52 protein-coding genes and 2 pseudogenes (2 of these 54 only partly in view) are annotated in these 57,671 nt (G+C 39.0%); 27 read left to right on the top strand and 27 right to left on the bottom strand.

Features of this window, described 5'->3' with window-relative positions:
- Nucleotides 1-971, bottom strand: partial view of a glycine C-acetyltransferase gene (locus tag PH4a_RS07280; RefSeq protein ID WP_129038898.1) — the 5' portion only. 229 nt of this gene lie to the left of the window's left edge; only the first 971 of its 1,200 coding nucleotides appear in the window; its start codon is at nt 969-971; its stop codon lies beyond the left edge, outside the window.
- A 269-nt stretch (nt 972-1,240) separates the two neighbouring features.
- On the opposite strand from PH4a_RS07280, the gene rfaD reads away from it, so the two are divergent.
- Genes rfaD through rfaC form a run of 3 tightly spaced genes read left to right on the top strand, consistent with a single transcriptional unit; the run spans nt 1,241 to nt 4,197 of the window.
- Nucleotides 1,241-2,179: an ADP-glyceromanno-heptose 6-epimerase gene (gene rfaD, locus PH4a_RS07275; RefSeq protein WP_129038896.1), complete on the top strand. Its 939-nt coding sequence runs from the start codon at nt 1,241-1,243 to the stop codon at nt 2,177-2,179.
- A 9-nt stretch (nt 2,180-2,188) separates the two neighbouring features.
- A complete protein-coding gene (gene rfaF, locus PH4a_RS07270) occupies nt 2,189-3,241 on the top strand; it encodes an ADP-heptose--LPS heptosyltransferase RfaF (protein ID WP_129038894.1) in 1,053 nt (350 codons plus the stop codon).
- Entirely contained in the window at nt 3,238-4,197 is a 960-nt protein-coding gene (gene rfaC / locus PH4a_RS07265) for a lipopolysaccharide heptosyltransferase RfaC (RefSeq protein ID WP_129038892.1), read from the top strand. Before rfaF ends, rfaC begins: the two co-directional genes overlap by 4 nt.
- Before the next feature lie 21 nt (nt 4,198-4,218).
- On the opposite strand, the gene PH4a_RS07260 is transcribed toward rfaC, so the two are convergent.
- Entirely contained in the window at nt 4,219-5,292 is a 1,074-nt protein-coding gene (locus PH4a_RS07260) for a glycosyltransferase family 9 protein (RefSeq protein ID WP_129038890.1), read from the bottom strand.
- A 1-nt stretch (nt 5,293) separates the two neighbouring features.
- Nucleotides 5,294-6,256 (bottom strand): polysaccharide deacetylase family protein, encoded by a 963-nt coding sequence (locus PH4a_RS07255; RefSeq protein ID WP_129038887.1) that lies wholly within the window; start codon nt 6,254-6,256, stop codon nt 5,294-5,296.
- A 159-nt stretch (nt 6,257-6,415) separates the two neighbouring features.
- Between PH4a_RS07255 and rfaQ the strand changes: the two genes are divergently transcribed.
- The 6 genes from rfaQ to coaD all read left to right on the top strand — a co-directional run bounded on the left by rfaQ (nt 6,416) and on the right by coaD (nt 12,330).
- Nucleotides 6,416-7,486: a putative lipopolysaccharide heptosyltransferase III gene (rfaQ, locus tag PH4a_RS07250; RefSeq protein WP_129038885.1), complete on the top strand. Its 1,071-nt coding sequence runs from the start codon at nt 6,416-6,418 to the stop codon at nt 7,484-7,486.
- Nucleotides 7,483-8,616, top strand: coding sequence for a glycosyltransferase family 4 protein (locus PH4a_RS07245; protein ID WP_129038883.1), 1,134 nt, complete (start codon nt 7,483-7,485; stop codon nt 8,614-8,616). Before rfaQ ends, PH4a_RS07245 begins: the two co-directional genes overlap by 4 nt.
- Nucleotides 8,613-9,716 carry a glycosyltransferase gene (locus tag PH4a_RS07240; protein WP_129038881.1) on the top strand — a complete coding sequence of 368 codons (1,104 nt, stop codon included), beginning with the start codon at nt 8,613-8,615 and terminating at the stop codon, nt 9,714-9,716. The genes PH4a_RS07245 and PH4a_RS07240 overlap by 4 nt, the downstream gene beginning before the upstream one ends.
- Nucleotides 9,717-9,798: 82 nt before the next feature.
- Nucleotides 9,799-11,076, top strand: a complete 1,278-nt coding sequence (gene waaA, locus PH4a_RS07235; protein WP_129038879.1) for a lipid IV(A) 3-deoxy-D-manno-octulosonic acid transferase — start codon at nt 9,799-9,801, stop codon at nt 11,074-11,076.
- Entirely contained in the window at nt 11,076-11,855 is a 780-nt protein-coding gene (locus PH4a_RS07230; RefSeq protein WP_129038877.1) for a glycosyltransferase family 2 protein, read from the top strand. Before waaA ends, PH4a_RS07230 begins: the two co-directional genes overlap by 1 nt.
- Nucleotides 11,845-12,330, top strand: a complete 486-nt coding sequence (gene coaD / locus PH4a_RS07225) for a pantetheine-phosphate adenylyltransferase (RefSeq protein WP_129038874.1) — start codon at nt 11,845-11,847, stop codon at nt 12,328-12,330. The genes PH4a_RS07230 and coaD overlap by 11 nt, the downstream gene beginning before the upstream one ends.
- Here the strand turns inward: coaD and mutM are convergent.
- On the bottom strand, nt 12,327-13,151 hold the full coding sequence (gene mutM, locus PH4a_RS07220) for a bifunctional DNA-formamidopyrimidine glycosylase/DNA-(apurinic or apyrimidinic site) lyase (RefSeq protein WP_064718421.1): 825 nt from the start codon (nt 13,149-13,151) through the stop codon (nt 12,327-12,329). The two genes, coaD and mutM, sit on opposite strands and share 4 nt — an antisense overlap.
- Before the next feature lie 99 nt (nt 13,152-13,250).
- On the opposite strand from mutM, the gene rfaL reads away from it, so the two are divergent.
- Complete coding sequence (rfaL, locus tag PH4a_RS07215; protein ID WP_129041843.1) at nt 13,251-14,507, top strand: O-antigen ligase RfaL; 1,257 nt, start codon at nt 13,251-13,253, stop codon at nt 14,505-14,507.
- Nucleotides 14,508-14,509: 2 nt separating this feature from the next.
- Here the strand turns inward: rfaL and PH4a_RS07210 are convergent, their stop codons facing one another.
- The 7 genes from PH4a_RS07210 to radC all read right to left on the bottom strand — a co-directional run bounded on the left by PH4a_RS07210 (nt 14,510) and on the right by radC (nt 20,561).
- Nucleotides 14,510-15,679 (bottom strand): glycosyltransferase, encoded by a 1,170-nt coding sequence (locus PH4a_RS07210; RefSeq protein ID WP_129041841.1) that lies wholly within the window; start codon nt 15,677-15,679, stop codon nt 14,510-14,512.
- The gene (locus tag PH4a_RS07205; RefSeq protein WP_129038872.1) at nt 15,679-16,782 is read right to left on the bottom strand and encodes a glycosyltransferase family 4 protein; all 1,104 of its coding nucleotides are present in this window, start codon (nt 16,780-16,782) and stop codon (nt 15,679-15,681) included. The genes PH4a_RS07210 and PH4a_RS07205 overlap by 1 nt, the downstream gene beginning before the upstream one ends.
- 3 nt (nt 16,783-16,785) lie before the next feature.
- Nucleotides 16,786-17,787, bottom strand: coding sequence for a glycosyltransferase family 9 protein (locus PH4a_RS07200; RefSeq protein ID WP_129038869.1), 1,002 nt, complete (start codon nt 17,785-17,787; stop codon nt 16,786-16,788).
- Between the two features lie 161 nt (nt 17,788-17,948).
- The gene (locus PH4a_RS07195; RefSeq protein ID WP_129038867.1) at nt 17,949-19,076 is read right to left on the bottom strand and encodes a glycosyltransferase family 4 protein; all 1,128 of its coding nucleotides are present in this window, start codon (nt 19,074-19,076) and stop codon (nt 17,949-17,951) included.
- Between the two features lie 148 nt (nt 19,077-19,224).
- Nucleotides 19,225-19,392, bottom strand: a complete 168-nt coding sequence (rpmG, locus tag PH4a_RS07190; RefSeq protein WP_064718416.1) for a 50S ribosomal protein L33 — start codon at nt 19,390-19,392, stop codon at nt 19,225-19,227.
- Nucleotides 19,393-19,403: 11 nt separating this feature from the next.
- The gene (gene rpmB / locus PH4a_RS07185; protein ID WP_036914542.1) at nt 19,404-19,640 is read right to left on the bottom strand and encodes a 50S ribosomal protein L28; all 237 of its coding nucleotides are present in this window, start codon (nt 19,638-19,640) and stop codon (nt 19,404-19,406) included.
- A 249-nt stretch (nt 19,641-19,889) separates the two neighbouring features.
- Entirely contained in the window at nt 19,890-20,561 is a 672-nt protein-coding gene (gene radC, locus PH4a_RS07175) for a RadC family protein (RefSeq protein ID WP_064718415.1), read from the bottom strand.
- 263 nt (nt 20,562-20,824) lie between these two features.
- Between radC and coaBC the strand changes: the two genes are divergently transcribed.
- From coaBC to slmA, 3 genes are all read left to right on the top strand, one after another.
- On the top strand, nt 20,825-22,036 hold the full coding sequence (coaBC, locus tag PH4a_RS07170) for a bifunctional phosphopantothenoylcysteine decarboxylase/phosphopantothenate--cysteine ligase CoaBC (protein ID WP_129038865.1): 1,212 nt from the start codon (nt 20,825-20,827) through the stop codon (nt 22,034-22,036).
- Entirely contained in the window at nt 22,020-22,478 is a 459-nt protein-coding gene (gene dut, locus PH4a_RS07165) for a dUTP diphosphatase (RefSeq protein ID WP_064718413.1), read from the top strand. Before coaBC ends, dut begins: the two co-directional genes overlap by 17 nt.
- A 112-nt stretch (nt 22,479-22,590) precedes the next feature.
- The gene (slmA, locus tag PH4a_RS07160; RefSeq protein ID WP_129038863.1) at nt 22,591-23,193 is read left to right on the top strand and encodes a nucleoid occlusion factor SlmA; all 603 of its coding nucleotides are present in this window, start codon (nt 22,591-22,593) and stop codon (nt 23,191-23,193) included.
- Nucleotides 23,194-23,507: 314 nt separating this feature from the next.
- Here slmA and pyrE read toward each other — a convergent pair whose 3' ends face one another.
- Nucleotides 23,508-24,155 (bottom strand): orotate phosphoribosyltransferase, encoded by a 648-nt coding sequence (gene pyrE / locus PH4a_RS07155; protein WP_129038861.1) that lies wholly within the window; start codon nt 24,153-24,155, stop codon nt 23,508-23,510.
- Between the two features lie 81 nt (nt 24,156-24,236).
- Nucleotides 24,237-24,953, bottom strand: a complete 717-nt coding sequence (gene rph / locus PH4a_RS07150; protein ID WP_064718410.1) for a ribonuclease PH — start codon at nt 24,951-24,953, stop codon at nt 24,237-24,239.
- A gap of 125 nt (nt 24,954-25,078) precedes the next feature.
- Between rph and PH4a_RS07145 the strand changes: the two genes are divergently transcribed.
- The 3 genes from PH4a_RS07145 to PH4a_RS07135 all read left to right on the top strand — a co-directional run bounded on the left by PH4a_RS07145 (nt 25,079) and on the right by PH4a_RS07135 (nt 32,177).
- Complete coding sequence (locus tag PH4a_RS07145; RefSeq protein ID WP_064718409.1) at nt 25,079-25,942, top strand: YicC/YloC family endoribonuclease; 864 nt, start codon at nt 25,079-25,081, stop codon at nt 25,940-25,942.
- Nucleotides 25,943-26,205: 263 nt separating this feature from the next.
- Nucleotides 26,206-27,126 carry a transferase gene (locus PH4a_RS07140; RefSeq protein WP_129038859.1) on the top strand — a complete coding sequence of 307 codons (921 nt, stop codon included), beginning with the start codon at nt 26,206-26,208 and terminating at the stop codon, nt 27,124-27,126.
- Nucleotides 27,127-27,233: 107 nt separating this feature from the next.
- Nucleotides 27,234-32,177, top strand: a complete 4,944-nt coding sequence (locus tag PH4a_RS07135) for an RHS repeat domain-containing protein (protein ID WP_129038857.1) — start codon at nt 27,234-27,236, stop codon at nt 32,175-32,177.
- 79 nt (nt 32,178-32,256) lie between these two features.
- Here the strand turns inward: PH4a_RS07135 and PH4a_RS07130 are convergent.
- The 3 genes and pseudogenes from PH4a_RS07130 to murQ form a co-directional block, all read right to left on the bottom strand.
- A pseudogene (locus PH4a_RS07130) lies at nt 32,257-32,501 on the bottom strand (IS3 family transposase); the annotation flags it as partial.
- Nucleotides 32,502-32,786, bottom strand: a complete 285-nt coding sequence (locus PH4a_RS07125) for a transposase (protein WP_129038852.1) — start codon at nt 32,784-32,786, stop codon at nt 32,502-32,504.
- A 115-nt stretch (nt 32,787-32,901) separates the two neighbouring features.
- On the bottom strand, nt 32,902-33,798 hold the full coding sequence (murQ, locus tag PH4a_RS07120) for an N-acetylmuramic acid 6-phosphate etherase (protein ID WP_129038850.1): 897 nt from the start codon (nt 33,796-33,798) through the stop codon (nt 32,902-32,904).
- Nucleotides 33,799-33,904: 106 nt separating this feature from the next.
- Here murQ and PH4a_RS07115 point away from each other — a divergent pair, with 106 nt between their 5' ends.
- A complete protein-coding gene (locus PH4a_RS07115) occupies nt 33,905-34,633 on the top strand; it encodes a tetratricopeptide repeat protein (protein ID WP_129038848.1) in 729 nt (242 codons plus the stop codon).
- Nucleotides 34,634-34,750: 117 nt separating this feature from the next.
- Here PH4a_RS07115 and PH4a_RS07110 read toward each other — a convergent pair whose 3' ends face one another.
- A complete protein-coding gene (locus tag PH4a_RS07110; protein ID WP_208730479.1) occupies nt 34,751-35,212 on the bottom strand; it encodes a GNAT family N-acetyltransferase in 462 nt (153 codons plus the stop codon).
- Between the two features lie 129 nt (nt 35,213-35,341).
- Between PH4a_RS07110 and pdxR the strand changes: the two genes are divergently transcribed.
- Nucleotides 35,342-36,814: a MocR-like pyridoxine biosynthesis transcription factor PdxR gene (pdxR, locus tag PH4a_RS07105; protein WP_129038846.1), complete on the top strand. Its 1,473-nt coding sequence runs from the start codon at nt 35,342-35,344 to the stop codon at nt 36,812-36,814.
- A gap of 65 nt (nt 36,815-36,879) precedes the next feature.
- Here the strand turns inward: pdxR and PH4a_RS07100 are convergent, their stop codons facing one another.
- Nucleotides 36,880-37,443 (bottom strand): class I SAM-dependent methyltransferase, encoded by a 564-nt coding sequence (locus PH4a_RS07100; RefSeq protein ID WP_129038844.1) that lies wholly within the window; start codon nt 37,441-37,443, stop codon nt 36,880-36,882.
- Nucleotides 37,444-37,916: 473 nt separating this feature from the next.
- Here PH4a_RS07100 and asd point away from each other — a divergent pair, with 473 nt between their 5' ends.
- Nucleotides 37,917-39,023, top strand: a complete 1,107-nt coding sequence (gene asd, locus PH4a_RS07095) for an aspartate-semialdehyde dehydrogenase (RefSeq protein WP_129038842.1) — start codon at nt 37,917-37,919, stop codon at nt 39,021-39,023.
- Nucleotides 39,024-39,122: 99 nt separating this feature from the next.
- Here the strand turns inward: asd and gyrB are convergent, their stop codons facing one another.
- From gyrB to dnaA, 4 genes are read right to left on the bottom strand one after another with little or no spacing between them, the layout of a single operon-like run.
- A complete protein-coding gene (gene gyrB, locus PH4a_RS07090; protein WP_129038840.1) occupies nt 39,123-41,537 on the bottom strand; it encodes a DNA topoisomerase (ATP-hydrolyzing) subunit B in 2,415 nt (804 codons plus the stop codon).
- A 20-nt stretch (nt 41,538-41,557) separates the two neighbouring features.
- Nucleotides 41,558-42,646, bottom strand: a complete 1,089-nt coding sequence (recF, locus tag PH4a_RS07085; protein ID WP_129038838.1) for a DNA replication/repair protein RecF — start codon at nt 42,644-42,646, stop codon at nt 41,558-41,560.
- Nucleotides 42,647-42,657: 11 nt separating this feature from the next.
- Nucleotides 42,658-43,761: a DNA polymerase III subunit beta gene (gene dnaN / locus PH4a_RS07080; protein WP_129038836.1), complete on the bottom strand. Its 1,104-nt coding sequence runs from the start codon at nt 43,759-43,761 to the stop codon at nt 42,658-42,660.
- 4 nt (nt 43,762-43,765) lie between these two features.
- On the bottom strand, nt 43,766-45,166 hold the full coding sequence (gene dnaA / locus PH4a_RS07075) for a chromosomal replication initiator protein DnaA (protein ID WP_129038834.1): 1,401 nt from the start codon (nt 45,164-45,166) through the stop codon (nt 43,766-43,768).
- A gap of 740 nt (nt 45,167-45,906) precedes the next feature.
- On the opposite strand from dnaA, the gene rpmH reads away from it, so the two are divergent.
- The 7 genes and pseudogenes from rpmH (at nt 45,907) to PH4a_RS07040 (ending at nt 51,055) form a co-directional block, all read left to right on the top strand.
- Nucleotides 45,907-46,050 carry a 50S ribosomal protein L34 gene (gene rpmH, locus PH4a_RS07070; RefSeq protein WP_036933424.1) on the top strand — a complete coding sequence of 48 codons (144 nt, stop codon included), beginning with the start codon at nt 45,907-45,909 and terminating at the stop codon, nt 46,048-46,050.
- A gap of 17 nt (nt 46,051-46,067) precedes the next feature.
- Nucleotides 46,068-46,427 (top strand): ribonuclease P protein component, encoded by a 360-nt coding sequence (gene rnpA / locus PH4a_RS07065; protein ID WP_071788569.1) that lies wholly within the window; start codon nt 46,068-46,070, stop codon nt 46,425-46,427.
- Nucleotides 46,391-46,651, top strand: coding sequence for a membrane protein insertion efficiency factor YidD (gene yidD, locus PH4a_RS07060; protein WP_064718396.1), 261 nt, complete (start codon nt 46,391-46,393; stop codon nt 46,649-46,651). Before rnpA ends, yidD begins: the two co-directional genes overlap by 37 nt.
- A gap of 2 nt (nt 46,652-46,653) precedes the next feature.
- Entirely contained in the window at nt 46,654-48,294 is a 1,641-nt protein-coding gene (yidC, locus tag PH4a_RS07055) for a membrane protein insertase YidC (RefSeq protein ID WP_129038832.1), read from the top strand.
- A gap of 137 nt (nt 48,295-48,431) precedes the next feature.
- A complete protein-coding gene (gene mnmE / locus PH4a_RS07050; protein ID WP_129038830.1) occupies nt 48,432-49,796 on the top strand; it encodes a tRNA uridine-5-carboxymethylaminomethyl(34) synthesis GTPase MnmE in 1,365 nt (454 codons plus the stop codon).
- A gap of 121 nt (nt 49,797-49,917) precedes the next feature.
- Nucleotides 49,918-50,160: pseudogene (locus PH4a_RS18260) on the top strand (helix-turn-helix domain-containing protein).
- A 436-nt stretch (nt 50,161-50,596) separates the two neighbouring features.
- Nucleotides 50,597-51,055: a DUF1097 domain-containing protein gene (locus PH4a_RS07040; RefSeq protein WP_129038828.1), complete on the top strand. Its 459-nt coding sequence runs from the start codon at nt 50,597-50,599 to the stop codon at nt 51,053-51,055.
- 78 nt (nt 51,056-51,133) lie between these two features.
- Here PH4a_RS07040 and PH4a_RS07035 read toward each other — a convergent pair whose 3' ends face one another.
- The 5 genes from PH4a_RS07035 to fepB all read right to left on the bottom strand — a co-directional run bounded on the left by PH4a_RS07035 (nt 51,134) and on the right by fepB (nt 57,283).
- The gene (locus tag PH4a_RS07035; protein WP_129038825.1) at nt 51,134-51,913 is read right to left on the bottom strand and encodes an ABC transporter ATP-binding protein; all 780 of its coding nucleotides are present in this window, start codon (nt 51,911-51,913) and stop codon (nt 51,134-51,136) included.
- Nucleotides 51,914-51,988: 75 nt separating this feature from the next.
- Nucleotides 51,989-54,046 carry a TonB-dependent receptor gene (locus PH4a_RS07030; protein WP_244212949.1) on the bottom strand — a complete coding sequence of 686 codons (2,058 nt, stop codon included), beginning with the start codon at nt 54,044-54,046 and terminating at the stop codon, nt 51,989-51,991.
- Between the two features lie 229 nt (nt 54,047-54,275).
- Nucleotides 54,276-55,316: a FecCD family ABC transporter permease gene (locus tag PH4a_RS07025; RefSeq protein WP_129038821.1), complete on the bottom strand. Its 1,041-nt coding sequence runs from the start codon at nt 55,314-55,316 to the stop codon at nt 54,276-54,278.
- Entirely contained in the window at nt 55,313-56,320 is a 1,008-nt protein-coding gene (locus tag PH4a_RS07020; protein ID WP_129038819.1) for a FecCD family ABC transporter permease, read from the bottom strand. Before PH4a_RS07020 ends, PH4a_RS07025 begins: the two co-directional genes overlap by 4 nt.
- Nucleotides 56,321-56,323: 3 nt before the next feature.
- Nucleotides 56,324-57,283: a Fe2+-enterobactin ABC transporter substrate-binding protein gene (fepB, locus tag PH4a_RS07015; RefSeq protein WP_129038817.1), complete on the bottom strand. Its 960-nt coding sequence runs from the start codon at nt 57,281-57,283 to the stop codon at nt 56,324-56,326.
- 365 nt (nt 57,284-57,648) lie between these two features.
- Here fepB and PH4a_RS18255 point away from each other — a divergent pair, with 365 nt between their 5' ends.
- A protein-coding gene (locus tag PH4a_RS18255; protein ID WP_244212947.1) for an insecticidal delta-endotoxin Cry8Ea1 family protein crosses the window boundary here: on the top strand, nt 57,649-57,671 show its 5' portion. Its footprint extends 451 nt past the window's final position; the window shows 23 of its 474 coding nt (coding positions 1-23); the start codon lies at nt 57,649-57,651; its stop codon lies off the right edge, out of view.

Raw genomic sequence — 57,671 nt, 5'->3', positions numbered from 1 at the left:
GCACCTGCTAATGTAAAACCAGCAGCACTCATTTTTTCACGGAAAAGCGCAGCATTGCGCCATAAACGCGAACGAATTTCATCACCAGACTTCAACATTTCTAGCACAGCGATAGAAGCTGCAACTATTGCGGGAGCCAATGAATTTGAGAATAAATAAGGACGAGAACGCTGACGTAACCATTCAACCACTTCTTTACGTGCTGCGGTATATCCACCCGACGCGCCACCTAAAGCTTTACCCAAAGTCCCTGTGATAATGTCGACTCTATCCATTACATCACAATATTCATGAGTACCACGACCTTGTGCACCAACAAAGCCAACCGCATGCGAATCATCAACCATCACTAATGCGCCGTATTCATCCGCTAAATCACAAATACTTTTAAGATCAGCAATGACGCCATCCATAGAAAACACACCGTCTGTTGCGATCATGATATGACGAGCATTATCAGCTTTGGCTTTTTCTAACTGAGCTTTTAACTCAACCATATTGTTGTTGGCATAACGATAGCGTTTTGCTTTACATAAACGCACACCATCGATAATAGAAGCATGGTTTAATGCATCAGAAATAATGGCATCTTCTGGTCCCATTAGCGTTTCAAACAACCCACCATTCGCATCAAAACAAGAAGAATATAAAATGGCATCTTCCGTACCTAAAAACTCAGCAATTTTGTTTTCTAATGTTTTATGTGAGTCTTGAGTACCACAGATAAAACGCACAGAAGCCATACCAAACCCGTGACTGTCCATGCCTGCTTTTGCAGCTTCAATTAATTTGGGATGGTTAGCTAAACCTAAATAGTTATTAGCACAGAAATTTATAACATGACTGCCGTCAGCAACGGCAATATCAGCACTTTGCGAAGAGGTGATAATGCGCTCATTTTTAAATAAGCCATCTTGACGCGTTTGTTCTAGTTGTTGATTAATTTGCTGATAGAAAGAATGGGTAGACATATTTTCTCCTAAGACCACTGGCGAAAAAGGGTAAGATTTAAAATTTGACTACAAACTAGTCAATATTGTTTCTTATTCTATGTCTTTGTTCTATTAAAAACGACAAATGTAAATAAATAATGTTATTTATGTAATTAAGATCACTAATATGCACTAACTTTTTCGTCAGTTTCAGTCTGTTCTTCCATGATGAATACTACCGTTAAGACTGTTCAGTGTTATTATAGATCTAGAACTCATTTTTAGATTTTATATGAAGGGGTAGCCATATGATTATCGTCACTGGCGGTGCAGGTTTTATCGGCAGCAATATTGTTAAAGCATTAAATGATGAAGGTTATACTGATATTTTAGTCGTTGATAATCTTAAAGATGGCACTAAATTCGTAAATTTAGTTGATCTTGATATCACTGATTACATGGATAAAGAAGACTTTATTGCCAGCGTTGTTGCAGGCGATGATTTTGGCGATATCGATGCTGTTTTCCATGAAGGTGCTTGCTCTTCTACCACTGAGTGGGATGGCAAATATATGATGGATAACAACTATCAATATTCAAAAGAGCTACTCCATTTTTGCCTTGAGCGCAAAATTCCATTCTTATATGCCTCTTCTGCCGCAACTTATGGTGGCCGTACTGATAACTTTATTGAAGAAAGAAAATTTGAAGCACCATTAAATGTTTATGGTTACTCAAAATTCTTATTTGATGAATATGTGCGTCAAATTTTACCTGATGCCGAATCAATGATTTGTGGCTTCCGTTATTTTAATGTTTATGGCCCACGTGAGGGACATAAAGGCGGCATGGCCAGTGTTGCTTTTCATTTAAATAACCAAGTCAATGATGGGCAAAATCCAAAACTATTTGAAGGTAGCGAAATATTCCAGCGCGACTTTATTTATGTTGGTGATGTTGCCGCAGTCAATTTATGGTTCTGGCGTAATAATGTATCCGGTATTTTTAACTGTGGTACAGGTCGCGCAGAATCATTCCAAGCGGTTGCTAATGCGGTTATTGCTTATCATACTGATAAAGATCTTTCTATCGAACATATTGAATTTCCTGAAAAATTAAAAGGTCGCTACCAAGCATTTACCCAAGCTGATCTGACGAATTTACGTAAAGCAGGTTATACCGCACCGTTTAAAACCGTCGCTGAAGGTGTTGCTCTTTATATGCAATGGTTAAATCAGGATAAATAATCGTCGTTTATGAAAATCTTTGTGGTTGGTCCTTCATGGGTTGGGGATATGATGATGTCCCAAAGCCTATATCGCACACTAAAAGCATTACATCCGGCAGCAACTATTGATGTGATGGCGCCTGCATGGTGTCGTCCGTTATTAGAAAAAATGCCCGAAGTAAATCAAGCCATTCCGATGCCATTAGGCCACGGTGCTTTAGCAATAGGTGAGCGTCGTCGCTTAGGTAAACAATTAAAAGAGAACGGTTATACGCACGCCTATGTACTGCCTAACTCGTTTAAATCTGCTTTAGTACCGTTTTTTGCAGATATACCTAAGCGTACAGGTTGGCGTGGTGAAATGCGTTACGGGTTATTAAATGATTTACGCCCTCTCGATAAAGATGCATTTCCGCTTATGGTAGAACGTTATGTGGCTCTTGCTTATGATAAACAAAAAGTCCAAAAAGCAACTGATTTACCTCAGCCTTTACTATGGCCTAAGTTAGCTGTTGCCGATAATGATATCACCACCACATTAAATGCATTTTCATTACCAACACAGCGCCCTGCAATAGGTTTTTGTCCTGGCGCTGAGTTTGGCCCAGCAAAACGTTGGCCTCATTATCATTATGCGGCATTAGCTCAAAAGCTCATCACAGAGCAGGGCTATCAGGTTTTCCTCTTTGGCTCTCAAAAAGACAAAGAGGCGGGCGACGAAATAAAACAAACGCTGACACCACAAGCACGCGAAGCCTGCTTTAATCTTGCGGGAGAAACATCCCTTGAGCAGGCGGTTAACTTATTAGCATCCTGTAAAGCAGTTGTTTCTAATGACTCAGGTTTAATGCATATTGCTGCCGCACTAGATCGCCCATTAGTCGCACTTTATGGCCCAAGTAGTCCAGATTTCACGCCACCGTTATCCCATAAAGCGCGCGTTATTCGTTTAATTACGGGTTATCACAAGGTTCGTAAAGGGGATGCAGAACAAGGTTATCACCAAAGCTTAATTGATATTCAGCCTGAGCAAGTTTTTGCCGAACTAGAAAACCTGTTTTCAACGGGATCATCAAAATGAAGCGGGTTTTAATCGTAAAAACATCTTCTATGGGCGATGTATTACATACTTTGCCAGCATTGACGGATGCGTTACAGGCGTATCCTGATATCCGCTTTGATTGGGCTGTTGAAGAAGGTTTTGCTCAAATTCCAAGTTGGCATAGTGCGGTAGATAGCGTAATTCCTGTCGCAATACGCCGTTGGCGCAAAAATTGGTTTAGTGCGCCTATTCGTGCTGAACGGGCTCAATTCCGCCAAGCGATTCAAGCTCATCATTATGACACTGTAATTGATGCTCAAGGCTTACTTAAAAGCGCATTTCTAGTAACTCGTTATGCCAAAGGCACTAAACACGGCTATTCACGACTAAGCGCACGTGAACCTTTAGCCAGTTTTTTTTACGATATTCGCCACGATGTCAGTAAAAAAATGCATGCTGTTGAGCGTATTCGCCAACTATTTGCATTAAGTTTGAACTATCCATTGCCGCAATCTCATGGCGATTATGGTATTGCATCACATTTTCTGTCACTTCCCGCATTTGATGAACATCCTTATTTAGTGTTTTTACACGCAACGACTCGTGACGAAAAACATTGGCCTGAATCCCATTGGCGCGAGTTAATCGGGTTACTTGCTGATTCGGGTTTACGTATTAAATTACCTTGGGGTGCAGAACACGAGCACCAGCGCGCAATACGCTTAGCTCAGGGATTTGATTATGTTGATGTACTACCTAAAATGTCACTTGCACAAGTAGCTCAAGTGATTGCAGGGGCTAAAAGTGTGGTTTCTGTCGATACAGGATTAAGCCATTTAACGGCGGCATTAGACAAACCTAACATCACTCTATTTGGCCCTACTGACCCCGGACTTATCGGCGGATATGGCAAGGCACAAACAGCACTGAAAGCGGAAGATGGAGATATTGTGTCGATCACGCCACAACAAGTTGTCCATACCCTTAACTCTTAACATTATCAACACTAAAGGAAACTAATCCTTTAGTGTTTTATCAACCGCATTAAAAACTTCATCCACGGTAATAAGATCCATAGAAGTATTAACGTCTTCATTATGTTTTGCTTTTTTATCAATAATCGTATGTAAATGAAGGTCTTGATAAGGGCCTGTCCATTTAGGATCGGCGGTTGCAAATAAACTCACAGTAGGCACTTTTAACGCGATAGCTAAATGTAATGGCCCTGTATCTCCCGTCACTAATACATCCATTATATTAATATAACTTAATAAATCAGGTAATGAAGTTTTACCTACTAGGTTGATAATATTTCTATGATATTTTTCAGGCAATAATGCAAAGAATTCGTCTGGTAATTCTAATTCTCTTGGTGAGCCTATCAGTTGGATCCGTAATGATGGATTAATATCAATCAGTTTTTGTGCCATTTCTACAAAAGACTTAACCGGCCATCTGCGCTCAACCGTTGAAGCCCCCATTTGAAAACCCACAATATAACCTTCATCCTTGGCTAATTGTTTTATTTCACAAGGGATTTCCATGCTTGTATCTACATCGGTTATGCCCAAATGACGAATAATATCGAGCTTACTTTGGATCACATGGCACACCGGTGGCTGATGTTCTGCAACAATCCATTTTTTAAACCACTCAGGAATAACATGGAAAGTTGTTCGCAATATATACTGGCAACCAGACATCACCGCAAATAACACATCATATGGCAGATGAGAATGCAAAATAACCGCAAGTTCAGGTTTAAATTTTCGAGCTTGTAATGCAACAGGTAATAAATTTCGAATTTTATTATCCCAATAAATCACACTATCTATTTGATCATAATTTTCGACTAATAATCTATTTTTTTCACTTGAGACGAGTGTGATATGAGCATCTGGATAATGGGCTCGAATAGCCCGAATTGCAGGGGTATTGAACATAAAATCCCCCAATGCCGTAGTTGAAAAGATAAGAATACTATTAAATTTAATATCTGATGAAAAAGTATCCGTTTTTTTCATCCGGCCAAAAAGAGGGTTATAGATAGTTAAAAAATTATGTACCCATTTCAGTTTTTTCAACTTCATTTTATTTTGCCTGTACTTTACTTTGATAATATTCTGCTAATGTCATTCCTTGTACCTTGTCGTTCAAGAAACTAAATAATACTTCCAAATCAGCATATAGCCCTTCAATATCTTTTTCTGTTCTAAATGTTGGACTACCACCCGGCATAAACTCAGATGAATGCAGCATGAATTCGATATGATCATGACCTTGTGCTAATGATTTTTTAGCCACTTCAATCATTTGTTGTGCATTTCCACCTTTAGGGCGCAGCCAATTTACAGAAGGTGCGCGCTGCTTACCTCTACATTTATCATAGCTTTGCTTAATTTTATTCATCAATGGAGAGTGCTTATATTGAATGCTCATTGGTACTTCAAGCAAAGATGAGTCTCCCTCTTTACTAATATTTTGCAAATCAATGAAATAGGCATGACTTGGGAAATGAGTATAATTTGTACCACCAGCTTGTGCTGGATCTCCCTTCGTGAAACGCCAGTCAACTTTTGGTGTCACAGAACAATCTACTTGGTAGCCAAACTCAACTAATAGACGAGCGTAAATTTCATTAAATGCCCATCGACCAGAACGGTGGCTTAACATCTTAGTTTGGAGTTTATCTTCCAACAAATTCGTCATCAGCGCGATTTTTTCTCGCATCTGATTTTCTGGATATTCAATCAAATAAGGCTGATAACGTAAATCATCTGCGGTTAAAGCAACTAAAGGAGGGCTATTCCATGCATGTAAATGCATACCAATTTCGCCAGTATTACGAGTAATCACATCTTTGGCAAATTCGATATAAGCGTTATCCATTACCATTTCATAATTTGTCAGCCACACAGGTTTAAAATTAAAGCGCTCACAGAGTTGCTGAAATCGGGGTAAAAAATGCGTATTTTTTGTGGTGATTTCGCTATCATTTTCCCAAAGATTATCGCCTTCGGTATCTAATGTGATAATAAATGCTGGTTTTTTCATGCATACCCCGCCAATTAATGGATAATAGGCTGATCTAATTATACTTGGGCACTATGGTACGCAGTAGAAAACATCAATTCAATCAATATAAATCGGGTTTAGTAGATGCATTTCGCCGATTTGTTTACAATAAGACATCTTACTGAAGCTAAAGTAATTATGAATAAACCAAATCAATCATTTAACAAAATACTTGTTATCAAGCTCCAACATCATGGGGATATGTTGCTGACAACGCCTGTCATTCAGTCATTAAAATCTGCATATCCCAATGCAACGATTGATGTTTTATTGTATAAAGAAACACAGCCTATACTTCAAGATAATCCATTAATAAATAATATTTTTTATCTTGATAGAAACTGGAAACATCAAGGAAAATTCACTCGAATTAAAAAAGAGTGGCAACTGGGACGTTCTCTACAAAAACAGCACTATGATTTGGTGGTTGACCTTGCTGATCAATGGAAAGCAGCCATTTTTGCCTACCTGACTAAGGCCCCAATGCGTTTAGGATTTGAGTTTGAAAAGCGCAAAGAGAGTAAGTTTTGGGCGAAATGCCATAATGTAATCATACCAACGACAAATCATGAACACTTACATACTGTAGAACAAAATCTCAGTATCTTAACGCCACTTAATATTTCTATCGATTCTACTGTTACAATGGCCTATGGCGACGCAGATAAGCAATGGGTTGAAGAATTAATAGCAAAACAAAATATAAATAATGGCTATATTGTTATTCAACCAACTTCTCGTTGGTTCTTTAAGTGTTGGGATGAAGATAAAATGGCAGCATTAATCTCTCAACTACAACAAAATTCTTATTCTGTTGTTTTAACTTCAGGGCCCGAAGAAAAGGAACTGAAAATGATCGAGAATATTTTGGCTCAATGCCCGAATAAAGAGAAAATTACCGTATTAGCAGGTAAAACCTCTTTACCCCAGTTAGCCGCGCTTATTGATCATGCTAAGCTCTTTATCGGTGTTGATTCTGTTGCTATGCATATGGCTGCCGCACTAAAGACACCACTGATTGCACTTTTTGGGCCATCGAAGCTAGAACATTGGCGTCCCTGGCAATCCACAGGTGAAACAATATGGGCAGGAGATTATGCAGAAATCCCACACCCAGACCATATTAAAACAGATACGCAACAGCGCTATCTTTCTGCAATCCCTGTCGATGCCGTTTTTCACGCAGCTAAAAGGTATTTAACTCAATGAGCCATCCATTACGATTAGCGATAGTTAGACAAAAATATCGACCTGATGGCGGTGCTGAGCGTTTTATTGCCCGTGCATTAGATGCGCTATCAACGGATGAACTTGAATTAAATGTTATTACTCGTGAATGGCAAGGTCATGTAGATCCTGATTGGCATATCCATTTATGCAATCCTAAAAAATATGGACGGATCAGCCGAGAGTCAGGTTTTGCCAAAGCAGCAAGAGCCTGTTGGCAAGAAAACCAATTTGATATTGTACAAAGCCATGAGCGTATTGCGGGGTGTGATATTTTTAGAGCGGGTGATGGTGTTCATCGCCGCTGGTTATTACAACGCCAAAGAATATTACCACGCTGGAAAGGCCATTGGCTATTTTATGACAGATACCACCGTTATGTCATGAATGCAGAAAAGCAGATGTATGCAGACCCCGCATTAAAACAAGTGATCTGTAATTCACATATGGTTAAGCAAGAAATTATTGAGGACTTCGGACTTTCTGCCGATAAAATATCTGTCATTTATAATGCAATTGATCATAATGCTTTTATTCCTGCAACCGATGCACAAAAAGCAGCATTAAAAACACAGTATGATATCCCGCAAGGATCACCTTGTTTTATCTATGTCGGTTCTGGTTTTGAGCGAAAAGGATTAGCAGCCGCTATTTCGGCAATCGCGAGCACATCCGCTATATTATTAGTGGTAGGGGCTGATAAAAACCAAAAGAAATATGAAGATCTCGCCAATCAATTAGGTTGTCGTCAGCGAGTTTTCTTTTTAGGAATGCAAAAAGAGACGCTGTCTCTTTATCAAATGGCAGATGCTTTATTACTTCCCACACTTTATGATCCTTTCCCTAACGTTATTCTTGAGGCATTATCGTGTGGTTTACCGGTTATCACATCAACCCGTTGTGGTGGTGCCGAATTTATTGAAAATGGCAAAAATGGCTTTGTTTGCGATGCGTTAGACATTTCAGCATTAACCGATGCAATTATAATAATTTCTAAAAAAACAACTTGGTATGAAATGTCGGCAGCAGCAAGAGAAACGATCCTCCCTTATACGCCGCAGCATTTGTCGGATGAGCTTATTTCACTTTATAAACGGATATTGGCCTTGTGAATCAACAGCATATACTTTTTATTATTGATGGATTACCCGGTGGGGGCGCTGAAAACGTCACGTTACGTCTTGCCGATGGTTTTCATCAAGCTGGGTATCAAGTCACACTATTATCATTACATGAAAAGTTAGCTTATCAATTGCCTGATTTTATTGATTATATTGTTGATCATGATAATTATCGGGGTATTTTTAGAAAGTTAACTGAAATATCGCGTAGAGCGAAGTCTCTTGATAATGTGTTAACACAATTATTTGCAAAAAAAGGGCGTCCTGCGCTCGTATTATCTAATTTACATAAAACTGACCGTATTGTTTCGCGCTCAAAACAACTTGCAACATGCAATGTCTGGTACTGTATTCACGGCATTTATTCTCAATCTTACCTTGGTAATAAATCAGGTTTTTCATATTGGCTGAAAAAAACTAAAATCCAGCAAGTGTATAAAGATAAAAACCTCGTTTGTGTCTCTAATGCGGTAAAAGAAGATTTAATTAATCAAATTGGTATTCAAGCGCAGCAATTAAAAACGATTTATAACCCTTTTAATATCGAAGAAATTCAACAAAAAGCGAAGCAGCCTAACGCGTTTAATCAGCAAGATTATATTTTGCATGTAGGTCGTTTACATGAAGTTAAAAGACAAGACCGATTAATCAACGCTTTTGCTAAAGCTAATTTACCTTGCCAACTTATTCTATTAGGCGAAGGAACACCGGCGATTAAACAACAATTAGAGCAGCAACTTAAACAGCTAAATCTGACTGAAAAAGTGATATTGGCAGGCTTTATCTCTAACCCATTACCTGCTATTCAAGGTGCAAAAATGGTTGCATTAAGTTCAGATAGTGAAGGGCTGCCAACCGTACTTATTGAGTCTCTTATTTGTGGTACTCCCATTGTTAGTACACGTTGTCCGGGTGGTGTCAGTGAGATTATGACCGATGAGCTAACCAACTACCTTTCTGAGATGAACGCTGACTCACTCGCAGAGAAACTTCGTCTTGCTTATTATTCACCGCCTCAGATATTGCCATCATCCTATGCAAAATTTGAGCTGAACCATATTTTAAAGCAGTATATCGCTTTAATTCCTTAATACGAGCCTAGTTGTTTTTACACACTTTCCTCTGCACAGTGTGATACTATAGGCCTTCGTCCAGATAAGTGAATTTGATAGCATGTTGTTGCGTTTATATCAGGTACTTCTTTACCTTATTCAACCTCTGATTTGGTTGCGTCTTTTGTTACGTAGCCGAAAAGCACCAGCCTACCGCAAACGGTGGGCAGAACGCTATGGCTTTTGCAAAGGCAAAGTCGCGGCGCATGGTATATTATTACATTCAGTTTCCGTCGGTGAAACACTCGCTGCGGTGCCACTGGTTCGTGCGTTACGTCATCATTACCCTGACTTACCTATTACTGTCACCACCATGACACCAACAGGTTCAGAGCGTGTGCGTTCTGCTTTTGGTGATGACGTTTACCATGTCTACCTTCCCTATGACTTACCGGGTTCAGTTAATCGTTTTCTTCGTACTGTTGATCCTAAACTGGTCATCATTATGGAAACTGAACTTTGGCCAAACCTTATTTCTCAACTTCATCAGCGCAAAATACCTTTGATTATCGCTAATGCGCGTTTATCTGAGCGTTCCGCTGCGGGCTACCAAAAATTAGGTAGTTTCGTCAAAAATATGCTGAGAAAAATTACGTTAATTGCAGCGCAAAATCAGGAAGATGGTGAACGTTTTATTGAGTTAGGCTTAAAACGCTCTCATTTACATGTTACTGGTAGCCTAAAGTTTGATATTTCAGTAACACCGGAATTAGCGGCAAGAGCTGTTGCTTTACGTCGCCAGTGGGCTGCTCATCGTCCTGTGTGGATAGCAACCAGCACACACGAAGGTGAAGAAACCATTATTTTAGAAACTCACAAAAAGCTACTGTCCCAATTTCCTCAGCTACTCCTTATTTTAGTACCACGCCACCCTGAACGTTTTCCGAAAGCAGAACAACTAACACGAGATGCTGGACTAAAATATACGCTACGCAGTGCTGATACGATCCCTGATGCACAAACTCAAGTTGTGATTGGCAATACAATGGGTGAATTAATGCTGTTATATGGCATTGCCGATTTAGCCTTTGTAGGGGGAAGTTTAGTTGAGCGCGGTGGACATAATCCGCTAGAAGCTGCGGCACATGCAATTCCTGTATTAATGGGCCCTTATACTTTTAATTTTAAAAATATTTGTGCCAAGCTTGATCAAGCAGAAGGCCTTATTACTGTGACTGATAGCGAATCAATGGCAACCGCTATCGCCTCACTGTTAAACGATGAAGACTATCGCCGTTATTATGGTCGCCATGCCGTAGAAGTACTTCATGAAAATCAGGGTGCATTATTACGCCTACTGACGCTACTTTCTCCTTATCTTCCTCCTCGGAGCCATTGATGAGCCAAAGCAAACGCCTTTCAGTTGTGATGATCAGTAAAAATGCGGCTGATATCATTGGTGAATGCCTAGACTCAGTACAATGGGCTGATGAAATTGTTGTGTTAGATTCAGGTAGCCAAGATGCGACTTGTCGCATTGCGACAGAGAAAGGTGCGAAAGTCTTTGTAAATAATGAATGGCCTGGATTTGGTAAACAGCGTCAATTAGCTCAGCAATATGCAACCGGTGATTATATTTTTATGATTGATACGGATGAGCGTATAACACCTGAACTAAAAGTCAGTATTGAGGCGGCTTTACAACAAACGCCTGATCACTGTGTTTATAATTGTGCTCGCCGTAATTTGTTTATGGGGCGTTTTATGAAATACAGTGGTTGGTATCCCGATAAAGTTACCCGTTTATATGCACGCGAACATTATCAATATAACGATAATTTAGTTCATGAATCATTAGAAACTAAAGATGCTACCGTTAAAACCTTACAAGGTGATCTACTCCACCTTACTTGTCGCGATTTAATGGAATTCCAGCAAAAACAGCTAAAATATGCCGCAGCTTGGGCACAAGAACGCGCTCAAAAAGGTAAAACAACTCGTTATAGCTCAATATTTACGCATACCTTAGGTGCTTTTTTTAAAACATGGTTGCTGCGTATGGGATTTTTAGATGGAAAACAAGGTTTAGTATTGGCATTTGTTAATGCGCAGTATACCTTTAATAAATATGCCTCTTTATGGGAACTTAGCCGGAAAAAACCTCAAAATGAAAAATAAAGCTATCTACCCAGGAACATTTGACCCTATTACTTATGGTCATTTGGATATTCTGACCCGCGCCGCAGGTATGTTTGATTCTGTTTTATTAGCTATTGCCTCAAGTGCGCGCAAAAATCCAATGTTTACGCTGGAAGAGCGCGTCGCATTAGCACAAGAAGTGACTAGCCACTTACCCAACGTTGAAATTATTGGTTTTAGCGAGCTTATGGCAAATTTTGCTCGAGCACAGCAAGCCACTATTCTTATTCGAGGTGTTCGCAGCGTTTCAGATTTTGAATATGAATGGCAACTTGCCAATATGAATCGCCACTTTGCTCCCGACCTTGAGAGTGTGTTTTTACTGCCCTCTCAAAATCTTTCATTTGTTTCGTCTTCTTTAATTAAAGATGTTGCACTACATGATGGCGATGTATCCCCTTTTTTACCTGATGTCGTAACAACAGCAATGCTGAAAAAGTTAGGTAAAATTTAAGCATCATCTTCACCGTGTTGGCAGTGGCGACAAAAAAACGTACTGCGCTGCCCTTGTTTAATACTTTCAATCGTTTTACCACAAATAAGGCAAGGTTTATCTTTTCGCCCATACACAAACAATTCTTGAGCGAAATAGCCTGGTTTGCCATCAGATTGTAGAAAATCCTTTAATGTCGTACCACCTTGTTCGATAGAGCGTGTTAACACACGTTTAATTGCTGTAACTAAAACGACAGATTCTTCTTGAGTTAAACTACTCGACTTTCTGTCTGGCATAATACCTGAAGCAAATAGCGCTTCATTGGCGTAAATATTGCCTACACCCACAACAACTTTGTTATCCATTAACCACTGCTTTACTGCTGTTTTTTTATTACGTGATTGCTGATACAGATAATCTGCATTAAATTCGTCAGAAAGCGGCTCAGGCCCTAAATGAGCTAACACTGAACTGGTAGCCAGATCTTCACACCATAACCATGCACCAAAACGTCGAGGATCGGTATAACGCAGCACTTTTCCGTCGCGAAAAATTAAATCCACATGGTCATGTTTTTCTTCGGGCTGTTCTTCTAATAAAATTCTTACACTGCCAGACATACCTAAATGAATAATAATCCAACCTTTATTGAGTTCAATTAATAGGTACTTGGCTCGACGCTTAACACTGAGAATAGGCTCATCAAGTAATGTTTTGATTTTTTCAGATACAGGCCAACGCAGTTTACTGTTACGCACCACCGCATAATGCAATACATTACCAACCAAATGAGGCTCAATACCTCGGCGACTGGTTTCAACTTCAGGTAATTCAGGCACAGGTCACTCCATATTGTCAGTAGAGAAATACAGCGATAACATCATTTTTATTGTATGATCGCAACCCAATATAGGAACTCAGGAAGACGGCAGATTATGATGATGTGGTTTAAAGACTATAATAAAAAATCCCTTTGGAATTTATCCATTATTGGGCTTTATATTATATTGATCTACTTACCCGATATCACTCGCTATAAAAATATAGTGATGGGTTTAATTGGTGCCACTGCATTGTGGTATTTAGTGCGTGACTTTCGTGCTATCTGCCGAGTATTTAAAAATAATCTATCACTCTCTTTGCTATTTTTATTGCTGGCGATAGGTTGGTCAATAGCAATTTCCGTTGAGCCCACTATCAGCATAAAAGAGATTAATAAGCCTATTTTAAATGGATTATTGTTATTTGCAGTGACCTTTCCTATCGTACTGTATAAAGAAAAGCCCGTTGATATTGCAAAAATGGTGATGATTGCTTTTGCTATTGGATTGTTAGTTATTATGGCAAAAGAGCTGGTGCAGTATTATTTGGAATATCAAAAAGGGATTTGGCCTTTTACGGTAAAAAGCCAATTGGATCATAGAGAAATTTCCTATGGGTTATTATTTTTTTTTCCTATTATTCTTAGTTGTTGGGCATTAAAAAAGCACCATAACTTAATCAACTGGTTTTTATTAGCATCGTCTGGGATTTTGTTTTTATTCTTAATGTTAGGAACATTAGCCAGAGGCGCATGGGTTGCATTAGCATTAAGCACAATTCTTATTCTGATTATTAACCGCCAATGGCTGCTAATGATTGTCGGTATCGTGATTTGCTCTCTTTTATTTATTGGTGCAACTCAGATGCCAGCCAACCAATTCTTCAATAAAAAACTTCAATACAAATTAACCCAAACCAATAGCGGACTGCGTTTTGATAATGGCACCCAAGGCTCTGCATTTGACCTTATTTTAGAGAGTCCCTTCAAAGGCTATGGTTACGGTAATCAGCTTTATCATAAAGTTTATAATGAACGTGTTAAAGACCATAAAAACTGGGTATTTAAAAAGTCTATTGGCCCTCATAATAGCTTTTTAGCATTCTGGTTTGCTGGTGGAATATTGGGATTATTGAGTATTCTCTATTTTTGCTCCTCAGTTATCGTGCAAGGCATTCAATTAATGAGAAAAAACCAAGGTGTTATTCGCCAAGCGGCGTTGGTTTTATTGATGTCATTTTTAGGTATGTACGTCTTACGGGGATTATTTGAGAATGCCTATATTAATCAAGTAGGCATTTTAGTGGGATTAATGCTTGCACTGCGTTATTCATTACTAAATAACGCATCATCGAATGAAAAGCAGCAGAGCTAATATTAGTTAATTAATTTTTCAATTGTTTTTAATATCGTCTCAGCCCGTTTATCCCAGTTATAGTAGTTTTCAACTAAAGAACGGGCATGAGCTACTTTTTCAGCGGCTCGCTGTGGGTTTTCTCTTAACTGTACAATTTGCTTAGCAAAGCTTTGGGCATCGCCACTATCAGCAAAACTGACAGCTTTTTCATCTACCACATCACGAATTGAAGGAAAATCTGATATCACCACCGGCTTTTTCATAGCCATATACTCAAATAGTTTCAAGGGTGATGTATAGCGACTACCAATACTGGTTAATGTCAGTGGCAATACACAAATATCATGTTGGGCTATCGCTAAAAAACGCTTTTTAGGATCGATAAAACCCAGAAAGTTAACTTTATCTTTTACATCCATTTCTCGGGCTAATAACGTTAACCCAGCAATTTGCTCAGAAGTTCCACCCGCAATATTAAGCCTTGCATTATCAAGGTATTTCATCGCTCGCATCATGGTAGGAATACCTTTCCATTTATGCAAACTACCTAAGTAAAGCACTTCTGTTTGCTTATTTGCTGTTAATTTAGCCTCATGCGAACAATCTGCAACAGCGTGTAAATCAACACCGTCGGCTACAACAGTAATCGGTGTTGTGACTTGATATTGCGATAAAATATCATCTCTTAGTAGTGATGTGAGAACAAAAATACCTGTTGCTTGGCTATAAACCTGTTTCTCCATCTTCAATAATTTATGATATTTAATGCGATTTTTTTTCTTCTCAAATGAATGTGATTCAGCAAAAGATTGTGCAAAAATTTCATGACTTTCAAAAAAGAGGGGAATATCAGCGTGATTTTCAGACAAATAACAGGCGAGCTTTAAATTGCGCGTAAATAGCGCATCAACTGGATTTTGTTTTAACCAGCGCGCAATTTGCAATGAGAATAGTTTTTGTGAATTAAATGGGAAATACCATTTTCGCCTGATATCTCTTAATGAGACTAAACTTGCATTAGCGTGGATCGAACGTCCTAAAATATCACTATCTCGATATTGCCCTTTGGGTGTTACCAGCGTCATTTGGGCACCTGCACGAGCAAAAGCATCAACATTTTGCAAAATCTGCAATGAAGCCACACGTAAATCGGGCACAGGATAAGGGTCGAGGTAGGCTATTTTCATAATTACAAAGTCAATGCTCGTAAAAGGCGTTGCGCTGAATGTTGCCAAGTATAACGAGATTCAATACGTAAACGTGCATTTTCTCCCATTTCCTTTCCTCTATCGGGTAGTCCACGAAGATGATTAATTGCTGTAACAATAGATTGTGCATCACCAGGGGTCACTAGCAAACCCGCGGTTCCTTCATTGCCGACAACTTCTGGAATGCCACCAATATGACTGGCAATGACGGGCTTTCCACAAGCCATAGCTTCAGCGATAGTAATACCAAACGCCTCATCACCCACACTTGGAAAAATACCTGCATCACAAGTTGCATAGAATGCAGGAAGCTCACCATGCTCAACAGGCTCATGAAAGATAACCTGTTCTGATACTCCTTTTGTGAAGGCTTTTTTCTTTAATCGCTCAAGATCCTCGCCAGCACCCACTATCAGAAGTTTTACATCATCGTTCTTCAAAAGGCTTATAGCATCTATCGCAACACTTAACCCTTTCCAGCCAACCAGCCGCCCAGCAAATGCTAATAAAAAAGTATTATCACTGATATTTAATTGCTGACGTAAAGATGTTGTCATTGGCTTAAACTTTTCAAGATCAACACCATTGTAAATTACTTGAGGAAACTGCTTAAAATGGTGCTGTATCTGCCACGCATTAAAATGACTACAAGCCACCCAAGCTGAAATATTTTTACCTAAGCGACGGTCACCTTTAAAGAAACTGGTTCCACCACTCATATAACAAAATCGTGTAGAAGATGATTTAGGCATTAATGATGGCCAGAAAAAATCAAACGGTTTGGTTAAAATAACCCAATCAAACTTCTGATTAATAACATCTTTTTTAGCATGCCGGGCAAAGGTATAGCGTTCAACAATTCGCCGAAAGCGTCCGCCTAAATCAATCACTTTATCTCTGGGTGTATAAGGATAAGTGTGGATCTGTATTTGGCGTCCAGCTAAATTTTGTCGAATATCACCATTTCCACCATAAAGATGAACTTCATGCCCTGCATCATGCAATTGCTTTGCCAGTTCCCATACTGCTGTTTGGATCCCGCCATAAGACATTGTGATTGTGACATCAATTAATCCGATCTTCATGAGTTACTGTTTCACCTTCATTCCATTTAATATATCACTAACAGCGTTCCAAACATTTTCTACCGAAATATCTGACATAGTATCTTCTCGACTAGCCATTGCTAGCGGTGTTGGATGCTGGATAATACGACAGCACGAATGCTGTAAAGGCGCTAAGTAACACCCCGGATGATAACTATGATATAGCGCTACCATCGGAATATCTAAAGCACCCGCCAAATGCGTGGGTCCTGTATCGACCCCAACATATAACGATAAATTCGACATTATCGCAGCATTTTGACGCATAGTTACACATCCTGCTATTGCTAAGCTGCGTTCTGAACCTATTTTTTTAGTGAGATCTATTGCCAGCTGTTTACTCTCTTCCCCTCCTAATAACAAAAAGTGTACCTGTTCGTCATCAGAAATAATCTGTTTTGCTAGTTGGAGAAAATTGTCTACTGGCCAATCTCGATAAGCTTTAGCTGGAAAGCTTTGTAACTGGAAGCCAATAATCTTTTTATTAATTAATGAATTAGATATTAAAAATTGTTGAGCAAATAGCTGTTCTTCATCACTGACGGTATAACGCAATTGCCAACAACTCGGATAAATCTCTAATGGATTAATTAATAAGGCACGTTCTTTTTGTGCCACCATAGGTGCTGTTGGGCGAGCTACCCATGTTATATCAGCTTGTTTTCGTGCAGCTTCTGCAAATGCAAAAGTATGGCGTGATTGCCTGCGTGCATAACTGACTAATTCACTATCATTACCATAAATAAAAGCCAAATCATAAGGTTTACTGGGTAACCAACCAGACCAACGCGCTTTATTTTTAGAAAATACCCTAATACTATATATGTCTGGATTACTCTCAAGAATACATGCGCTACGTTTGTGTGCCAGCACGTGAATTCGGGCATTAGGCCATTTTTGCTTTAATGCATGAATAGTCGGTGTTATTAATAACGTATCACCGAAACGAGCAATTGCGATAATCAATATATTATCTGGATTCATACACTTTTTATTTGGTTTAAATGATACATTTACTTCTCAGACTATACACTAAAAAGCATTACAAATATTCATCAATACTATGAATATACCTATGACTTATCAGAACTATAACTTTTCACCAATGCCTTTGGATCCTTTTATAGTACTCACGCATATATCCATCATACTAATTTAGCTTTTGAATTGATTGCTTGAATAAATATATTTTCCATTTTATTCAACATATTATCTAAACCAAACTGAGCTGTAGCATGTTCAAGTGAGGCTTGCCCCATTTGCTGGCGTAATTCATCTGATGCCATTAACTTAGCAAGGTAATTGGTCAATGTTTCCTGCACTTGAGGCGCTAAAGTAAAGCCTGTTTTTCCATCAATAACAGCTTCACTAATTGCACCAACCGTTGTCGAAACTACCGGTAAACCACATGCCATAGCTTGCATAATTCCCTGCGGCACACCTTCATTACCAAAAGAAGGCAATGCGAAAAGATCCATCGCATTAAGGCAGTCTGGCACATCATCACGATTACCTAAGAAAAAAATACTGTGCTCTAATCCTGCAGCTTTCACCATTGGCTCTAAATTTTTACGTTGAGGTCCATCACCAACAAAAATTAATTGCCAATCAGGAAATTGTTGATGTAACGTTTTCCATGCCTCAACTAAGTATTTATGTCCTTTCCAAGTCCGCATCGTTGCCACAATACCTAGCGTAGGTTTATTGGGGAGACCAATTTTTTCTCTCACTAATTGTTTCTCTTGTGGGCAAAAACGCTGCAAATCAATACCTGTTGGTACCGATGTCATTTTATCTAATGGAAAGCGGTTATGTTGATGCAAGGTTTGACGTAACTTTTCACCGGTGGTGGCAATATGTGCGCTAGATGAAAGATAGAGCCAACGAGTAGGTAATGAACGCGAAACATCGGTGGATACATGGCGGGTACGAACAATAACGGGCGGGTTACGCAATGTGGCACAAGCGACAGCAACTAACCAAGCATCTGTAGAACTATGTGTATTAATCACATCAAACTGCTGGTGATGCTGTTTTAGCCATTGGCGAATCGCTTTAAGCGCGGACCAGCGTTTTTTCTCTATCGGTAGGGTAATAACATGAATACCATATTCAGAGGCAACTTTGGCAATTTTAGAGCTAGGGCAACAAATCAAAGAGACACGATGGCCTCTGCCGATCATCCCTTGAGACTCCGTCAGTATGCGAATTTCCTGCCCCCCCCATCCACAAGAAGACTCTGTATGTAATATTGATAACACAGGCTTATCCATCTACAACCCATTTACCGAATGACTCCAAAAGAGAGCCAGTATAACGAAAGTGAATGATAAGTTCATAATAGCTTTACCTAGTTATACTTATCAGACGCCAGATAACAAAAAACCCGACACTAGGTCGGGTTTTTTAAGAAGACCAAAATTATTTAATTTTAGCTTCTTTATAAATCACATGCTGGCGAACAACTGGATCGAATTTTTTCATTTCCAGTTTTTCTGGCATAGTGCGTTTGTTCTTCGTAGTGGTATAGAAGTGACCTGTACCAGCAGAAGAAACGAGTTTAATTTTCTCGCGAATACCTTTAGCCATTTTTCAGCTCCTTAGAACTTCTCACCGCGGGCACGTAAATCTGCTAACACAGATTCGATGCCTTTCTTATCAATAACACGCATACCTTTAGCAGATACACGCAGTGTTACGAAACGTTTCTCAGACTCAACCCAGAAACGGTGAGAGTGCAGGTTTGGCAGAAAACGGCGTTTAGTCGCGTTTAATGCGTGAGAGCGGTTATTACCACTCACAGGACGCTTGCCGGTAACTTGGCAGACTCGGGACATGTCTATTCTCCAAAAATCTAATCAGCTCGAGCTTTAGTATCAGGTTTGGCCGCCTCGTCAGGCTTTGGAGCCCATCTCAGCAACTTTTTAACGAACGAAAAACTATGTAATCACCTCAGGAAAAACTTGCTGAGATAGGCTCTTCTCGCCAAACCCAAGATCCTCAAAGGTGGCGTAGTATACGCCCAATGGCGCCAACGCTCAAGACCCGTACAAATAAAGATTGACAAAAATTACAAAAAAGATCTGTTATAACCAACCCCGTTCAGCAAAAGAAACGCAGTTATCATGCCCAATAACAAGGTGATCGAGCACATTTACACCGACTAACTGACAAGCAGCAAATATTTTTTCAGTAATTTGTTTATCTGCGAGGCTCGGTTCAGAAATACCAGAAGGATGATTATGAGCCAGAATAATAGAAGATGCATTTCTTTTGATCGATTGTCGAACAATTTCTCTAGGATGCACTTCAACACGGTTAATTGTGCCCTTAAACATTTCATCAAAACCAATCATTTGATTTTGATTATCAAGAAAAAGTACAACAAAGACCTCTCTTTCACGCCAGTTCAGTAATTTATGTAAATAATATTTAGTCTCTTCTGAAGACGACAACACATTTTTATACATAAATTGCGCGGTCGAAAAGCGCTGCGCCATCTCGTTAATGGCTTGTAACTGGCTAAATTTCCCCATACCGACACCTTTAAAACGACCTAATGTTTCATAATCGGCATTAATAACATGGTATAAAGAGCCGCACTCTTTAAGTAGAAAATCCGCAAGCTCTAATACTGATTTTTCATATGTGCCTGTACGTAAAAATATGGCAAGTAATTCAGTATCAGTCAGTGACTCGGCACCATAAAGAGCCAGTTTCTCTCTGGGTAAAAGAGTACTAATAGGTAGGTTTTCCATCCTTGGTTCTCCTTAATAGGATATTACTGAAGCCATAATTGCGTAAAACACATCATAAAATGTTTATCATAAAACAACTGTTGTTTTATACAGTTAAATTACTATAAACTGCTCAGGTTGTATAAAAAAGCCACTTTTAAACATTATGAGAGATAAGCCGCAAGAATTGGTTTTATAGAACATCGCATTACATAGAGTTCCTAATTTATCTGTTCCTTGTGGTAAAATTACGAATATTTATTTATGTACTTAGGCATTTAATCATGACTACACTTCACGAAAAAAAGATTATTCTTGGGATCAGTGGCGGTATCGCAGCCTATAAAGCTCCAGAACTTGTGCGCCGCTTGCGTGATAAAGGCGCTATTGTACGTGTCGTCATGACACCCGCTGCTCATGCCTTTGTTACACCATTATCTTTGCAAGCCGTTTCTGGTTTTCCGGTTGCTGATAATTTACTTGATCCCGCAGCTGAAGCCGCAATGGGCCATATCGAACTCGGCAAATGGGCAGATCTTATTTTACTTGCGCCAGCCACTGCTGATTTAATTGCTCGTTTGCGTGTTGGTATGGCAAATGATTTGTTAACCACGCTCTGTTTAGCAAGCGCTGCGCCTATTGCAATAGCGCCAGCGATGAACCAGAAAATGTATAGAGCTCAGATAACACAAGAAAATTTATCTGCTTTAACGCAAAGAGGTTGCTTAATTTGGGGCCCAGATTCTGGTAGCCAAGCCTGTGGTGATATAGGGCCCGGTAGAATGCTGGATCCACTTGATTTAGTTGCTTTAGCAGAAAAACAATTAATCTCTCAGCCTCACGATTTTATGGGCAAAAAAATAACAATTACAGCAGGGCCAACTCGTGAAGCACTTGATCCTGTAAGATTTATTAGTAATCACAGTTCAGGGAAAATGGGTTTCGCTATCGCACAAGCCGCAGCACTTCGGGGGGCTGATGTCACACTGATTGCCGGTCCTGTCACATTATCGACACCCGCTTGTGTTAAACGTATCGATGTAGAAAGTGCTCAAGAGATGTATGATCACGTTATGAATTTAGCGCCTTCACAAGATATTTTTATTGGTTGTGCTGCTGTTGCAGATTACCGAGCTAAACTGATTGCTAGCGAAAAAATAAAAAAACAAGGTGATGAAGTGACTATCACCATGATAAAAAATCCCGATATTGTAGCAAGTGTCGGAAAAATGACCGAATCTCGCCCTTTTGTTGTTGGATTTGCAGCGGAAACCCAGAATGTGGAAGAATACGCTCGCAGAAAAAGGGAACAAAAGCAGCTTGATTTAATCTGTGCCAATGATGTTTCTCTTGAAAATCATGGTTTTAATAGTGACAGTAATGCATTACACCTTATTTGGGCTGATGGAGAAACACGTTTACCACATAGTAGTAAAATACAACTTAGCCATCGCCTACTTGACGAGATAGCCAAACATTATGATGAAAAAAATTGACGTTAAAATCCTTGATGCACGTATTGGTCAAGAATATCCACTACCCGCTTATGCAACAACAGGCTCTGCTGGTTTAGACTTACGTGCTTGCCTTGATGAGCCACTTATTTTGGCTCCAGGACAAACTGAGTTGCTTCCTACAGGCCTTGCTGTGCATATCGCAGATGAAGGATTAGCGGCGATGGTACTTCCTCGTTCAGGACTTGGACATAAACACGGTGTAGTACTTGGAAATTTAGTAGGATTAATCGATTCTGATTACCAAGGCCAACTTATGGTATCGGTATGGAATCGCGGCCAACAGCCTTTTACTATTGAGCCGGGTGAACGTATTGCTCAAATGATTATCGTACCCGTTGTCCAAGCTGAATTTAATATTGTTGAAGATTTTACTGCAACGGAACGTGGTAGTGGTGGCTTTGGCCACTCTGGTCGCCAATAATTACAGCGATCCACATTAATTAAATCAATGACGATATCACTCCCTTTGCACTGATAACCTTAGTGCAAAGGTTTACTGATTTGTTTTGCTTTTAGCAGGGGCCTTATCAGTCATGGCAGAAGAAAAAGAAATAAAAAAGAAAAGAAATAGACGGGATGAAATATTACAGTCGCTGGCGCAAATGTTGGAATCAAGTGATGGTAGCCAACGTATAACAACAGCAAAGTTAGCTGCAACAGTTGGTGTCTCTGAAGCAGCACTTTATCGACATTTCCCAAGTAAAACCAAAATGTTTGATAGCCTAATTGAGTTTATCGAAGACAGCTTGGTATCTCGTATTAATTTGATTTTAAAGGATGAGAAAGAGGCTATCGCAAGAATTCGCCTTATTCTTATTCTGATCTTGGGTTTCGCTGAGAAAAATCCCGGCTTATCCCGTATTCTAACAGGTCATGCTTTGATGTTTGAGCAAGACCGATTACAAAGTCGAATTAATCAGTTATATGAACGTATTGAAGTCCAGCTTCGACAAGTCATTAAAGAGCGCAAAATTCGTGAAGGAAATGCATTCTTACATGATGAAACGCTATTGGCATCACAGCTGCTCGCATTTTGTGAAGGTATGTTAGCGCGCTTTGTTCGCACTGAGTTTCGTTATCAACCAACACAAGAATTTGAAGCGCGCTGGCCATTAATTCTGGCACAATTACAATGAAATGATAGGCTTGTGATTTAACTCAAAAATTGAAAACGACAGATATGCCGTTTTTTTCTTATTTGTGTTAACATGCGTCACTGGGCACAGAAGTCCCTAAAATATTTATCAGGAATGGCACGAATGCGATTCCTCTCTTGTGACTAAGGCAAACGCCTAGTCCCTGCTATAAAAAGTCCTTTTTATATTTCAATGTCTGTGATATTTCTCACAGAGATTTCATTGTACTACTCACCCCGCCCATTATTGGGCGAGGGCTTTTTTTTACCTGTTTTTAATTGACCAAATTACTTATCTATTTGTTTTTACTTTATTTATGCATTTACGCCATAACGTTCACGATAAGCTTTAACTGCAGGTAAGTGCTCAGATAAGGTTTTGCTTTCACTTAAGTAACTGATTAAATCATCCAATGTAATGATGGAATAAACCTGACACTGATAATCGCGCCTTAATTCTTGAATTGCTGAAAGTTCTGCACGCCCTTTTTCTTGTCTATCAAGGCTTAATAGTACGGCTGATAATGTAGCATCATGTTGTTTAATAATTTCCATTGACTCACGGATCGCTGTACCTGCGGTAATAACATCATCAACAATAACAACATTACCTTTTAAAGGACTTCCTACTAACGTTCCTCCTTCACCATGATCTTTTGCTTCTTTGCGATTAAAGCAGTAAGGAATGTCGATATCATGATGTTCAACCAATGCAACAGCGGTGGTAGTTGCAATAGGTATGCCTTTATAAGCAGGCCCAAATAACACATCACAATACACATTATTATCTAATAATGTTTGTGCATAAAATTGCCCCAGCAAAGCCAAATCACGGCCGGTATTAAATAAACCTGCATTAAAAAAGTAAGGGCTAATGCGCCCAGATTTCAGCGTAAACTCACCAAATTTCAATACATTTTTTGCTAATGCTAGTTCGATAAAGCGGCGTTGGTAGGCTTTCATTTATTTCTCCTCTCTACGTTACTTGATGACAAATTTTAGGCATAAAAAAGGCGACTTCTCAGTCGCCCTATTAAATAAAAATTATTGCTTAAGCGCCTCTTTTTGCGCTTCAAATATCCTCTCTATTCCCCCTTTTGCCAGGGAGAGTAAAGAAAGTAATTCTTCGTGACTAAAGGGTTCAGCTTCTGCCGTTCCCTGCACTTCAATCATGCGACCATCATCGATCATCACAACATTCATATCTGTATCAGCGGCAGAATCTTCAACATATTCAAGATCACATAATGGTTCGCCATCAACAATGCCGACCGAAACGGCAGCAACCATCGATTTTAGTGGGCTTTTCTTTAATTTGCCTTCTGCGACCATCTTATTTAAAGCATCCACTAATGCGACACAAGCACCAGAAATGGAAGCTGTACGTGTACCGCCATCGGCTTGAATAACATCACAGTCAACTGTAATGGTAAATTCACCCAGTGCTTTTAAATCTACCGCAGCACGTAGTGAGCGAGCAATTAAACGTTGGATTTCCATAGTACGACCCGTTTGCTTACCACGAGCCGCTTCGCGTGCATTACGACTATTAGTTGCACGAGGAAGCATGCCATACTCAGCCGTTATCCAACCTTGCCCTTGTCCTTTTAGAAAACGTGGTACACCTTCTTCCACTGTTGCATTACATAAGACTTTAGTATCACCAAATTCAACTAATACAGAACCCTCGGCATGTTTTGTGTAATGGCGAGTAATAGTAATAGGACGTACTTGGTTTGCTTGTCTGTCTGCTGGACGCATGGTGTTCTCTCCGCTTTCTCTGACATATTGGGGGCGCATTATACGACCTAAAAAGGCTTATGCCTATCCTGTATTGATGCCTAGGGTTATAATCCTATCATCTTTTACTATATTGAGACCCAATTATGATCCGTAGCATGACCGCTTTTGCTCGCCGAGATATCAAAAAAGACTGGGGTACCGCCGCTTGGGAACTACGTTCTGTTAATCAGCGTTACCTTGAAACTTATATTCGTTTACCAGAACAATTACGTAGCTTAGAGCCCGTTATCCGTGAACGTCTGCGTAATCGCTTAACCCGAGGTAAGATAGAATGTAATTTACGTTTTGATCTTAATGCACGTTTTCAAGGCGAGCTTTCTCTCGATGAAAATTTAGCAAAACAACTTGTTGCTTCTGCTAATTGGGTAAAAAGCCATAGCCATGAAGGAACGATTAATCCATTTGATATTTTACGTTGGCCTGGTGTTATTTCTGCACAAGAACAAGATTTAGATGCAATTGGTACCCAATTATTAGAAGAGTTAGATCTTGCTATCGATGCGTTTATTGCTAGCCGTGAAGCCGAAGGACAAGCACTAAAAACATTAATCGAACAACGTTTAGATGCAGTCAGCGCTGAAGTTGTGAAAGTTAAAACACAAATGCCAGAAATTTTACAATGGCAACGTGAACGCTTAACTAGCAAACTAGAAGAAGCTCAAGTTCAAATTGATAATAATCGTTTAGAACAAGAATTAGTGATGTTAGCACAACGTTTAGATGTCGCTGAAGAACTGGATAGACTAGAAGCGCATGTTAAAGAAACGCGTAAAATCTTAGTGAAAAAAGAAGCAGTAGGGCGTCGTCTTGATTTTATGATGCAAGAATTTAACCGTGAATCCAACACATTAGCGTCAAAATCAATTAATACAGAAGTGACGAATTCAGCTATTGAATTAAAAGTTTTAATTGAACAAATGCGCGAACAGATCCAAAATATTGAGTAAGATTTCTTAGCTGTTTACAGCCCATCATTAAGCCAGCCGATACCTTGTATTAGCTGGCTTTTTTGTCTCTGTTTGATATAAGCGCCAATAACTCTTACTTATTGTTTAATGGGTTATAAGAAAAACCAACACATAAATATTATAAGCGCCATAATATACATTAATATAATTAATGTTTTTTTGCGTGTTATGATAAAAAGGAAAAATAAAGATAATATCTATATATCGAAAAAAATTGACTAATAAATATAGCGAGGTTATCTATGAATATATGGAGTGATATAAAAACAATATATAAATTAAATATTTACATCTCTAACGGTGAGAAATCCACATCTATTTATGCCAATAAAGCTCATCAAGTCCCTATTAATATAATTATAGAGGCTAGAGATGCAAAAAATAATTCAATTATTTTATCTAATGAAGAAATATACAAACACATAAAATTAGTTGACTATAAAAATGAGGCCATTCCAAATAGTATTTTAGAAGTATCCGATAAAGAAGGAGCATATGCATATCCAATTCCCAAACCAATAACATACTCCAGCGCGGCTAGTAGTTGCCTTTGTTATCTCTCCGTACCTAAGGTTTCAGAGTCCCCACTCAAAGTATCCGTGAGTGTTATGGTTGGTGATACTGAATATACAACCTCAACTATTAATAACAATAATAATGCCACCCCTGATTTTATCTCTTTAAACATCCAACCTCAGAGAATATTTAATAATGATGATTTGGATATTGTGACAAAAAATGAGAGTGATTTTGGTGGTTATAACTGTGTTTTAAAAAAATATTATGTTCGATTTAAAACAGCACAAAATACAATAACGCATGATGCGCTATGTGACAAAGGCTACTGGTTTCACTATAAACAAACAGGAAATTATAAAGGTTGCTGCACCTCAACTGACTCATCGATAAAACGTGATGTATCTGCCACTTATACAAAAAAATTTACCTTTTCCTCTTCATGGTCCATTACCGTAACATCGAAAAATCATGAAGAAACGGGGATCTGCTTCTGGTCTTATCGGGTATGGCATGGTGCTCTATGGTCCTACAGCGAATGGAAAAAATCTTTACATTTCTTCTTACATGACCAATACGGAAACAGAGCTGATATCAATGTTACATCAAACGGTGATAATCAAATATCTTTTAACGTTATTGTTTGATTCATTACCTATTTAAATAAATCCCATCTTTGAAAAAATTAGCCTCTCACTTATGCACAGAGGCTAACTTCGCCTGCAACCCAATAATATTAATGGAGTTTTATACAATGACACAAAAATCAGAATATTTTACACAAAGTCATAATTTTTTCAGCGCTTCACTTGGGGGAGTAGATCCTCGTACTGGATTATATTCATTCTCTTTTCCCATCATAAACATCGTGGCAAATGGGAATTTAGGTCCAGAAATTAATCTTTCATTAAATTACAATCAACTTAACACTGATAATATCGGTTTTGGCAAAGGTATTTCTTTCTCACTAACCTATTATGATGCACTAAATAAAATACTGTATTTATCCAATGGTGAAACCTATCACATTAAAGAAAATCCACAAGGTATAGAGGTTGAACAACGAAAATTAAAAACATTTAAAATAGAACGAACTAATGAGAATTATATTATTACTTACAAATCAGGCGTAGTTGAGATTTTAGAGGGTACTAATTCTGGTAGAGAAATAAAAAATGTGATTTCAATACATTCCCCTCTAGGCCATCAAGTTAATTTCAATTGGATATTTAAAGGAATAAATAGGCTATCAAGTATAGAAGATCAAAATGGGCAGCTAATTAACATCAATTATGACGATCTAAATATTCCTGCATTAACACTATTCTCAGAAACTTCAGAAGAACGTCTTTTACACTGCCAATTATTTAATGGCTTTCTGAAAAAAATAGTTTATATAAATAACGATTACAAATGGGATATTTCATATAATATAAATGGTTTTGTTGAGAGTATTATTTATCCTTCAGGATTAACTGAAACCATAACTTATCAAAATAATATCATGCGTTTTCCTGAAGATGCCATTCCCGCTCTTCCTGCTGTAATAAAATATATTCTTGACCCTGGTAACGAACAGAAAGCACAAGTTACTACATATGAATATACCAGCACTAACTATTTAGGGTTTGCAAGTGGCGTTAATTTCTCTCCTAACCGTGACAACGCCTATGCTATTTTGACTGATTATCAATATGGTTCAACTGAAACTCAAATAGGAGAGAGTGAAAATATTACTATTACTCGTCGCTATAACAATTTCCATTTAATCACAGAAGAGAAGATCCAGAGAGGAACCTGTATACACAGCGTAAAAACAGAATATTACGCAATGATAGGTATGCCTTTTGATCAACAACCAGAGCAATTTCAGTTACCAAAACAAACAACAGTTCAATATACTGACCTCAGCAAACCAGCTGAAGAACAGAGTCGTGAAGAGATAACAAAAACCGAATTTGATATCTGGGGCAACCCGATTAAAGAACAATATCCAGATAGCTCAGAAATCCAAACACTTTGGTATGCAGCTGAAGGGGAAGAAAATTGTCCACCAACCCCCAATGGTTTTGTAAAATATATGAAACAACAAACGCTCATACCACCGAAAACACCTTATCCCACACCAATACGTGTCATTCAGTTTAGTTACCAAAAACTCGGCAATACTGAATATATCGTACAAGAGAAAAAATGTTTTTATAGTGATAACAAACTATTATCACGGCAATTTTACACCTTAAACTCAACACTAGACGATATTAGCTTTGGTCGAGTAACGATCATTAAAGAAGAAGTATATGACTTAGAAAATGAAGATAACGTCTATATTAATACCCAATATTTTAGTACGCGAATAAACAATAACTTAATCACACAAACAGCTAAACTTATTGGTTATGACGGCTTAAGTAGTGAACTCACTCGTGTTCAATCACTATTTAGTGGTTTACTTTACACAAAGACAGATGCTCAAGGTATTAACACTAATTATCAATATGATTGTATGGGGCGAATTATTAGTAAAACTTTATCCCAAGGAACAGAATATGAAAATACCAGTACTTGGCATTATCTCATTGACCAAAATAAGAATATAACGTGCATAGAAACCGATGGACAAGGAAATAAGTCAAAAATTTTTTTTGACGGTTTAGGACGAATCATTCGTAAATTACGAGCAAATAGCAATACCCCTACTATCTGGTATGAAGTTCAATCTTATAATTATAATTTATTGAATGAAATAAGTTCAGAAACCAGTAGTGACTGGCAGTTAGAAGAAAATCAAAGCAATAAACAGTACACAATAAGTAATACTTACTGTTACGATAATTGGGGTCAGATAACCAAGGCATCCTCCACTGATGGTAGAACACGTTGGCAAAATATTGATGTCATCTATCTCACAAAAATATTAAAACAAAGTGGCACTCAAGATGGACAAGAAATATATAGCGGTAGTACTCAAACAACTTATGATATTAACTCTCGACCTCTACATATTACACTCAAAGACCAACAAGAGAATATTAAAGGGACACGTAAGTATGACTATGACGGATGGGGACGCTTATGCAGAGAAGAAGACGAGCTGGGTCACGTCACACTACGTACCTATGACGCTTATGATCGCGTTGTTACCCAAACAGCAGCAGATGGTAGCATAGTCACTCGCACTTATGCCCCTTTTTTAAAGGGTGAACAAATCACATCCATAAAAGTAACGGGAAATAATTCAAAAAGAGAGAATGAAACTTGGACGCTAGGTACTCAAATATTTGATAGTTTAGGACGCGTAGTAAAAAGTATAAGTGGAGGGAGGGTAACAGATTATACCTATCAAAAAGCCTCCCCTGTACCAGATAATGTGACAACACCGGCACAAGAAAAAATCCTTATGACATACGTGCCTGAATTGGATAATGCCATACTTTCCCTTAGCTCAAATGACGTTAAACAAAAGTTCTCTTATAATGCACGTAATGGCCGGCTGTTAGATGCAGACGAGTCCAATAGCGTTAATACACTATTGGCTTGGCATCCTTCAGGAACATTAAAAACAGAAACCGTCACGAGTAATTTAACTGGTGCGAAAAAAAGCGATTACCAATGGACATTACTCGGCAGCAATACCGCATTTAACGATATCACAAGTGCTCAAACGCGCTACAACAGAAATGCATTTGGTCAACTTATTGAAGTTACTGATAATGCATTAAAAACTCAAATCAATTACAACGCATTAGGGGATCTCAGCACCCTAACTGTTTCTGATCCTACAACAGCAGCTAACCTAAAAACACAGCTCTTTTATGATGATTTTGGCAGAGAGATCTCACGTACTATAACCGATAATTCCGGTATGAAAATAGTAATATCTCAAACATGGTTGGAAAACGATCAACTTGCCAATCGTGTAACCCAAAAAAATGGCACCACTGTCTGTACAGAACATTATGACTACGATCTACGCAATCGCTTACTCAGTTACGAAGCAATAGGGAGTGAGCTTCCAACCACGCCGTATGGTAATTTACTCTCAAAACAAATCTATTCTTATGATGCTCTTAATAACCTTGTTCAGGTAGACACAACCCACAAAGATAACACTATAGACAGTGCTAACTATCATTATCAAAATGATAAAGATCCCACTCAACTCTCATCGATAACGCATACACACGCCAATTATCCAGCTAATATTTCACTCAGTTATGATGCTAATGGACGTATGATTAAAGATGAAATAGATAATACATTACATTATGACGCAATTGGCCGACTTAAAATCATCAGTAACCCGAACGGAAAAAATAGTACATATAGTTATGATGCATTAAATCGTCTAGCCATACAAAATATTGATGACACAGATAGTAGATCACTCTATTACCGGGGAGATGAGCTTGTAAACGAATTAATGACATCTAAGTCTATTAATAATCGATTAATCAAACTAGGCCATCATTGTTTGGGTGCTGCAACAGAAAACAATCTCATACTCACTGCCACAGATAGCCATGCCAGCCTACTTTGGTCACGAGACACATCTCAAGATAATGGAACACTGAGCCAATGGAGCCCTTACGGTTATAGTCGTAGTGATTTATGGCTACCCGGCTTTAATGGTGAGCGTCGTGATCCACTTAGTGGCAATTATCATCTGGGGAATGGGTATCGAACGTACAATCCTCAACTAATGAGGTTTATTAGCCCTGATAGTCTCAGCCCCTTTGATGCGGGCGGTATTAACCCTTATGCCTATTGTGCTGGCGATCCAATCAACCGATTAGATCCCAGTGGTCATTTAAGTGGCAACGCTATTACAGGAATTGTATTGGGTGCGTTAGGATTAATTTTCTCTATCTTCACAGCAGGCGCTTCAATTATTGCAGCTGGCAGTGTGGCGGCAGCGCTTAGCTCAACCTCTGCAATCACTTTAGCTGTAGGGGCTCTGGGTGTTGTTTCCGATATTACAAGTATTGTCAGCGGTGCTATTTCTGATAGTAATCTTGAAGCATCGTCTGTTCTTGGCTGGGTTTCTTTAGGCACAGGTATTGCAGGTATCAGTGAGGCGGTGGGTCGTGGCGCCCTAATGGGGCTAAACAGAGCAACTTCAGGCTTCAGAGCACGTATTGGAAATATTCTAGACACAGGATTATCGGGTCGCGGTGCGACTGCGGCTGCGAAAAAGTGGGCCGGAGTAGAAGATGCAATGGCATTTTATCGAGGTGAAAATCGGGCACCCAATAAAATAAGTGAAGCAGGAGGGTTCAAACCTTGGAGCCAAGATACACCCGCAGAAATATTACAGCGCTTCAAATCTGAATTTAGTAAAAATGCTACAGAACACTCACAAGCCCATGTCCGTAGCCCTAACCGAGATTATATCTCTTTCGGTACAGATATGGCGGCTGGGGGTTATGCTGATTCTCGTGATTATTTATATGAAATTAAAATTCCTAAAATGCATGAGCAAAATATCACAGCTCAGGTACTTGGAACTGAAACGCTAAAATTTCGAAAAAATGTAGCTTCTCCACGTTTACTACTTGATGGGGAAACAGTTGATACTTCAAATTTTGTCGCTATGCTACCCGCAAGAACCGTAGAAGCGACCTTTGTAACACCAATACCCAAAGAATATATTACTCGATTTCGCCATAAGGGGATATGGTTCGATTTTCCACTCTGACTCATTGTTTATATTCACTTATCAGGTATGCCGTAAAACCCCGTCTTTCTGAAGTGCCCCCATAAAGTTGGACTGTTCATTAAGCAGCTTTCAAGGACTGAGTTCTGTGCTCTACAGGGCTGAGTCCTTTCAATTTAACCTTGATTCTTTCACGGTCTGCTCTAATTCATCAACCGATTTAAATTCTTTTCCATGAAAACACTCAGAGTTAAGTATCCCGAAAAAGCTTTCCATTGACGCATTATCTAAACGATTCTCTTTTCGTGACATGCTTTGTTTTAAGCCCATTTCCTGTAGCTGTTGTTGATAATGAGCCATTTGATACTACCCCCTTGATCTATCGCTGATATCAAGTTGTCTGCAAACTTCATGTAGAGATGTCCCATTGAGGATCATTTGAACTGCATGAAATTTGAACTCGGGAGAATAAACTTGTTTTGACGTTTTAACTTTTAAGCCACCTAACCCGTGTAATCGATAATTTTCAATCCATAGGCGGATTATAGCATGATTAATTTTAAACCTTTTACTGAGTATTTTAGGTGGCCCTTCATCATTTAGGTAAGCCTGAATAATTTCAAGTTTAAACTCTAGAGTATGTTTTAACATAAAAAAGCACCCTTCAAATTAGACTAAAAGAGTCCAACTTTTGGGGTGCAGTTCATAGGGCTAGGAGGATATCAATAATAGTACTTTATAGAGAACATCAAATTGCAGCATTACACTATTCCAACGCCTTTCTAATAAACCCTTTATTTTGGTTAAGCATCTGCGTGGCTTGCGGTCCATCAACACCAGCTAAGATAATCAAAATTGCCGTTTTACAATGGTAATGGCATTGCGATAATGCTTGTTCTGCGATAGCTCTTTCACACTCGGTGGCTTGCATCACAATGCGAATTTGGCGCTCAACAAGTTTGGCATTAGTCGCTTCGACATCCACCATCAAATTCCCAAAAACCTTACCGATTTTAATCATTGCCCCTGTGGTTATCATATTGAGGATCAACTTTTGAGCTGTACCCGCTTTCATACGTGATGACCCTGTTATTACTTCAGCTCCGACGATAGGCGTAATAGCGATATCAGCAAGTTGGGCTATCGGGCTTTGTGGATTGCAGCTAATAGCACTGGTTATTGCCCCCAAGGATTTAGCATAATTCAAAGCGCCAATGACATAAGGCGTTCTGCCACTTGCTGCAATACCTACTAACACATCTTTGTCGTTAAAATGAAGCTGGCGTAAATCTTGTTCACCAAGTTCAAAATTATCTTCAGCGTTCTCAACTGCTTGCAAAATGGCTTGTTGTCCACCAGCAATTAAACCAATAACCATTTCGCGTGGAGACCCATAAGTCGGAGGACACTCACTGGCATCCAATATTCCTAATCGACCTGATGTACCCGCGCCACAATAAATAAGACGACCACCACACTGAAAAGCATCTGCAACTTTATCAACCAACTTAGCAATATCAGGTAATGTAGCTTCAACAGCAAATGGCACCTTTTTATCTTCATTATTGATAACTTTCAGCATGTTTAACGTTGAAAGTGTGTCGATATTCTCGCTTTCAATATTTCTACTTTCAGTTATAAGATTGCTCAGATCGATAGCCATTTTTATACCTCTATTTTTATTATTTATTTTGAATCTGAATAAATTAACTGAAGTTATATCATTATTCTTGTTAAAATTTGCAAAATCATTACAAACGGTACTCTACATGACATTTATTAAATATATTTCGACCTTTATCAGTTTAACCACTCTTTTATTTTCATTTCCTTTACAGGCTAATTTTGAAGAACAAGAAAAAATTCAATTTGAAGAAACACGTAAAGAAGCATTAAACCATAACCCACAAGCTCAATATCAATTGGCTGAAATGTATCTTATGGGAACCGGAGTGGAACAAAATTTTCTTAATGCCCAAATGTGGGCTAAAGAAGCGATAAAAAAAGATCATGCTGATGCTTATGCATTACTGGCTGACCTCTACCTATTTAATGCTGATCCTTATTTTAAAACCCTTTATGTTGAGGCTAGAGAATTGGCGACTGTTTCAACAAACAAAGGCAGTAACCGAGGAAAAGTGAGTTTAGCGACGACATTAATTGCCCCTCTTACAGGTAAAACAGATTATAAAAAAGCAATTTCATTACTAGAAGAAGTCGCTGCGACTCAAGATCCGACACTTGTTTATGCACCGATTTGGTTAGGTGTTATTTATAGTGGCGTAGGTGATGTGCCTGTGGACACAAAAAAAGCGAATATGTGGTTTGCTAAAGCCAATGAAATAACGTTTGCTGGGTTTGCTCAAGCAATGGCTTCTTTTATGTTCTCAGGCCAATACCATATTATTGAGCCTAATAAACAAAAAGCAGAAGAATTAATGCAGCAAGCCTGTGAAGAGGCAAAAAAAGTTGGCAACGAGTTTTATTGCCAACAATAATTCAAAATTAACCCAAATATTAATACGATAAATAACCCTAACTCTATTTAAGAACCGAGATTGTGAACGTGCAATCTCGATTCTTTTTTATTCCTGTCTATCCATTATGCGCTTAACTTACAGTGCCATACGGTATTCAATCACACCAGGTTTTTCAGCAATCCAGTCATATAAACGTTGTCCACGTAAATTCGTTTCTTGTGTATGCCAATATAACCGAGCACAGTGACGCTGCTTCGCTTGTTGATTGACAAATTCAATTAGCTGCTTCCCAACCTGGCGACCACGGACATCAGGAGAAACAAATAAATCTTCTAAATAGCAAAAATCATTTTCAGCCCATGTTGAACGATGAAAAAGATAATGAACAAAACCCAGTACTTTTTCACCTTCTAGTGCGACAACACAATACACAGGCTCTTTTTCATCAAAAAAACGTGACCATGTTTTTAATGTAGTTTGTTCTGACAACTCAACGTTATAAAACGTTTGATAGCTCAACCAATGCGGCAACCATTGTGTATAGTGTTCTTGTTCGATAAATTTAATCGACACAGTTATTGGTGTTTGATTTATCACTCAGCGTCCCTCGATGCTTATAAAACGACATAAAATAAAATTTCATCAATCTCTTTATGCTTGTTATGGTACGTTTTATTTTGGTTCTAAATAAGGTACACTTTTTGTGTTTTTATAGGATCCACTTTTATGAAACAGAGAAAAACAGCTTATTTTCCTAATCTTGTTTTAGAAACGGGTCCTATTGGCTCACAAGTTTATCAAGCCATTAGAAAAGCGATTTTAGATGGTCGCTTAACCTCTGGCAGCCGCTTACCTTCTAGTCGTACACTTGCTGAAATGATGTCAATTTCACGCAATTCAGTGATTACTGGATTTGAACGTTTAATTGATGAAGGTTATTTAGTTACGCGTCATGGTGCTGGTACTTTTGTCGCCCCAACAATCCCCGATGAATTAATCCGAGCAACAGATAATTTAAATGCATTATCATCAAACGCTGAACTCAATGATGCTCTCAACCCTAATATCCAAAAAGCACAAAAATATTGGTCGAATTCACAACCTAATACTAATAACCATCACATGTTTCATATTGGTGTGGGATGTGTTGATCTCTTTCCACATGAACTTTGGGGAAGATTATTAGGACGAGTTTGGCGGCAATCTAAAAAAGCGCTGTCAACATTTAACTCACCAATGGGTTATCTGCCATTAAGAGAGATGATTTGCCAATATGTGCAATCAACGCGTGGGCTTCATTGTCAGTCAGATCAAATTATTATTGTTAATGGTACACAGCAGGCCATTAATCTCACGGCAAGAGTATTATTAAAAGAGGGTGATAAAGTTTGGTTAGATGACCCAGGCTATGACAGTGCATTAGGGATTTTTACTTCTTATGGTGCCAAAGTATGCCCTATTGCATCTGATCTTGATGGCATGAATATCGAACAAGGAATAGATCAAAACCCTGATGCAAAACTTGTGTTTACCACGCCCTCTCATCAATTTCCATTAGGTAATACGCTCTCTCTTACTCGACGCATCGCATTGTTAGAATGGGCATCAAAAAATAATGTGTGGGTTTTTGAAGATGACTATAACAGTGAATTTCGTTACCACTCAAAACCAATTCAAGCACTACAAGGCTTAGATAAGCATCAACGTGTTATTTATGCTGGAACATTTTCAAAGATGATGTATCCCGGCTTCCGTTTGGGCTTTTTAGTGGTACCACCGCATCTAGTATCGGCTTTTGAGGTGGCAAAATATTATACAGACTCTCATTCTGGTTTTTTAGAACAAGCAACTCTTGCGCTGTTTATCTCACAAGGGCATTATGCCCGTCATGTTCGCCGTATTAGAAAAGCTTGTTATGATCGCTATTTAGCCCTCAAAAATGCAATTGAAACCCACCTCCCCCATGTATTTAAAGTAGAACCAACAGACTCAGGCATCCATATTGTCTGCTGGTTACAAGCCGGATATACAGAAGAATATATTATAAAAAATAGCAAAGAAATTGGGTTAGCGATGCAACCGTTATCTCGTTATTGTATTCAACCATATTCAAAGCAGGGCGTACTATTAGGATATGCTGCACATAATCCTATTGAAATAGAAAGCAATATTATCGCTCTTGCACAGCAGTTATCTTAAATAAATAACGATTAGTTTTATTATTAAAAAAGACAATAAAACACTACAAAAACACCATAATTACATTATTTTATTTTTGGCGTGCAATAATAAACCCACGCAGGAGGAACATTTAACATCACACGCCTTTTTTCTAAATGAAAATAGCGAGATAATATTTTTTCATAACGTGTCGTATATTGAAAAAGAACAAAACAGCCTTGGCTTTTTAATAATTCTTGATGGACACGTTTTAAAATTTTTAAGCCTGTTTTTTTAGGAATAGATAAAAAAGGAAGCCCAGAAATAATCATATTATAATGACTATCTAACGACTCAGCTGACGTCGTGTAAATCGTTAATCGTTCATCATTAATTTTACGCAATTCTGTCGTAAAACTCGGTTCTATTTCAAAGACATCGAGGGAGGATCTCACGGACATTCTTTTTAAAATCTGTTGCGTAATAACACCCGTTCCTGCTCCTAGTTCTGCCACTTGAATATCACGTTCCCAATTGAGCTTATCCAGCATTTCATAACATAACCAACGAGATGAAGGCGCAATAGTACCCATTGTTGTCGGTGAAATAACAAACCGTTTTAAATACGAGTAATAGGTAGACAATGGAATAAATGTTGAGATATCCATTTTCGCCTCCAGAAGCCTTTTATAAAGGTAAAATAAAAATCAGATTAAATGAAAAACATTCATCATTATTTTTATTTATGAAATTACGTCATCTGTTTAATGACAGACCTTCAGTATAAGGTGTAGAGGGAGTAACAAGTAAATACATTTTTCTTATATATTACACTATTTTACATTTCACACTTTTTACCTAAGTGTATTAGCTATTTTTTATTTACCATTAATTCATAGGAAAATATAAGAAATAAAAAAAGGATCTTAAAAAGATTAATCTTAATCTGATTCACTTTTTAACAACTTATTGATGTTTGTTCGTTCTGTCACTTTCTTTTGTTAACTCTAGTCAGACTATAAGAAACACTTCTAATTCTTTAACTAATAATCAATAAATTCACTTGCGCCAACTCTTATATTTTGTCAGGTTAGTGTGAGGTCTCTCACTAATTCCTACAGACAAGGACAGGGTAACTACAATGAAAAATGTTGGTTTTGTCGGCTGGCGTGGTATGGTCGGCTCCGTTTTAATGCAAAGAATGGTTGAAGAGCGTGATTTTGATGGGATAAACCCTGTTTTCTTCACCACATCTCAACTTGGTGAAGCGGCTCCTGCATATGGCAATCACCGCAGCACACTACAAGATGCTTATGATATTGATACCTTAGCATCTCTCGATATCATTATTAGCTGTCAAGGTGGCGATTACACCAACGATATCTACCCAAAACTGCGTAACGCTGGCTGGCAAGGCTACTGGATTGACGCTGCATCTGCACTGCGTATGAATGATGATGCGGTAATTATTCTTGACCCCGTTAATGGTAAATACATTCAAGATAGCTTAAATAAAGGCATTAAGGCCTTTGTTGGTGGAAACTGTACGGTTAGCCTAATGTTGATGTCATTAGGTGGTCTTTTTGCCAATGATTTAGTGGAATGGGCAAGTGTATCGACTTACCAAGCGGCTTCTGGCGCAGGTGCTCGTCATATGAGAGAACTGTTGTCACAAATGGGTTCATTACATAATCAAGTGGTTAAAGAGTTAGAGAACCCCGCATCGGCTATTTTAGATATCGAACGTAAAGTAACTAACTTTACTCGCAGTGGTTCAATGCCAACAGAACAATTTGGTGTTCCATTAGCGGGTAGCTTGATCCCGTGGATTGACAAGCAACTTGAAAATGGCCAAAGCCGCGAAGAGTGGAAAGGACAAGCCGAGACCAATAAAATTCTAAATACAGGCTCAAATATTATCCCTGTTGACGGCCTTTGTGTTCGTATTGGTGCACTACGTTGTCATAGCCAAGCATTTACCCTTAAGCTGAAAAAAGACCTACCCGTTGCAGAAATTGAGCAACTCTTAGCTGGGCACAATGATTGGGTTAAAGTCATTCCAAATGATCGTGAATTAACTATTCGTGAACTAACACCTGCAGCAGTAACGGGTACGCTAAACACACCTGTAGGTCGTATTCGTAAATTGAATATGGGACCTGAGTTTATTTCTGCCTTTACAGTGGGTGACCAACTGTTATGGGGTGCAGCAGAACCTTTACGCCGTATGCTAAATATATTGCGTTAAGGATTTTTCCATTAATAAAAGCGTCAACAATCAGCATAAAAAAACCAGCTAATAACTAAATTAGCTGGTTTTTATTTTACATTGCAAAATCACACGTAATTAGATATCGATATTCGCTGCTTTCAACGCATTCTCTTCGATAAATGCACGACGAGGTTCTACTGCATCACCCATTAAGGTGGTAAATAGCTCATCCGTTGCAATTGCATCTTTCACAGTTACTTGCATCATACGGCGTGTTTCTGGGTTCATGGTAGTTTCCCATAACTGATCTGGGTTCATTTCACCAAGACCTTTATAACGCTGAACACCTAACCCACGACGAGATTCTTTCGTTAACCAATCAAGCGCTTCTTCAAAGCTTGATACAGGCTGACGACGCTCACCACGCTCAATAAAGGCACCTTCTTCAATCAAGTTACCAATAATGTCGCCTAAGTTAGTAATGCGGTGATATTCGCTACTGTGGATAAAGTCGTAATCCAGTTTATAGTCTGTATCAACACCATAAGTACGAATACGCAACACTGGCTCATAAAGACGGCTTTCATCATTTTGAGTAATAGTGTAGCTGTAAGTACTACTTTGCTCTTCAGCTTCATTTAAGCGATTAACTAAGCCACTCATCCACTCTTCCACTTTTGCTTTATCAGAAAGTGCATCTTCTGTCAGTGTTGAGTGATACACCAAGCTATTGAGCATACTCAGCGGATAAATACGCTCCATACGACGAATAATTTTATGAGCCGCATGGTAATCAACAACTAATTTCTCTAACTGTTGGCCGTGCATCGCAGGCGCATGTTCACTAACGTAAAGCGCCGCACCATCAAGAGCGATGGACATCAGATATTCATCCATTGCATCATCATCTTTAATATATTGCTCTTGCTTACCTTTTTTCACTTTGTACAGTGGTGGTTGAGCAATAAAGATATGACCACGCTCGATAATTTCTGGCATTTGACGATAGAAGAATGTCAGTAACAGCGTACGGATGTGAGAACCATCGACGTCCGCATCCGTCATGATAATGATGCTGTGATAACGCAGTTTATCTGGGTTATATTCATCACGGCCAATCCCACAACCTAATGCAGTAATCAGTGTTGCAACCTCTTGCGAAGCCAACATTTTATCAAAACGCGCTTTTTCAACGTTGAGGATTTTACCTTTCAGTGGAAGAATTGCCTGTGTTTTACGGTTACGCCCTTGTTTTGCAGAGCCGCCCGCAGAGTCCCCTTCCACTAAATATAATTCAGAGAAAGCAGGGTCACGCTCAGAGCAATCCGCTAACTTACCAGGTAATCCACCTAAATCTAATGCACCTTTACGGCGTGTCATTTCACGCGCTTTACGCGCAGCTTCACGCGCACGTGCTGCATCAATAATTTTACCCACAACGATTTTGGCATCATTTGGGTTTTCTAACAGATACTCAACCAGTTTTTCGTTCATCAGCGTTTCTACTGCTGTTTTCACTTCTGAAGAAACCAGTTTATCTTTAGTTTGTGATGAAAATTTAGGATCAGGTACTTTAACAGAAACAACAGCAATCAGACCTTCACGCGCATCGTCGCCCGTTGCACTGATTTTAGATTTTTTGCTGTAGCCTTCTTTATCCATATAGCTGTTTAAAGTACGCGTCATTGCCGTACGGAAACCAACTAAGTGCGTACCACCATCGCGCTGAGGAATATTATTGGTAAAGCAATAAACGTTTTCTTGGAAACCGTCATTCCACAACATAGCGACTTCAACATTAATGTTGTCTTTCTCAGTAGAGAAATAGAATACATTTTGGTGAATCGGGGTTTTATTACGGCTTAAGTATTCAACAAACGCCTTAATACCACCTTCGTAATGGAAATGGTCTTCGCGGTTATCACGTTTATCAATTAAACGAATAGCAACACCAGAGTTTAAGAAAGAAAGCTCACGTAGGCGTTTTGCTAAGATTTCATATTGGAACTCAGTCTCACCTTGAAAGGTTTCTAGACTTGGCCAAAAACGAACAAATGTACCTGTTTTTTCAGTATCGCCAATCACTTTTAAACGATCTTCAGGAACACCATGACGATAAATTTGTTGATGGATCTTTCCATCACGATGAATAGTCAGTTCCAGTTTTTCAGATAACGCATTGACAACCGAAACACCGACACCATGAAGTCCACCAGAAACTTTATAGGAGTTATCATCGAACTTACCGCCCGCATGCAGAACCGTCATAATAACTTCTGCAGCAGAAACACCCTCTTCTTCATGAATGCCGGTAGGAATACCACGGCCATCATCTCGAACAGAGACTGAATTATCTGAGTGGATGGTGACGATAATTTCGTCACAGTAACCCGCGAGGGCTTCGTCGATAGCATTGTCAACTACCTCGAAGACCATGTGATGCAGACCGGTTCCATCATCTGTATCCCCGATATACATACCCGGGCGCTTACGCACCGCATCCAGCCCTTTTAATACTTTGATACTTGAGGAGTCATATGTATTCGACATCAACGTTTCTCGCTTTATTCCTATGGTTTAACCTCTATTTTGCCACGTTCTACGCTAAATAGCCTGCTATTTACATCTAGCATATCTTTAACTTGCCCCTGTGTTATTGCACTAACAAACACCTGAGCTTGCGTAGATTTTAGACGCTCTGCCAACAGTTGGCGTCGGCTTGCATCTAATTCAGAAGCAAAATCATCGAGCAGATACAGGCATCTTTGCCCATTCTTACGAGTGAAATATTCACCTTGTGCCAGCCTTAATGCACACATCAATAATTTCAGCTGGCCTCGTGACAACATATCTTCTACTGGCGTCCCATCTGCTCGAATGCGTAAATCCGCTTTATGAGCACCTAATGAGGTATAAGCCAGTAATTTGTCACGTTCAAATTGACGCACTAATACATCTGCATAATCAGTTTCTTTATCCCATCCTCGTTGAAAACTCACTTTTAACGAAAACTCAGGGAGAAATAACCGGCACGTCTCTTCAATATCTTCGGCGATATCTGCAGTATATTGCGCTCGCCATTCACTTATCTGTTGCGTTAACGCAATAAGTTCTTTATCCCAAGGCATAAGCTGTCGATAAGATGACGCTTGCCTTAGTGCTGCATTACGCTGTTTTAATACGCGTTTTAGATCTGACCATGCAGCAAAAAACTGAGGCTCATTATGAAAACATCCCCAGTCAATAAAAGCACGACGATATTTAGGACCACCATTAAGTAATGTAAAACCTTCAGGTGTAATCAATTGCATTGGTAACAATTTTGCTAATTCTGCAATTTTATGCCCGTCACTACCATCAATTCGAACCGTACTATTACCTTCTCGGTTCTTACTTAATCCTATCGCATAACCGCGACTCTCTTCATGTTGCCCATTTAAGCGGCCATGAAGAATAAATTCATTTTCATCATGTTGAATAACGCGATTAGCTTGAGAACTACGGAATGCGCGCCCATGCCCTAATGTATAAATCGCTTCGAGTATACTCGTTTTTCCGCTGCCGTTGGGGCCAACAAGAAAATTAAAGCCATCCGCTAACGGCAAATCCGCTTCTTTAATATTTCTAAAATTGCGGATTAATAAACGGGATAAAATCATTTTCGTAACGATTATAAACGCATTGGCATAACGACATAAGCAGCCGCTGGACTTGCCACATTTTCTACCTGAACACTTGAAACTGCATCCGTCAGTAACAGTTTTACTTCTTCACATTTTAATGTGTTAAGCACATCGAGAAGGTAACTAACATTAAAGCCAATTTCCATCTCTTCGCCCTGATAATTCACATCAACAATCTCTTCAGCTTCTTCTTGTTCAGGATTATTTGCAGTTATCTTTAATTGACCATTAGTGAGGTTAATACGCACACCACGGAATTTTTCATTGGATAAAATAGCCGCACGAGAAAACGCTTGTTTTAGAATATCACAACCCGCAGTAACTGTTTTATTCGGATTTTTTGGTAATACTCGGCGATAGTCAGGGAAGCGGCCATCAACAAGTTTTGAAGTGAAGATAAAATCACCAACATGCGCACGTAAGTTATTACTACCAATTTGTAGTTGTAATAAGCTTTCGCCACCACCATCAAGTAAACGCATTAATTCGATAACACCTTTACGTGGCACAATAACGGAGTGTCCCGGTAAAGATTGTCCGATATCCATCGAACACACGGCTAAACGGTGTCCATCTGTTGCGACTGTACGTAACTCTGAATTTTCTGTTTCAAACAACATGCCATTGAGGTAATAACGCACATCTTGATGCGCCATTGAAAACTGAGTGGACTCAATTAAACGTTTTAATGTCGCTTGAGGTAAAGTGAATTCAACCTCACTTTGCCAATCATCTAAGTTAGGAAAATCAGATGCAGGTAGTGTTGATAATGAGAAACGACTACGACCCGAACGAACTAACAGGCGATCACCGTCTAATTCGACACTAATTTCAGCCCCTTCTGGCAACCCGCGCCAAATATCAAAAAATTTACGCGCGGGTACTGTAGTTGCACCTATTTCATGAGACTGGCTCAGATTCACTCTGGCCATCATTTCCATTTCAAGATCAGTACCTGTCAGTGATAAGGTATTTTCAGTTACCTTGAGCAACAAGTTTCCTAAAATAGGTAAAGTCGGACGACCACCTAAAGGGCCACTGACCTGTTGTAGCGGCTTTAGCAGCTGTTCACGTTCAATGATAAATTTCATAGCGCTAGGATGATAATGTTCTGATTAAGTTAGAAAAATCTTCTTTGATATCGTGACTTTCTTCACGCAGTTGCTCTATTTTTCTGCATGCATGAAGTACCGTTGTATGATCACGACCACCAAAGGCATCCCCGATTTCAGGCAAGCTGTGGTTTGTTAATTCCTTCGCCAGCGCCATTGCCATTTGCCTCGGACGGGCAACCGAGCGAGATCGTCGCTTAGACAGTAAATCCGCCACCTTAATTTTATAATATTCTGCGACTGTTTTTTGAATATTATCAATAGTGACCAATTTTTCCTGCAATGCGAGTAAATCACGTAATGCTTCGCGCACAAAATCTATCGTAATAGCACGACCTGTAAAATTGGCGTTAGCAATAACTCGGTTTAATGCACCTTCAAGCTCACGGACGTTAGAACGAAGTCGCTTTGCAATAAAGAAAGCCACTTCATCTGGTAACTGAATCTGATTTTCATCCGCTTTTTTCATTAAAATCGCAACTCGAGTTTCAAGTTCTGGTGGCTCAATAGCAACCGTCAATCCCCAACCAAAGCGTGATTTTAATCTATCTTCAACACCATTGATCTCTTTAGGATAACGGTCTGAAGTTAAGATAATTTGCTGATTACCTTCTAATAACGCATTAAAGGTATGAAAGAATTCTTCTTGTGAACGCTCTTTATTGGCAAAAAATTGAATATCATCAATTAGCAAAGCATCCACAGAGCGATAATAGCGTTTAAAATCTTCTATGGCATTATTTTGTAACGCTTTTACCATATCTTGTACGAAACGTTCAGAATGCATATAAACCACTTTTGCATTTGCTTTACGTTCCATAATGCTATTACCCACGGCATGTAATAAGTGCGTTTTACCAAGCCCTGTGCCCCCATAAAGAAATAGCGGGTTATAAGCACCACCTGGGTTATCTGCGACTTGTCTTGCTGCCGCTCTTGCGAGTTGGTTTGATTTACCTTCAACAAAGTTGTCGAATTTATGTTTCGGATTGACGTTTGAACGATAACTAAGCTCGGGTAACTGAGAAGCGTGATGATTATCCCAACTCGGTCGAATAGGCTGACTATTTATCGGTGTAGGATTCACCGTAGTATGTGTAACTGCTCTTGGAACACTCTCAGTAGCACGTGTTGACATAGGCTTATTACCTACCTCAAAACGTAAAGAAGGGACTTCAGAACCACAAAAATCCACTAATAATGCATTAATATTATTAATGTATTTTTCTCTCACCCAATCTAACACAAAACGATTAGGTGCATACAGTGCCAGCGTGTTATCGCTCAGTTCTGCCTGCAGGGGACGTATCCACATACTAAATTCAGTGGCAGGTAACTCATCCTGCAAGCGGGCAAGACAATGCTGCCAAAGCGAAAGTGACACGGCGGACTCCCCTCAAAAACAAGACTAAAAAAATAAACAGGAAAAATGTGATTAAACACTACTTGATTAAATACTTAGGTACACAACACCGTTCCTTTGCATCTTTAATAAGGAACAACTTATTGGTGACAACGATTTTTTTGTATCGTTTTCACGAAAGCAGACTGGCTATTCTGGATCGTGACGGGGGATCATATCGCAAAATGAAACGAAGATCCTCTTTCTTTTACACAGTTTTCATGGTTTTTATCCACAGGCTCACTAATTTGTGATAATGCGCCAAATGAAATATGTAAAGGCGTTCTAGTGTACTTGAGTCACCCCATAAATAGCAATTGGGGATAACTTTCTCTTGATAGAAATCCTACTTAGTTATTAAAGATGATCAACAATCTGTCGATAGATCCGTCAAAGATCCTTGCGCTTTCATACCGAGTCCGTATAATCTTCCACCCTGCGTGCTTGCACTAACAAGTCGCCCATTTCTGTCCTATTTTAGGTCGTTGATATGAGTGTCTGTTGTGCATAAGCAAGGATTGATTTTCGGGTTTGCTAAAAAAGAAGACAAAAATCGGTACTTAAAGCGTCATCTTCATTGACGCATTTGAGTGATTTTATTACAATCCCGCATCTTTCCATCATTGATGCTGCGATTGAAGTATCGGTTTGTTTATTTAGGCATGCCAATCTGTCAACGCATTTGCTGAATCAGTAATTATATTAAGTAGGTAGAAATCGCCATGAAACGCACTTTTCAACCGTCTGTACTGAAGCGCAACCGTAACCACGGCTTCCGCGCTCGTATGGCCACTAAAAATGGTCGTCAAGTTCTGGCTCGCCGTCGTGCGAAAGGCCGCTCTCGTCTGACCGTTTCTTCGAAATAATAAAAGCTAACCATTCCGTGGTTAAGCTAGCTTTTCCAAGGGAGTTACGTTTGTTAACTCCCAAGCATTTCAATTTTGTTTTCCAGCAGCCACAGCGCGCGAGTTCACCAGAAGTTACTATTTTGGGTCGCCAGAATGAGCTGGGGCATCCCCGCATCGGTCTAACTATCGCAAAGAAAAACGTAAAACGTGCTCATGAGCGTAATCGTATTAAACGATTGGCCCGTGAATACTTCCGTTTACATCAGCATGAATTACCGCCGATGGATTTTGTGTTATTAGTAAGAAAAGGGGTTGCTGAACTTGATAACCATCAATTGACGGAAGTGTTGGGTAAATTATGGCGTCGTCATTGTCGCTTGGCTCAAAAATCCTGATCTTGCTGATTAGGGCCTATCAACTGGGGATTAGTCCTCTGTTAGGGCCCCGTTGTCGTTTTAATCCTACGTGCTCTCATTACGGAATTGAGGCATTGCGCAGGTTTGGAATGATAAAAGGTAGTTGGTTAACAGTGAAACGCATATTAAAATGCCACCCTTTACACGAAGGTGGTGATGATCCTGTCCCACCTAGAAAAAACGACGATAACAGAGAAAATTAACGATGGATTCGCAACGCAATCTTCTATTCATCGCTTTGCTGTTCGTTTCTTTCCTGATCTGGCAGCAGTGGGAGGGTGATAAAGTATCACAAAACACCACCACTACTACTCAGGTCTCGCAACAAGCGGACATGCCAAGCAGTGATAGTCTTGCTGTGACTGGTAACAGCAATGAGCAGGCAAAATTGATTACCGTAAAAACTGATGTACTTGATCTGCGCATCAATACACAGGGCGGTACTATCGATGAGGCTGATTTGTTAGCCTATCCAGCCGAGCTTAATTCCGATACACCTTTCCGTTTACTGGAAACTACACCTCAATTCCTGTATCAGGCTCAAAGTGGCTTAATCGGCCCAGATGGTCCAGATCAGAAATCTCGCCCTGTCTACAGCACTGACAAAGCACAATTCGTTCTTGATGCAAACCAAGATGAATTGCGTGTTCCAATGACTTATGTGAATGAAGATGGCGTTAAATTCGTCAAAACCTTTATTCTGAAAAAAGGTCAGTATGACATCGGGATTGATTACACCATTGAGAATACAACAGATAAAACACTGACAATGAATTTCTATGGTCAGTTAAAACAGTCTGTTAAGTTACCTGAAAGCCGTGATACTGGCAGCAGCAACTTTGCTCTGCATACTTATCGTGGTGCGGCGTATTCATCAGATGAAACCAACTATAAAAAATATAGCTTTGGTGATATTGAAGATAAAAACTTATCTCTGACAACAAATAATGGTTGGGTTGCGATGTTACAACAATACTTCGCAACAGCATGGGTACCATCCAAAGAAAGTCAGAATAACAGCTTCTATTCTATTACTCTGGAAAACAAATCCATCGCTCTTATTGGTTATAAATCAGCACCAGTGACTATTGCACCTAATAGCACCGCTGATATCACCTCTACATTATGGGTTGGTCCAGAAATTCAGTCTGAAATGTCGGCTATTGCCCCTCATTTAGACTTATCTGTAGACTACGGTTGGTTATGGTTTATCTCTCAGCCACTGTTTAAACTGTTGAAGTTCCTTCACAGCTTTATCGGTAACTGGGGTTTCTCCATCATCATGATCACCTTTATCGTTCGTGGTATCATGTACCCGCTGACTAAAGCGCAGTACACCTCCATGGCAAAAATGCGTTTACTGCAACCAAAAATGGCTGCTCTGCGTGAACGCATCGGTGACGACAAACAACGTATGAGCCAAGAAATGATGGCGTTATACAAACAAGAGAAAGTGAATCCTCTGGGTGGTTGTTTACCATTGATTATCCAGATGCCAATTTTCCTTGCATTGTATTACATGCTGATGGGCTCCGTTGAATTACGTCATGCACCGTTTATTGGTTGGATCCAAGACTTGTCTGCACAAGACCCGTATTACATCCTGCCATTATTAATGGGTGTGACGATGTTCATCATTCAGAAACTGTCTCCAACAGCAGTGACTGATCCGATGCAACAAAAAATCATGACCTTTATGCCGGTTGTGTTTACTGTATTCTTCCTGTGGTTCCCATCAGGTCTGGTTCTGTACTATATCGTCAGTAACTTAGTGACCATTATCCAGCAGCAGTTAATTTATCGCGGTCTGGAAAAACGTGGCTTACACAGCAGAGACAAAAAATAAGGTCACATGAGGAAAAACCTCTTCCTTGGTTACATTCAAAGGAAAGTGACATAAAATAGCGAAGGCGGTCTTATAGGCCGCCTTCTGTTTTTTCGTTTTTATACAATTAATGATTATTCTGATTAAGCGAGTACACCATGCATAGCACTGATACTATCGTCGCTCAGGCCACACCTCCTGGAAGAGGCGGTGTTGGTATCCTACGCGTTTCTGGCCCTAAAGCGACTCAAGTTGCACAAGTGGTTTTAGGTAAATTACCCAAGCCTCGTTATGCCGATTATCTGCCATTTCGTAATGAAGATAACTCAGTGCTTGATCAGGGTATCGCCCTATTCTTCCCAAATCCGAATTCTTTCACTGGTGAAGATGTTCTAGAACTACAAGGTCATGGCGGCCCTGTTATTCTCGATTTATTACTAAAACGAATTTTACAAATTCCTGGTGTACGCATTGCTAATCCGGGTGAATTTTCAGAGCGTGCATTTTTAAATGACAAACTCGATTTAGCACAAGCAGAAGCTATTGCCGACTTAATTGATGCAAGTTCAGAGCAAGCAGCGCGTTCTGCAATTAACTCACTACAAGGTGCGTTCTCTTCCCATATTAATGAGATGGTTGAGTCTTTAACTCACCTACGTATTTATGTTGAAGCGGCTATTGATTTTCCTGATGAAGAAATCGATTTTCTCTCTGATGGAATAATCGAAGGTAAACTCGATGCAGTAATTGCTGAGTTAGATAATGTTCGAGCTCAAGCACGCCAAGGCAGCCTACTGCGTGAAGGGATGAAAGTGGTTATCGCTGGTCGCCCAAATGCAGGTAAATCAAGCCTACTTAACGCATTAGCAGGTAGAGAAGCGGCGATAGTAACCGATATCGCCGGCACAACTCGTGATGTATTACGCGAACATATTCATATTGACGGTATGCCTTTACATATCATTGATACGGCGGGATTACGCGAAGCCAGCGATGAAGTGGAACGCATTGGTATTGAACGTGCGTGGAAAGAGATAGAACAAGCTGACCGAGTACTGTTTATGGTTGATAGCACCACAACCGATGCGACTGCGCCTGAAGATATCTGGCCTGATTTTATGGCTCGCTTACCAAGCACATTACCGGTTACCGTTATTCGTAATAAATCGGATTTAACGGGTGAAAATGTAGAAATCACCGCTCAAGGTAATTACCCAATGATCCGTTTATCAGCGCGCGATGGCATGGGGATAGAGTTACTGCGCGATCACTTAAAAGAAGCGATGGGTTTTAGCGGTAACACAGAAGGTGGTTTCTTAGCACGACGTCGCCATTTACAGGCATTAAATACTGCAGCAGAACACTTACAACAAGGCTATGAGCAACTGGTGTATGCAAAATCAGGTGAATTATTAGCAGAAGAATTAAGACTTGCTCAACAAGCATTAAGTGAGATAACAGGTGAATTTACCTCTGATGACTTATTAGGCCGTATTTTCTCTAGTTTCTGTATTGGTAAATAATATCTCAAACATACCTGCTGTAGCGTGTAAAACATACTTTACCAGTTATAGCAGGTAAATATAAATCTACACGCTATAACAAGTATATTAGTGATTAACGCCTATAATCGATAAAATAGTGATGATTATAATTAATGCCCAACAACTCAGCACCCATCTAAAAGATGTTCGATTAAATCAAAAACTTTCTCAAGCCAAAGTTGCTTAGAAAATAGCTATTCGACAAGATACCGTTTCTAATTTAAAATTAGATCCTAATTCCACCAAGCTTGATATTTTTTTTAAACGTCTTTCAGCACTTAATTTAGCAATAGAAATTTATCCTAAAGATGCTAAAAATAATTCTGCATACAAAATTGAATAACAAGATGAGTGGTAATGGCATGAGAATGCGTTCTACACACCTCGCTGACATTTAATACATTACCATCATCGTGAATAAATTTGATTCATCGGTTATAACAGGTAACGATAGAAGCCACAAAGAATTACATTATTAATAATACTTATTTTTCTCTTTATTATTTTCTTTTTATTTCCTACCATTTTAAAATATTAAAACCATAGTTAAATGAAGCCCAACATTATTTAATTTAATATTTTATCTCTATTTTAATAGCGCAAACGTTTACCTTTTTTTTTGTAATCAATTGATAAAAAAATAGCACTTAAACTTATGCTTAATATTATAAAAAACGTGTTATTTAATGATCTAAATATAGATCAAACGCCTATCGCAATGCTAAACTCCGCCTTTAGTTAACTGGGTTATTATCCCCCCTAATTATTAAGAGTGAATAGTGAAAACGCTTTTTTTTACTGCGCTGACAACAGGCATTCTTTCTGCCGTTTGGGCTTTTGTTGCTAATCAATTTGGGTTATTAAGCTGGGCTGGTTTTTTAGGGTGTACCGCTTATTTTGCTTATCCTAAGGAAGGCCTTAAAGGATTAGCTGTAACCATTGCAACAATTATGAGCGGTGTTATTTGGGCACTAGCAATTATTTATGGTAGCAATTTATTTAACGATACTTCAATTTTAGGGTATGCCATTACTGGCGTGATTGCTTTTGTGATGTGTATTCAAGCTAAAAGTAGCTTACTCGCCTATATTCCTGGTACTTTTATTGGTGCTTGTACTCTATTTGCAGCTCAAGATAATTTACCTCAAATTATAATTTCATTAATTGTTGGCGTGTTATTTGGTTACTCAATGAAAATGAGCGGGCTTTGGGTGGCACAAAGATGGCGTACGGCGTAGTTAAAAATATTTAACCATCAGAGAAGCTGTTTATAACTGACTGTTAAAACAGCTTTTTATTAATAACAGTCCCCTTCTTCAACAAGGGATGATCATCGGGGTTCCTGCTATGGGATCAGGAATAACTTGGCATTCCAAATCAAAGACTTGCTTAATCAACGCTTCATTAACTATCGCTTGTGGCTCACCTTGAGCGACGATTTGCCCTTTTACCATCACCACTAAATTATCAGCATATCGACACGCCTGATTTAAATCGTGTAATACAGCCACAATAGTACGAGCTTGCTCCCGATTAAGTTTACGAAAAATATTGAGCAGTTCTATTTGATAAGCGATATCAAGGTAAGTTGTTGGTTCATCTAGCAGCAAAATATCCGTTTGTTGTGCTAACACCATTGCAACCCAAACTCGTTGGCGTTGTCCACCTGATAAAGAATCAACTGTTTTATCTGCAAATTCAGTCACACCGGTTTCACCCATTGCTGTTTCTACCGCTAATTTATCTTCTTGGCTCCATTGGTGCATAAAGCTTTGATGTGGAAAACGACCTCTGGCAACTAAATTTGCAACCGTTATTCCTGCTGGCGCCTGCATTGTTTGAGGTAACAATGCAATTTGACGCGCCAAGACTTTGGTTGAAAAATCAGTTAATGGTTGATTATCTAGAGAAATATATCCTGCTAAGGGTTTGAGTAATCGACACAAACTACGTAAGAGCGTTGATTTCCCACAACCATTTGGCCCAATAATAACAGTAAATTGCTTATCAGGGATCGTTAACGAAATATCTTGGCAAATTGTTGTTTGTTGGTATCCCAGCTTTAAATTATGAGTTTGTAGTCGATTATTATTCATCACATTATCTTTCTTAATTACGACATATTATCAATATGGGTGGTGCATTCACATCACCCATTTAAGATTTAATAACTAAAAACGAAATTCTACCGTTGCACCAAACATTCGTGGACGCTGGTAAATAGCAGTGTCTTTATTATTATCAGGAATAAGAATACGTTTATCAGAATCAAATAAGTTCTGAGCAAACAACGTCGTTCTACCCCATTTAAAGTTATAACCCATCTGTAAATTAGCTAGCCAGAAGCTATCTACTTTTCCGCTTTCTGCGTTATTAGCTTGAGAAAAGTAATTTCCTGAAAACTGTACATTACCACTCACATCTATAGCTTCTGTTAACTGATATTTAGCACCTATATTCGCCGTGTAATCAGGTGCTCGCGCTAACTCTTTACCTTCGATACCACTATTACCAAAATCTTTTATTTTGGTTTTTAATAAACCCACACCAGTATTTAGCTCTAAAGAATCAATAGGCTGATAAGCAATTGTTAACTCAGCTCCATAAGTCTCTACTTTTTTCGCATTACGAATAGTGGTTGAATTTGGCCCTAAATAAAACGGCAACTGCATATCTTTATAATCGTTATAGAACAAGTTAGTCATCACGCTAAGTTTGTTATCAAGCAAACTATTACGAGTATATAAACTATAGTTCCAAACATATTCAGGGGAATAAACATAAGTAACGATAGGGCTGCCAATAGTGACGCCAGCACCACCTCCGTTATAACCACGCCCTACGGCAATACCAACTGTTTGGTTAGCTGCCGGTTTCCATGCGAAATCAGCTTTAGGTAAGAAGGTGTTATAGGTTTCATCAAAATCGATAGCGACTGTTTTGCTGCCACCATGACGAGTATGATGTTCACGCTCAAAACGTCCTGATAAAGTGACATCAATTTCAGGGAATAGAGCATAAGTTAATGAACCATAAGCAGAAGCCGTTTCAGTTTTATCATCAAAATAACTTCCACCGAAGATATTCACAAACTCATCTTGTTTAGCGTGAAAATAACGTAACCCAAAAATTCCACTTAATGCTTCGCTATCTGTTTTAAAACGTAGCATTGGCTCAAATTCAAACTCTTTCGCATCAATATCCGCACGCGGGCTTTTGGCTTCAGTTAAACGCCGAGTCGAGAAATCAGTATAAATTAATGTATTTTCGACACTTAAATTATCGTTAGCTTCCCATGTGGTATTTAAAATACTGCTCGTTGTTTTACGTTTAATCACAGGGCGAAAACGCGGTGCAGCGTCAGGCGCTAAATTACTGGCCATTTTGGCTTCGTTTTGTGGCGAACGGCTATCGAGATGACTTACTGTTAACTTAGCTTTAAAATCTGGATTATCGATAGAGTCGTAAAGTAACTTACCACGGAATGTATTTGAGTGAATTTCTCTAGGATTACCTGACGGTGAATATTTGTCCATATGCTCAAAACTTTCGCGTTCTTGCCTTTCAGCAGTAAAGCGAAATGCCAGTTTATCTTCAATTAATGGTCCTGACGTCATTACAGCATATTGACGAAGATCTTGCTGACCTGCGCCTATTTTTACCGCATTTTCCCAGTAAAAGGTGGGATCCATCGTTTTGACTAAAATGGCACCTGCTATCGCATTACGGCCTTGAATATAACTTTGTGGATCACGGAAAATCTCAACAGTATCGACATCCCATAGTGACTGTGCACCATAGCCAAACTCATTATAAGTAAATGAACGACCATCAACAGAAAAATTCACACGAGGGCGAGTACCACCAAGAAATGCAATTGCGCCTTGGGCAGGTCCCGAACCATCAACACCACGAATAGCGGGTAATGCATTACTATTACCGTTATCAACAACGTTAGGCGTCATTTGTAATAACGTATTAACGTCTGCATTGGGTGTTGCTTCTATCTTTTTAAAATCATATACCGTGACACTAGAACCCGTGTCATAAATAGATTTATTCAGTTTTTCACCCGTAACAATCAACACATCTTCATTTTTATTATCGTGCTGTTTGTTCTCTTGTGCATTTACATTGGGTGAGACCACCCAAAGTGTGCTTAATAAAGCAGTTTGCACCACCGTTGTTATCGTTGTTTTTTTTGCGCGTAGAGTAAGAATACCAGACATGAGTCTATACCTTTCATGCGATTCGCATGCCATTAAACGATTAAAAATACGCTCATCACTTTCCCAATTTTTAATTTATCGTTAGGCTCTTATATGAAAATACTATGCCTTTTTAACGACCATCCCATTAACTCATCCATAAGTTAGAAAATATTCACTATATTTATTATTATTTGCGCATTATATATAATGCGTATCATTATCAATATGTAACAATAATTATTATCAATTATATTTTATGCGTTCTCGTTAATAACCATAAAAGATAAAGCCCACCAATAACGCCCGTCATTAAGCCCACAGGCATCATTACGTTCAAAGGTAAGTTTTGAGAAAGCACATCGGCTAAGAGTAAAAGCAGTGATCCCATTAATGCAGAACCCATAATAGGAAGCTTTCCTGAATGACTTAAACGAATAACTAACTGAGGCGCAGCAAGGGCAACAAATGCAATAGGCCCGGCACAAGCCGTCGCTAACGATGCCAATATCACAGCACTAAAAATCATTATCCATCTCACTCTACCGACATTAACACCCAACTGTTGTGCCATATCATCCCCCATTTCCATTAAAGTGAGTGATTTAGAATAGAAAAAGATAAGTGGAATTAAGACAAATAATCCAATAAAAACGGGGTAAACATGCTGCCAAGTACGAGCATTAAGAGAACCGGCTAACCACAAATTAGCGACTATAGCGTTATCAATATTACCTTTAACTAACAGTAAACCATTAAAAGCATGTAATACGGCACCTACGCCAATTCCGATAAGGATCATGGTATAACCCGACATTACACCATTTTTTAATGACAATAGATAAACAACCAACGCGGTTGCCATTCCCCCGACTAATGTAGAAACTGCAATTTCAGGAATTGAGCCGTTAAATACAATAATCTGCAATAACGCCCCCGATGCGCCACCCGTTGTAAAACCAATAACATCAGGCGAACCTAAAACATTACGCGAAATTGACTGAAATATTGCGCCAGAAATACCCAATGCAGCACCCACACCAATTGCAGTAAGTAGTCGCGGTAGCCTAATATCAATAACAATTTTTTCTTTAATACCACCTTGTGATTCACCTATCACAATATTAATTAAAGTGGGTATATCTATCGGAAATTTTCCTGTTGTCATCGCTAAAAAAGCCAACAAGATAACCAATAAAAATAAAAGAGCAGCCACAATAATATCGCGTTGGGAGAAGACCCAAGACCAAGTGCCAAACTGACAGATTATTTCGTTGTTTTTTAATTTCATAACGTAATAATCCGCCAGCGTTTAACTAAATAAATAAAGAAGGGCCCACCAATAAGCGAGATCATAATACCTACACTAATTTCACCAGGAGTGCCGATAAGTCGTCCCAAACAATCTGCAATTAGCATAATTGTGGCGCCAATAAGCATCGACATCGGTAATATTCGGCGGTATTCAGCACCCACTAAACGACGAGCAAAATGAGGTGCAGTTAAACCTAAAAAACTAATTGGCCCTACCGCTGCTGTTGCACTACCCGCTAGCAATACAATAGCGAAAGCAGATAACAGCCACACACGATTTTGATTAGCCCCTAATGCATGGCTAACATCATCACCTAATGTCACGATATCCAATGCTCGAGTTAACGAATAAGCAATTACACTGCCTATCGCAACAAGTATCGTTATGGGATATAGCACATCAAAGCTTCGCCCTTGCAGTGATCCCACAACCCAATGGCGAAATTGATCAAATACTTTTTCATCACTATTAACAGTAATTAGCTGTGTCATTGCCAATAAAACAACTGAGAGCGCAACACCAGACAGCACCATTCTGATAGGATTTATACCGTGTCTCACTCCACCTAACAGATAAACGCCAATACCAGCGAGAAAAGCACCTAATAAGCCAAACCACATATACAAAGTGACATCAGTAATTCCCGTTAATGCAATTAATGAAACTATCGCCACCATTGCGCCCGCATTAATACCAAATAATCCCGGATCTGCTAACGGGTTACGTGTCAATGCCTGCATTAACGTTCCGGCTCCCCCTAATGCAATACCAATAACGATAGCCAATAAGGTACGAGGAAATCGTAAATAACGAACTAACAAGTGCTCACTGTTAGTCGCATCAAAAGCGATAAAGGCATTCCATGTGGTTTCAATTGAAACATATCGACTACCCACAAATAAACTCAGAAGAGCAAAGGCGCCCAATAGGAAAATCGCTCCCCTTATTCCCCACTTGATAACATGCTGAGAAGCAGACATACGTTATGACTTATACTTATTAAAACGCGTCACAATATCGCTAATTATTTCTTGCGCACTGTAGTAGTCGACCCGAAATGAGTTAGCACCCAAACCATAAACTTGTTTTGTTTTAACAGAAGGCATATTGGCAAGAATAGGGTCAGCCATAAAAACATCTGCATCTTTAGCTGTACCACTTAATAAGAATGTTGTTGGTGCCGTCAGTTGTGTTAAATGTTCATACTGGGCCCAAACAAAATCAGAAACGGGTTTATCTTTCGGTTGCCATGCCAAATCAGCGCTTTCGATAGAAAAGCCAAGTTGTTGTAATAATATTGCATGAGGGCTCGTTTTTAATGAAACGGGATTAACCGTTCCAGCACCAAAATAAGAGATAATATTGACATTATCCGTTGGTAGTTGAAGTTTTGCTTTGCTGCTAGCAACTAAGTCATTAAATCGTTGTAACAGCGCTTTCGTTTCGTTTTCTTGCCCCGTAGCTTGCGCCAATTGAACCGCTAAGCTTTCCCAACCTTGTTTACCATAATCTAAGACGATAGTTGGTGCAATTTGTTGAAATTGCTCAACTTGAGGATAAACAGTATCGCCGCCATTAATTGATACTACGATTAAGTCTGGTGCTGCCAGATAGGCCATTTCTAAAGAAACACTACCTGCCGACCATAATTTTTCAACGCCCTTATCTTTTGCCACCTTATCCCATTGAGCAAAAAATTTACCATTTGCAGCAGTTGAGCTCGCAATGACAGGTGCATCCATTGCTAATAATGTGCCAGTAATAGAAACCGATGCCGATAATATCCGCTTAGGTTTCTGTTTAATTTCAACAGTAGAACCATCAACGCTGGTAAAAACACGAGGCCAAGATAAGTTATCAGCACCAACAACCGTGGCATAAGCAACATTAAAAGAGGTAGAAAATAAAAGTAGCAAAAAAGTATATAAGAGCGATTTAAACATGACAGATTTCCAAGCAAAGCACGCTTTACTCTAACGTGTAAATATTATCGTTAATGATAATCATAACCAATATCATTAACAACAAACATTTATGAGCTTGCTATTGGAAAAATGAGAATAAGCGCACAAAAAACACTTCGCATAAGTTTTGTTTCAATACTTTCTACCTTTTTTATCCTTCATATTTTTTTATAGGCTAATTAAATAATAATTAGCTGATCTTTTTTAAGGTTGTACTGATGATGCTTTTGCGTCAAAAAAGAAAGCTCTAAATTATCTATTAACGTTTAACGGATTAATTAGCTCAATCTCAACGAATAGAATAATGGAATCAATAATCTCGACTCAGAGAAGGATCCTCATTTATGTATTTAAATAATTTAAATGA

It is taken from the genome of Proteus hauseri, from assembly GCF_004116975.1.
Taxonomy (GTDB): domain Bacteria; phylum Pseudomonadota; class Gammaproteobacteria; order Enterobacterales; family Enterobacteriaceae; genus Proteus; species Proteus hauseri.
This window is presented reverse-complemented; position numbering and strand designations above follow the sequence as displayed.

Excerpts from the sequence above, each read along its gene's own strand:
- rfaD (WP_129038896.1), top strand. The coding sequence starts at position 1,241 with ATGATTATCGTCACTGGCGGTGCAGGTTTTATCGGCAGCAATATTGTT.
- rfaF (WP_129038894.1), top strand. The coding sequence starts at position 2,189 with ATGAAAATCTTTGTGGTTGGTCCTTCATGGGTTGGGGATATGATGATG.
- rfaC (WP_129038892.1), top strand. The coding sequence starts at position 3,238 with ATGAAGCGGGTTTTAATCGTAAAAACATCTTCTATGGGCGATGTATTA.
- PH4a_RS07260 (WP_129038890.1), bottom strand. The coding sequence starts at position 5,292 with ATGAAGTTGAAAAAACTGAAATGGGTACATAATTTTTTAACTATCTAT.
- PH4a_RS07255 (WP_129038887.1), bottom strand. The coding sequence starts at position 6,256 with ATGAAAAAACCAGCATTTATTATCACATTAGATACCGAAGGCGATAAT.
- rfaQ (WP_129038885.1), top strand. The coding sequence starts at position 6,416 with ATGAATAAACCAAATCAATCATTTAACAAAATACTTGTTATCAAGCTC.
- PH4a_RS07245 (WP_129038883.1), top strand. The coding sequence starts at position 7,483 with ATGAGCCATCCATTACGATTAGCGATAGTTAGACAAAAATATCGACCT.
- waaA (WP_129038879.1), top strand. The coding sequence starts at position 9,799 with ATGTTGTTGCGTTTATATCAGGTACTTCTTTACCTTATTCAACCTCTG.
- PH4a_RS07230 (WP_129038877.1), top strand. The coding sequence starts at position 11,076 with ATGAGCCAAAGCAAACGCCTTTCAGTTGTGATGATCAGTAAAAATGCG.
- coaD (WP_129038874.1), top strand. The coding sequence starts at position 11,845 with ATGAAAAATAAAGCTATCTACCCAGGAACATTTGACCCTATTACTTAT.
- rfaL (WP_129041843.1), top strand. The coding sequence starts at position 13,251 with ATGATGTGGTTTAAAGACTATAATAAAAAATCCCTTTGGAATTTATCC.
- PH4a_RS07205 (WP_129038872.1), bottom strand. The coding sequence starts at position 16,782 with ATGAAGATCGGATTAATTGATGTCACAATCACAATGTCTTATGGCGGG.
- PH4a_RS07200 (WP_129038869.1), bottom strand. The coding sequence starts at position 17,787 with ATGAATCCAGATAATATATTGATTATCGCAATTGCTCGTTTCGGTGAT.
- PH4a_RS07195 (WP_129038867.1), bottom strand. The coding sequence starts at position 19,076 with ATGGATAAGCCTGTGTTATCAATATTACATACAGAGTCTTCTTGTGGA.
- rpmG (WP_064718416.1), bottom strand. The coding sequence starts at position 19,392 with ATGGCTAAAGGTATTCGCGAGAAAATTAAACTCGTTTCTTCTGCTGGT.
- rpmB (WP_036914542.1), bottom strand. The coding sequence starts at position 19,640 with ATGTCCCGAGTCTGCCAAGTTACCGGCAAGCGTCCTGTGAGTGGTAAT.
- radC (WP_064718415.1), bottom strand. The coding sequence starts at position 20,561 with ATGGAAAACCTACCTATTAGTACTCTTTTACCCAGAGAGAAACTGGCT.
- coaBC (WP_129038865.1), top strand. The coding sequence starts at position 20,825 with ATGACTACACTTCACGAAAAAAAGATTATTCTTGGGATCAGTGGCGGT.
- dut (WP_064718413.1), top strand. The coding sequence starts at position 22,020 with ATGATGAAAAAAATTGACGTTAAAATCCTTGATGCACGTATTGGTCAA.
- slmA (WP_129038863.1), top strand. The coding sequence starts at position 22,591 with ATGGCAGAAGAAAAAGAAATAAAAAAGAAAAGAAATAGACGGGATGAA.
- pyrE (WP_129038861.1), bottom strand. The coding sequence starts at position 24,155 with ATGAAAGCCTACCAACGCCGCTTTATCGAACTAGCATTAGCAAAAAAT.
- rph (WP_064718410.1), bottom strand. The coding sequence starts at position 24,953 with ATGCGTCCAGCAGACAGACAAGCAAACCAAGTACGTCCTATTACTATT.
- PH4a_RS07145 (WP_064718409.1), top strand. The coding sequence starts at position 25,079 with ATGATCCGTAGCATGACCGCTTTTGCTCGCCGAGATATCAAAAAAGAC.
- PH4a_RS07140 (WP_129038859.1), top strand. The coding sequence starts at position 26,206 with ATGAATATATGGAGTGATATAAAAACAATATATAAATTAAATATTTAC.
- PH4a_RS07135 (WP_129038857.1), top strand. The coding sequence starts at position 27,234 with ATGACACAAAAATCAGAATATTTTACACAAAGTCATAATTTTTTCAGC.
- PH4a_RS07125 (WP_129038852.1), bottom strand. The coding sequence starts at position 32,786 with ATGTTAAAACATACTCTAGAGTTTAAACTTGAAATTATTCAGGCTTAC.
- murQ (WP_129038850.1), bottom strand. The coding sequence starts at position 33,798 with ATGGCTATCGATCTGAGCAATCTTATAACTGAAAGTAGAAATATTGAA.
- PH4a_RS07115 (WP_129038848.1), top strand. The coding sequence starts at position 33,905 with ATGACATTTATTAAATATATTTCGACCTTTATCAGTTTAACCACTCTT.
- pdxR (WP_129038846.1), top strand. The coding sequence starts at position 35,342 with ATGAAACAGAGAAAAACAGCTTATTTTCCTAATCTTGTTTTAGAAACG.
- PH4a_RS07100 (WP_129038844.1), bottom strand. The coding sequence starts at position 37,443 with ATGGATATCTCAACATTTATTCCATTGTCTACCTATTACTCGTATTTA.
- asd (WP_129038842.1), top strand. The coding sequence starts at position 37,917 with ATGAAAAATGTTGGTTTTGTCGGCTGGCGTGGTATGGTCGGCTCCGTT.
- gyrB (WP_129038840.1), bottom strand. The coding sequence starts at position 41,537 with ATGTCGAATACATATGACTCCTCAAGTATCAAAGTATTAAAAGGGCTG.
- recF (WP_129038838.1), bottom strand. The coding sequence starts at position 42,646 with ATGATTTTATCCCGTTTATTAATCCGCAATTTTAGAAATATTAAAGAA.
- dnaN (WP_129038836.1), bottom strand. The coding sequence starts at position 43,761 with ATGAAATTTATCATTGAACGTGAACAGCTGCTAAAGCCGCTACAACAG.
- rpmH (WP_036933424.1), top strand. The coding sequence starts at position 45,907 with ATGAAACGCACTTTTCAACCGTCTGTACTGAAGCGCAACCGTAACCAC.
- yidD (WP_064718396.1), top strand. The coding sequence starts at position 46,391 with ATGGCGTCGTCATTGTCGCTTGGCTCAAAAATCCTGATCTTGCTGATT.
- yidC (WP_129038832.1), top strand. The coding sequence starts at position 46,654 with ATGGATTCGCAACGCAATCTTCTATTCATCGCTTTGCTGTTCGTTTCT.
- mnmE (WP_129038830.1), top strand. The coding sequence starts at position 48,432 with ATGCATAGCACTGATACTATCGTCGCTCAGGCCACACCTCCTGGAAGA.
- PH4a_RS07035 (WP_129038825.1), bottom strand. The coding sequence starts at position 51,913 with ATGAATAATAATCGACTACAAACTCATAATTTAAAGCTGGGATACCAA.
- PH4a_RS07030 (WP_244212949.1), bottom strand. The coding sequence starts at position 54,046 with ATGTCTGGTATTCTTACTCTACGCGCAAAAAAAACAACGATAACAACG.
- PH4a_RS07025 (WP_129038821.1), bottom strand. The coding sequence starts at position 55,316 with ATGAAATTAAAAAACAACGAAATAATCTGTCAGTTTGGCACTTGGTCT.
- PH4a_RS07020 (WP_129038819.1), bottom strand. The coding sequence starts at position 56,320 with ATGTCTGCTTCTCAGCATGTTATCAAGTGGGGAATAAGGGGAGCGATT.
- fepB (WP_129038817.1), bottom strand. The coding sequence starts at position 57,283 with ATGTTTAAATCGCTCTTATATACTTTTTTGCTACTTTTATTTTCTACC.